Here is a 57,671-nt window from a genome sequence, read left to right on the forward strand (position 1 = left end):
GGGTTCAGCGCCTGTTCCGAGAGGCCGGAAATATCGGTGCCGTCGATCAGCACCCGCCCGCCCTGCGGCCGGTCAAGCCCGTTCAGGCAGCGGATCAGCGTCGACTTGCCCGCGCCCGAGCGCCCGATCAGCCCGACAATCTCACCCCGCGCCAGCGTCAGCGAGATATCATCCAGCGCCGGCCGGTCGGAAAACCGCCTGACCACATTTTCCAGCACCACCGCCGGAATGTCCTTCACCACCATGGGCCTGCCCCTTCAATCGCTCAGGGCGCCCGGAGCCTGTCCGGACGCCCTGATGCCTGTCCCCTATACCGTTTCTTACCAGGCGGGAACCGCCGCGCCCTTATAGGCGTCAGCATAAGCCGCCTTGACCGCATCGGTCTGGAAAGCCTCGCGCAGTTTCGCAACCCATTCGGCATCCTTGTCGGCGGTGCGGATGGCGATGAAATTGGTATAGGGGTTGTCCACACCCGATTCCTCGGCGATCCGGTTGTCGAGGAGTTCGGCCTTGGCCGCCCAGTCGGTATTCACCACCGCAGCGTCCAGGTCATCAATCGCACGACCAACCACGCCGGCATCCAGCTCGCGCAGGTCAAGGTTCTTCGGGTTCCCGGTCACGTCGATCACGGTGGCGAGGATCCCTGCATCCGGATTGACCTTGATCAGGCCCAGCTGCTCCAGCACCTTCAGCGCGCGGCCGCCATTCGACGGGTCATTCGGCACACCGATCACCGCGCCTTCGGGCAGATCCGCCAGCGAGGCATGTTTCTTCGAATAGACACCGATCGGGAAGATCGCGGTGTCGATCACCGGGGTGATCTCATAGCCATGCGCCTCGATCTGGGCCTCAAGATAGGGCAGATGCTGGAAGGCATTGGCGTCGATCTCGCTGCGGGCCAGCGCCTCATTGGGCTGGGTGTAATCGTTGAAAATCACGGTCGAGATATCGAGGCCCAGCGGCTTTGCCTGTTCGGCCACCACGGCCCAGACCGATTCATCCTCGCCACCCATGATGCCGACTTTCAGCGCGGTATTCTGCGCGAAAGCCGCCGGAGCCAGAGCGGGGGAAAGCAGGGCAGCGGCGGCAAGCGTCAGGGCCGCGCGGCGGGACAGCGAAAAGAACGACATGGGATCAGCCTTCGGAAAGTGAAACACGGCGCGATAAGCCCGCCGCGAGCTGTCCGGAATATCCTTCCTGCCGCAAAAAGGTGCAACCCCGCGCAGGAGAACATTGTTTTGATCTCAGCCGCATTCGGAAGACAGAATTATCGCTTTCGCGCTTGCAGCAGGAGTTTCCGCCAGCCGCCGCTTTCCCCCTGCCCCAAGGCATGCGAATCCCCCTTCCTGAGGCGATGACCGCACAATAGGGTCGCTCAAATTCCCACCCTGCATCCGGTGTCAGACATGCTCAGCCTTCCCGTTCCCCTGGTCACAGTGCTTTTGCTGATCGCCTCGAATATCTTTATGACCTACGCTTGGTACGGGCATCTGAAGGATGGCGCCAGCCTGCCGATGTTCAAGGTGGTGCTGATCTCCTGGGGGGTGGCTTTCTTTGAATATTGCCTGATGGTTCCGGCGAACCGCATTGGCTATACCTATTTCAATGCGGCGCAGCTGAAGACCATCCAGGAGGTGATCACCCTCGCGGTCTTCGCGGCGTTTTCGGTGCTTTACCTCAAGGAATCGCTGGGCTGGAACCATCTGATCGGCTTCAGCTTCATCGCGCTTGGCGCGTTTTTCATCTTCCAGAAATGGTAAACACACCCGTGGCAATGAAAAAGGGGGCCTCGCGGCCCCCTTTTTTTATCGCGTTCAGCTCAGCGGCCCAGAGACCACCAGCCCTTTTTGCGCGGGCGATCATCGTCGCCGTCACTCCCACCCGCATCAGAAGTGGCCAGATCTGAAGTGACTGGGCCACTATCGGCCACAAGGGCCCCGCCCGCCTCAGCCGCACCGGCAATGCCTGGATCCGCTACCAGCGCGGCCGGAACCGGTGCCGCTGCTGCAGCCTCAGCCACTACGGCGCTCTCTTCGGCCACAACCGGCGCCTCCGGGGCAGCCTCTGGGGCAGCCTCAGCCGGAACCTCCGTCACCTTTTTCGACCGCGAGCGGCTGGTTGCCGCCTTCGGCTTCGCCGCTGCCCGGCTGCGGGCAGGCTTTTTCTCAGCCCCTTCCGCGCCTTCCCCGGCAACCACTACCGCCTCATCGACGACGACCGGAGCCGCCGCTTTCGCACGGCTGCTGCGGCGTTTCGGGGCAGGCGCGGCAACCTCGACCGCCTCCTCCGGGGCAGCTTCCGTCGCGACAACAGCCCCGGCCGGAACTTCAGCCACAGCCTCGGTCTCGGCCGCCACAGCCGCAGCCTTCGCCGCCGCCGATTTCGACCGCGAGCGGGTGGCCCGCTTCGGTTTTGCCGGCGCCTCGGAGATCACCACATCGCCCGCCGCTTCGGGCGCAGCTTCTGCGACGATCCCGGCCTCGTCGCCCTCATCCTCGTCACCCGACTCGTCACCAGCATCCTCATCGCCGGCCTCGGCGCCCTGACCATCCCGACCGCCACGACGACGACGACGACGACGGCGCTTCTTCTTGCCCCCTTCGCCGCCCTCAGCCGCAGCCTCGGCACGGGCCGGCGCGGTGGTGGCCTCAGATCCCGCCTCGTCAGCGGCCTCTTCTTCTTCCTCATCCACTTCGTCGACCAGATCCTCGTCCTCATCCTCGACGAGATCGCCCATCAGACCGGCATGGCCGGAAATGACCTGGCTCGGCTCGGGCAGGCTGCGGGTCGCGGTCTTGAACTTCTCCAGCTCGAAATCGGGCGAGACGAGGGCCGGATCGGCCTCCATCCTGACCGCCATGCCGTAGCGCGATTCGATCAGCGCGATATGCTCGCGCTTATGGTTGAAGAGATAGTTGACGATGCCGATCGGCGCCTTCAGCAGCACCTCTTTCGAGCGTTTCCGCGTACCCTCTTCCTCCAGCGCGCGCAGGATGGTCAGCGCCATGCTGTCATCCGAGCGGATCAGCCCGGTGCCATGGCAATGCGAGCAGGGCTGCGTGGTCGATTCCAGCATTCCCGGACGCAGCCGTTGGCGCGACATTTCCATCAGGCCAAAGCCCGAGATGCGGCCGACCTGTATCCGCGCGCGGTCGGTCTTCAGCCGGTCTTTCAGCCGCTTCTCGACCGAGGCGTTGTTGCGGCGCTCTTCCATGTCGATGAAGTCGATCACGATCAGACCGGCAAGGTCGCGCAGACGCAGCTGGCGCGCCACCTCGTCACAGGCCTCAAGGTTGGTCTTGAGCGCGGTATCCTCGATGGATCCCTCTTTGGTCGCCCGGCCCGAGTTGACGTCGATGGCAACCAGCGCCTCGGTGATGCCGATCACGATATAGCCGCCGGATTTCAGCTGCACGACCGGGTTGAACATGCCGCCGAGATAGCTTTCGACCTGGAAGCGCGCGAACAAGGGCATCGGCTCGTTATAGAGCTTCACCTGTTTGGCATGCGCCGGCATGATCATCCGCATGAAATCTTTGGCCGAGCGGTAGCCCGCCTCGCCCTCGACCAGCACCTCGTCGATTTCGCGCGAATACAGATCGCGGATCGTGCGCTTGATCAGATCGCCTTCCTCATAGATCGCAGCAGGCGCGACCGAGCGCAAAGTCAGATCGCGGATCTGTTCCCATAGCCGCATCAGATATTCGTAATCGCGCCGGATCTCGGGCTTGGTGCGTTTCGCGCCGGCGGTGCGGATGATCAGGCCGGCGCCTTCCGGCACCTCCAGCTCGCCCGCGATTTCCTTCAGCTTCTTGCGGTCGGCCGCCTGGGTGATCTTGCGCGAGATGCCACCGCCACGCGCGGTATTCGGCATCAGCACGCAGTAACGACCGGCGAGCGAAAGATAGGTGGTCAGCGCCGCGCCCTTATTGCCGCGCTCTTCCTTGACGACCTGGACCAGCATGATCTGCCGGACCTTGACCACTTCCTGGATCTTGTATCGGCGCATCCGGCTCCGGCGCGGAGCGGCGATCTCTTCCGAGACATCCTCTTCCGCGATGGTCTCGATCTCGTCGGCGCTGGCGGCGGCGTGGTGATCATGGTCGTGATCATGCTCGTCATGGTCATGGCTGTGATCATCGCCATGGGCCTCGCCGGCGGCATCCGCTGTGGCAGCCTCCTCCTGGACGGCATCCTCTGCGGCCACGACCGCCGGCCCCGAGGGCGCGGCTTCGGCCTCAGCCACCGCTTCCTCGCCCTCACCTGCCGAGAAGTCGATCACATCCATTTCGCTGGGGGCAGAAGCAACCTCAACCGGCGCCGAAACGCTGGGATCGGCGGGCGCGCGTTCGGCCCTGGGCGCCGGCTTGCGGCGACGCGAGCGGCGGTTTTCCTCTTCCTCTTCCTCGCGCGCCATCGCCCGCTCTTCATCAAGCAGTGCTTTGCGGTCGGCGACCGGGATCTGGTAATAATCCGGATGGATCTCGGCAAAGGCAAGGAAGCCGTGGCGATTGCCACCGTAATCCACGAAAGCGGCCTGGAGCGAGGGCTCTACCCGCGTCACCTTGGCAAGGTAGATATTCCCTGCCAGCTGCCGCTTGTTTATTGTTTCAAAGTCAAATTCTTCGACTTTGTTTCCGTCCACCACAACAACCCGGGTCTCCTCGGGATGGGTGGCGTCGATAAGCATCTTCTTAGCCATGTTTTTCCATTGCGCCCCGGCGGCATAAAGACCCCCGGCGGCCCTGAGACAGGGCCGGAGAGCAGATCATACGGTTCGGGGCGGCTTGTCTGAGCGCCGGCGGCGGGCGCGAACGGGCTCAGCCAGCAGCCTGTGCCGGTATCGCCAATCGTTACACTGCTCACGCGCCTCATCGCGGTTACGTCCTGGGGGTTCAGGCCCCCGCCTTTCTGGCCCTGCGGGCGCTTCACAGGGAAGCGCTGACCCACCGGGCAATGTGCACAGCCTTACGGCCGATCCGGCTCCCGGTGTCAGAGCGGCGCGGAAAGCCGCACCCTGCTCCGGTCATGGGGAGAGAATTTCTTTGACCGTTACAAAACGGCCATAGCGGGCAACCTACGATCAAAGGCACCAGAAGAGCAATGAAAATCTCTCGGCCCCGATGCGACCCTGCCCAAAGAGAGGGGGCGCTGCCCCCGCCGCCCTGGCGGGCGCCTCCCCCGGAGTATTTAAGTCAAGAGGAAGCCGGTACTTTCCTCTTGATCCAAATACTCCCGCCGGAGGCTTCCTCAGCCAGCAGAGGGTGCAGCGCTCAGGTATAATCCGACCGCTGCAGGTTATATTTTGCCATTTTCTCGTTCAGGGTGCGGCGCGGCAGGCAAAGCTCATCCATCACCGCAACGATAGAGCCCTTATGGCGACGCATCGTATTGTCGATCAGCATCCGCTCAAAGGCCTCGACATATTCTTTCAGCGGCTTGCCTTCGGTGGTCATCGCAGGGCCGGAGGCCTCGTTATCGGCCATCAGCAAAGAGGCGATCGAGCCCGAGCCCCGGCGGTTCTGCAAGACGGCGCGTTCGGCGATATTGACCAGCTGGCGCACATTGCCGGGCCAGGGCGCCTGCAACAGCTGGGCTGCCTCCTGCGCGGTGACCTGAGGGGCGTCGCAGCCATATTCTTCCGAGAACTGCTCGGAAAGGCGGGTGAAGAGCTGCAGGATATCCTCGCCCCGTGCCCGCAGGGGCGGCAGCACGATGGTCATGGCGCCGAGCCGGTAGAAAAGATCGGGGCGGAGCGCCTGTTCCAGCGTCAGATCCTGCGCCTGCTGGTTGCGGATCGCGATAATCCGGGTCTCGGGCGGGATGCCCTGATCGTTGATAAAGGTCAGAAGCCGCGCCTGGAGGCCCTGGCTCAGCGCCTCGATATCTTCCAGCAGGAGCGTGCCGCCCCGCGCCTCTTCGACCAGCGGGATCGCGCCATCCTCGCCCGGGCCGAAGAGTTTCGCCGAAAGCTGATCCTCGGACCAGGCCGCGCAGGAGATCGTCACGAATCTCTTTGACGCCCGCGGCCCCACCGCATGCAGCGCATGGGCCACCAGCGTCTTGCCGGTGCCGGTCTCGCCGTCGATCAGAACGTGGGAATCCGCCTGGCCGAGATCGAGAATATCCTCGCGCAGCCGCTCCATCGCGGGGCTGGTGCCGACAAGCTTTTGCATGATGGTGGTGCCATCCGCCAGTTCGCGGCGCAAGGCGCGGCTGTCCAGCGTCATCCGCCGGGCCTGGGTGGCGCGCTTGGCAAGCTCGGTCATCCGGTCGGGATTGAACGGCTTTTCCAGAAAATCAAAGGCACCGACCCGCATTGCCTCGACCGCCATCGGCACATCGCCATGACCGGTGATCATAATCACCGGCAGGCCGGAATCGAGGCTCATCAGCTTTTTCAGGAACGCCATCCCGTCCATGCCGGGCATCTTGATGTCCGACACCACCACGCCGGAAAAATCGGCGCCGATCCCCTTCAGCGCATCCTCGGCCGAAGGGTAGGTCTCGGTGTCAAAGCCCGAGAGCGCCAGCCACTGGCTGATCGAGGCGCGCATATCCGCCTCATCATCCACGATCGCCACTTTCATCGCGCGTGCCATACAGACCTCATTCTGCTGCTTGTCTTGCGTCGCCAAGGATCGGGAGCTGCATCTCGAAGACCGCGCCTCCCTGCACCCCATCCTGCGCTTCGCCATTATGGGCGGTCAGGCGACCACCCAGATCGGTTACAATACCCGAGGAAATCGCAAGGCCAAGCCCCACGCCCTCGCCGGGTTTCTTCGTCGTGTAGAAGGGCTCGAACAGGTTATCGAGGTCGATGATCCCCGGCCCGTTGTCGCGCACCGTCAGTGTCGCCGTCTCGCCGGCGGCGAGCAGGAGTTCGATCTGCGGGTTCTGCACCTCGCGCAGCGCGTCCAGTGCATTCCTGAGCAGGTTGATAATCACCTGTTCCAGCCGGATGCGATCCGCCATCACCATCACCGGCTGGCGCGGCATCGAGCGGAGGATCTTGACCACCCGGCTTTTCAGCTGCGGCTCCATCATCGCCAGCGCGGATGACACGCAGGCGCGCAGATCGACCGGCTCGAAGGCCTCGCCGCCTTTCCTGGCATAGGATTTCAGCTGGCGGGTGATCGACCCCATACGGTCGATCAGATCGTCGATCCGCTGGAACGACGACAATGCCTCTTCGGGGCGTTTGCGCTGCAACAAGAGCCGCGCGCCGGCGAGATAGGTCTTCATCGCGGCCAGCGGCTGGTTCAGCTCATGGCTCACAGCCGCCGACATCTCGCCCAGTACGGCGAGTTTCGACGATTGTTCCAGCGTCTGTTCTGCGACCTGAAGGTTCGCCTCGACCTTTTCGCGCTCGGCGATCTCGCGTTGCAGCCGCACGTTCAGCGCCCTGAGTTCCGCTGATTCGCGGGCCAGCGACCAGCTGCGCGACCAGGCCCGCCGCGTCAGGAAATAGAAGGCGATGGACATCAGAATCGCGAAACCCATGATCTCCAGCGCCAGGATGCCGTTCACCTTTTCGCGCACCTGGGTGTAATCGGTGAAGGTAACGATGCGCCAGCCGCGAAAGGGGATACGCGCTTCGGTCTTCATCACCGGCACATCCTGCATCACCGCATCATGGCGGGGCCGCGCCCAGTCGGTCGAGGCCTGGAAGAACCGCTCCAGCGCCGAGGCGGACGCGCTGCTCGCCATCGCCTCGTTAAGCGAACGGCCGCGCCAGGAGGGAACGGTGGTCAGAATGACGGTGCCCTCAGAGTTGGTGACCACGACGGCATCGTTCAGCCCCGACCAGGCGCGCTCATATTTCAGCAGGTCGACCGAGACGACGATCACTCCAAGGATCTTGCCATCCGTGCGGATCGCCCGGCTGTAGCTGAAATCATAGCCACCCGATTCGCGGGGCGAGGAGGTGAAGATCGTCTCATTGGTGCGCTGCGCATCAACGAAATAGCCTTCCTGGCGGAAGTTCGAGCCGAGGATATTGCGGTTCGTCGCACCGACCACGCGGCCGTCAATATCAAGAAGCCTGATCGCCGCCACACCGATCTCGGCCTGGAGCGCAATCAGCTTGGCGGAGGTGCGCGAGAAATTACCATCCTTCAGCGCCGCGATCAGATCAGGGTCGCGGGCCAGCAGCAAAGGCACCACCGAGGTCCGCTGCAATTCCGAGATGAGGTTGCCGGAATAAAGCGCCAGCCGCACATCGGAACGGTTGCGCGTCGAATCGGTGAAACGCTCGGTCAGCCAGCGGTTCGAAACCACCACAACCCCGACCGCCGCAACCACAAGCGCAAGGATGATCAGCTTTACCCGCCAGGGCAGACCCTGCGGCTTGTGATTCAGCTGTGTGCTTTCACTGCGAAACATCGCGCTAAAATAGGGGGCGCCGGGGAGCCTCTCAAGGCGAAGGGGTTCAGGCCAGCGCCAACCCGCCCATCAGCGATGCGAAAAGCGCCGCCCCGTCTTTCGATCCATGCAGCGGCTCGAACGCGCGCTCGGGATGCGGCATCATGCCAAGCACCCGGCGGTTTTCCGAGAGCACGCCGGCAATATCGCCCATCGAGCCATTGGGATTGTCGCCATAGGTAAAGGCGATGCGGTCTTCGGCGCGCAAGATCGCCAGCGTCGCGTCGTCCAGAGTGTAATTGCCGTCATGATGGGCGATCGGCACCCGGATTTCGTCGCCTTTGGCGTAGTTTGCGGTAAAGGCGGAGGCGGTGGTGGCGACTTTCAGCGTCACGGTGCGGCAGATATACTGCAGCCCCTTGTTGCGCATCAGAACGCCCGGCAAGAGCCGCATCTCGGTCAGGATCTGGAAGCCGTTGCAGATGCCGATGGCGTAACCGCCGCGCCCGGCATGTTTCCTGACAGCCGCGCTGATCGGCGATTGTGCCGCGATGGCGCCGCAGCGCAGGTAGTCGCCATAGGAGAATCCGCCCGGCACGCCGACGATATCGGTGCCCGCCGGCAGGTCGGTATCCTTGTGCCAGACGCGTTCCACCTCGAATCCGGATTTCCCGAAGGCGACAGCAAGGTCACGGTCGCAATTCGAGCCTGGAAAGGTGATGACGGCGGCTTTCATGGGCGCACTCCGGTGAGCAGAGGGTGGCGGGCTGTGGCCCCTCCTTACTGCAAGCGGGGGGCCGGTTCCAGCCTTTGCGCGCAGCGCTCAGCGCGGTTTGCGCAACCGGCGTTCAAAGGCCTCTTGCGAAGGGAAGATCACCGGCAGGCGCCAGGCGGTGAGGATGGATTTAAGGGTGGACATGGCAATGGCTCCGATGGCAGACGGGTGGACCCTCCCACGCCGGAAGATAGCCTTGCTGCGCTGCGGCGAAAACCCTCAGCCCTGCAAACCCGCTGCCTGCGGGGCGCATGTCTGACCCAGCGTCACATGGGGTTTTGGCACTGATCAGGGGGGTTCAGGCGCTGATCAGGCTGCGGGCGGCCTCACGCGCCGCGTCGGAAATGGTATCGCCCGAGATCATGCGGGCGATTTCCTCGACGCGCTCGGCCGGGCTGAGCGCCACGACGGTCGAGAGGGTGACATTGTTTTGCACCCGCTTTTCCACCCGCCAGTGATGCGCGCCAAGGGCGGCGACCTGGGGCGAATGGGTGACGACCAGCACCTGGGCGTCACCTGCAAGCGCACGGAGCCTGCGGCCGACCGCATCGGCAGTGGCGCCGCCGACACCGCGGTCGATCTCGTCGAAGATCATCGTCAACCCGGTGGTTCCGCCGGTGAGACAGACCTTCAGCGCCAGCAGGAAGCGCGAAAGCTCGCCCCCCGAGGCGATTTTGTTCAGGGGGCCCGGGAGGGCGCCGGGATTGGTGGCGACGGTGAAGGTGACCTGGTCCTGGCCATCGGGGCCGGGATCGGTGCCGGTGATCACCGAGCGGAAGACGGCGCGCTCCATCTTCAGCGGCGCGAGTTCGGCGGCCATCGCGGCATCGAGCCGCTCACCCGCCCGCTGCCGCAGGCCCGTGATCCGGCTCGCCTCGGTCCGGTAATCGGCATCGCTTTTGGCAAGCGCTGTGGCGAGGCGGCCAAGACCGGCCTCGCCCGCGTCGAGCGCGGCAAGGCGGATCGAGAGACCCTCGCTGTGGCGGGCGAGATCATCCGCAGGGATGCCGTATTTGCGCGAGGCGGCACGGATCGCGAAGAGCCGCTCTTCCGCAGCCTCCAGCGCAGAAGGGTCGAAATCCAGCGCATCGAGCGCGGTTTCCACCCCGGACTGCGCCTCGGAAAGCTCGATCATGGCGCGCGACAATGCCGCCAGCGCCTCATCCAGCCGGCCCGCCGCCTTGTCGGCGGCTGCCTCCAGCCAGCGGGTGGCATCGCGCATCCGGCCCTCGGCACCCTCCTCGGACAACGCGTTCAGCGCCTTTGCCACATCTTCGCGGATGCGGCCCGAGGCCTGCATCAGCCGCCGTCTGGCATCCAGCGCGGCCTCTTCGCCGGGTTCCGGCGCCAGCTTTTCCAGCTCAGCCACTGCATGGCGCAGGAAATCCTCCTCAGTTTTCGCCCGGGCGATCTGGGCCTCGGCGGCCTCCAGCGCCTCACGCGCCTGGCGCCGCGCCGCCCAGAGGCCCCGCAGCACCGAGAGATCATAGCCGCCAAAGAGATCGAGCAGCGCCCGATGCCCACGCGGGTTCAGAAGGCCCCGGTCATCATGCTGGCCATGCAGTTCCACCAGCGTTTCCGACAGGCTGCGCAGAACCTCGGCCGAGACGCGGCGGTCATTGGCCCAGGCCTGGCGGCGGCCATCGGCATGGGCAAGACGGCGCAGGATCAGCTCGCCCTCGGTTTCCACCCCCGCCTCTTCCAGGATCGCATGGGCGGGATGGCCGGCGGGCAGTTCGAAAATCGCGGTGACCTCGCCCTTTTCGGCACCCAGACGCACCAGATCGGCGCGGCCCTTCCAGCCCAGCACCATGCCAAGCGCATCCAGCAGGATCGACTTGCCCGCGCCGGTCTCACCGGTCAGCACATTCAGCCCCGGCCCCAGTTCCAGCGTGAGGCGGTCGATGATCAGGATGTCGCGGATATCGAGCGAGATCAGCATGAGAGGATCAGCCGGCAATAGCAGCGGCGGGGGCGGGGTCGCAGGACGCCCCCTGCCCGTTCGTTACAGCCATTCACCGCGCACCATCTGGCGATAGGCTTTCGACAGCCAGCTGTCACCTTTCACCTCGGGCGACAGGCCCTTGCCTTTCAGGAGGTTGTAGCCGTCCTGGTAGAAGGGCGAGGACTGGTAGTTATAGCCGAGAATCGCGCCGGCGGTCTGTGCCTCGGCCTCGAAGCCAAGCGCCAGATAGGATTCGATCAGACGGTAAAGCGCCTCGGCGGTATGGGTCGTGGTCTGGTAATCCTGCACCACGGTGCGGAAGCGGTTCAGCGCGGCAGTGTAGTGACGGCGCTTGAGATAATAGCGCCCGATCTCCATTTCCTTCGCCGCCAGGTGGTCGAAGGCGAGATCGAATTTCATAATCGCCGAGGTGCTGTATTCGCTGTCGGGATAGCGTTCGATCACATCGCGAAGGCTGACCAGCGCCTGGAAGGTCAGGCCCTGGTCGCGGCCGACATCCTCGATCTGGTCATAATAGCTGAGCGCCATCAGATAGGCGGCATAGGGCGCATCTTCGTCATCAGGGTAAAAATCGAGGAAGCGCTGCGCGGCGGCGCGGGCCTCTTCGTATTTCTTCGTCTTGTGATTGACGAAAGCCTGCATGATCAGGGCGCGGCGGGCGAATTCCGAATAGGGGTAGAGCCGCTCCACCTCCTGGAAATACATCAGCGAGTCACCGGCGCGGCGCGCGGTTTCCAGCTCCATCTCGCCCTTGCGATAGATTTCCTCGGCGGTGAGGGCCTCAAGCGATTCCGTTCTTGCCGCCTTGCCGCCACCACAGGCCGAAAGCGACACGGTCAGCAGCAATGCTGCCCCGATCCTCAGCCCCGGAATGCCTGATCCCGGTCCCCTGCCTGCCATCTTCCGCTTATCCAAACCTGACTTCCTTGCCCGGATCCGCCATGTCACAGCCGGGAAATCCCCCTGCCCCAGACCGATGGACCCGGTTTACCCGGGGCTCATCCTGGCGATTTGCCTGTGTCCTAGCACAGAAAAATCCGTTGCGCAAAACGCCTTTCATACCGGGTTCAAAGCGGCGGGCTGGGAAAGGGCGCACCGCAGAACCGCCAGTTTGCAAGGCCTGCCCCGCCAATTCCGCATCCGTTCTCAGGCCGCGCGGCGGCGGACCGAGGGCAGATCGCCGCGATGGACACCGATTCCAGGCAGTTTCCCGCCGATACGGCTGCTGCATTCCTCGATCCTGAAATTGGCCGGGTCGGCAAACAGCGCGCGCAGCAGACGGTTGGTCAGCGCATGGCCAGCGCGGATCCCGGTATAGAGACCCAGAATCGGGCCACCCGCCAGCGAGAGATCACCGACCGCGTCCAGCATCTTGTGGCGCACCGGCTCATCCTCGTGGCGCAGACCACCGGGCGAGACGACACGGTCGCCGTCGAAGACAACCGCATTGTCCAGCGTGCCACCAAGCGCAAGGCCGCGCTCGCGCATCGCATCGACATCGGCCTGGCGGCAGAAGGTGCGGCTGTCGGAAAGTTCGCGCACGAAAGCGCCGTTGGACATGCGCAGATGACGTTCCTGCGTGCCGATGGCGGGTTCTTCGAATTCGATGCGGAAGTCGATTTCCAGCATATCGGCGGGCTCAAGCCGGGCCACGGCCTCACCCTCGCGCACTTCGACCGTTTTCAGCACGCGCACGGCGCGGATCTCGACCGCCTGTTCGCGGATGCCGGCGGCCAGAAAGGCCTGGACAAAGGGCTCGGCAGAGCCGTCAAGGATCGGCACTTCGCCGCCATCAATCTCGATCAGCGCATTATGGATCGCGCAGCCGGCAAGGGCGGCGGTCAGATGTTCGATGGTCGAGACAGAAACACCATCGGCATTCTCGACCACGGTGCAAAGCCGCGAAGGCGTCACCGCCGACCAGATCGCCGGGATATCGGCGCGCAGCCCGTTATTGCCAGCCCCGTTGTTGTCCGCCCCGGTATTCTCCGCCAGGATGTCGATGCGACGGAACCAGATGCCATGATCGGCCGGAGCCGGATGCACCACCATGCGCACAGACTGCCCGGTGTGGAGACCCACGCCGGTAAAGCTGACTGCCGTATTCAGTGTGTTTTGCACCCTGTCGCCTCTTTCTCTCCCCTTCCGGCCCTGAATGGTCTGGTCCGGACGGGCCTGCCTTTTGCTCCGCAGCGGGAAAATTCCCACGCCGTCGTTAAGACTAGTTAGTAAAAGGTGAGCAGGATCACAATTCACCTTTTGCAACGGTTTGTGACACCGTTTGCGACTGCAGCAAGTCATTGGTTCAAAAAGAAAAAGGGCCGGTCACCCGGCCCCTTTGTAACAGTGGATTCTGCTCGTTTCAGTTGGCCTGTCTTCTGAGGAAAGCCGGGATCTCGATCTTGTCCTGATCGTTGCCGGCATCGCCTTCGTCATCATAGGCGGTAACCGGGGGTTGTTGACGGTGCGACTGGGCCGGGCTGCGCTCGGCTTGGGTGCCACCTTCGAGATGGCCGGCCATACGGTTGATCAGCGAGCCAATGCCGAAACGCGGGCGCGCGGCCTGGGCGGGTTCCTGGGCGGCCGGCTGCGGTTGCGGCTGGGCCGGACGCGGGTTTTTCTGCACCGCATTGGCCAGACGGGCCAGCGCCGCCGGGGTCGGCGTGCCGGGCAAATGCGGGCGCGGCGCGACGAAGGAGCCGGCTTCGGCCTCGAAGGAGGCGGCGGGCGGGCGGGCGGCGGTCATACCGGCCTGACCGGCAGCGGGACGCGGACGATAGACCGGCGGCGGAACCTCGCTGGCATAGCCGTGGTCGTCTTCCTCATAGCGCGGCTCAAAATCATGGCCATGGGTCTCACCGGCACCGAACAGGTCTTCGGTATGGGCTGCGCGCGCTGCGGCGGCCGGGGCCATCGGCTGGGCCGGAGCATAGACCGGCTGCTGAGGCACCGCTTGCTGATGGACGGGGTGCTGGGCAACGGGTTGCGGAGCCTGAGCGAGCGGTTGCGGCGCGACAGGCGCCTGGGCCATCGGCTGGGCGACGGGTTGCGGCGCTTGCTGCCAGGCCGGCTGAGGCGCGGCGGCGGCAGGCACGAAGGCCACTTCCGGCACATCGCTGCGATCTGAGACATGACCCGGCTGCAATTGCAGCGGCTGCGCCATCGGGCGGCGCGCGATGGGCTGTTCGGGCTTCATCTGCGCGGTGGCGTCGATACCGGTCGCGACGACCGAGACCCGGATGCGGCCTTCCATCGAATTGTCCAGCGTCGAGCCGACGATGATATTCGCCTCGGGATCGACCTTTTCGCGGATGATATTCGCGGCCTCGTCCAGCTCGAACAGGGTCAGGTCATGGCCGCCGGTGATCGAGATCAGCACGCCTTTGGCGCCATTGAGGCTGATTTCATCCAGCAGCGGGTTGGCGATGGCCTTCTCGGCGGCCTGAACGGCGCGATCTTCGCCCTCGGCCTCGCCGGTGCCCATCATCGCCTTGCCCATCTCATCCATCACCGAACGGACATCGGCGAAGTCGAGATTGATGATGCCCGGGCGGACCATCAGATCGGTCACGCCTTTGACGCCCTGATAGAGAACGTCATCCGCCATCGCGAAGGCTTCGGTAAAGGTGGTGCGCTCATTCGCCAGACGGAAGAGGTTCTGGTTCGGAATGATGATCAGCGTATCGACGACCTTTTGCAGGGCTTCGATGCCCTCTTCGGCCTGACGCATCCGCTTGCCGCCCTCGAACTGGAAGGGCTTGGTCACGACACCGACGGTCAGCACGCCCAGCTCACGCGCGGCCTGCGCGATGATCGGGGCCGCGCCGGTGCCCGTGCCGCCGCCCATGCCGGCAGTGATGAAGCACATATGCGCGCCGGCCAGATGGTCGACAATCTCTTCGATGGTTTCCTCGGCAGCGGCCGCGCCAACCGCCGGGCGGGCGCCGGCGCCCAGACCCTCGGTCACTTTCAGACCCATCTGGATCCGCGCATGGGCCATGGACTGCTGCAACGCCTGAGCATCGGTATTCGCCACCACGAATTCGACGCCTTCAAGCTGCTTGTCGATCATATTATTGACCGCGTTGCCGCCTGCCCCGCCCACACCAAAGACAGTGATGCGCGGCTTCAGCTCTTCCCGCTGGTTCGCCATCGTCAGATTGAGTGCCATGGTTCCGCCTGTCCGTTTTTTCCAGGTCAACATCAAGGTTATCGCCGGTAAACCTTAATGAGCCATTTTTGTGATCGTTACTCGCGAGATATTCTTTTTCGGCCAAGACCCGCCCGTCCCGGGGCGAGGCACACCGATTTGTATCCGATTCTAGCGACATCGGCCGGGGAGGTCACGGAAAAAATAGCATAATCCCACAAAATATGGGGGTTTTCCCGCCTGGATCGGCGGGATTTTGCACGTCGCGCTGTATCCTGGGGTTACCAGTTGTCCTTGAACCATCTGAATGCCCTGCGCAAAGACCTGGCCGGATAGCGTTCGGCGGGAACCTCAAAATCCCACCACTCATCTTGCGGATGTGCCGCAAAGAGGCACAGCCCCACGGCCGAGGCAAAAGCCGGCCCCGTCGCCGCCTGGGGCAGACCCTGGACCCGCAGTGGCCGGCCCAGACGGACGCGCTGCCCTAGAATGCGGTTGGCCAGCATATCAAGCCCCGGGATCTGGCTGCCGCCGCCGGTCAGCACGATCTGCTGCGAGGGCAGATGGTCGAAACCCGCCGCATCCAGCACCGAGCGCGCCTCTTCGAGGATCTCTTCGACGCGGGGGCGCATGATGCCGATCAGCTCGGTGCGGGAGATGCGGCGGCGGTCTTTCTCCCAGTCGCCGCTTTCACCGCCGAGTTCAATCATCTCGCGGTCATCCATGCCGGTGGCGAAAAGGCCGCCATGGCGGGTCTTGATCTTCTCGGCATCGGCTGCGGGGATATAGAGCCCCTTCGAGATATCCGCCGTCACATGATCGCCGCCCATCCGCACGGAGTCGGCATAGATCATGTGTTTTTTCATAAAGATCGACACGCCGGTGGCACCACCGCCAAGGTCGATACAGGCCGCACCCAGTTCCTGCTCATCCTCAACCAGCGAGGAAATCGCCGAGACATAGGCCGAGGAGGCAATCCCCGCCAGTTCCAGATCGCAACGCTGGATGCAGTAAAGCAGGTTCTGGATCGCGGAATCCTCGACCGACAGCAGGTGCATGTCGCAAGCGAGGCGATTGCCGATCTGACCGCGCGGATCGGCCAGACCCGAGCGGTGATCCAGCGCGAAATTCACCGGCTGCGCATGCAGCACTTCGCGGCCCTGGCCGATATCGGGCACATCACACGACGCCAGCACACGGGCGATGTCATGTTCCGTCACCACACCGTCTTCAAGGTCGACTTCACCGCCCAGCCCGTAAGAACGCGGCTCGGCGCCCGAGAAACAGGCGATGACGTGATCCACGCGCACATTGGCCATTTTCTGCGCTGCCTGGACGGCGGTGCGGATGGCGCGCTCGGTCTCGTTCATCACCGAGATCTCGCCAAAGCGCACCCCGCGCGAGCGGGTGGTGGCGGCACCGATGATGCGGAATTTCGACTGACCGGCCATCGGGCCGACGCCCTCGACCTCGCGCAGACGGGCTTCGCCGTCAAAACGCAGGATGAGGCAGGCGATTTTCGAGGTGCCCACGTCAAGAATTGCAATTACGCCCCGCTGCATGGCAGCCCGGCGCATGTTCCGCATGGCGCGTTGGGTCTGGTAGAGGTCGGTCACAGTTCGGTCTCCACGGGTTCAGGCAGGGGTTCAAGTCCATTTGCACGACGAAGCTCGTTCATCGCATAGGGGGTCAGGCGTAAAGTCGGGCGGTTTGGCAGGCGCAGATCAACCGAGGCCAGGTCGCGCGCCAGCATGTCCTGGGCCTGGTCCAGCGCGAGCAGCCGCTCCAGCGCGCGGACCGGGTTGTCTTCGGGCAGCAGGATGCGCTGGTTGCGATCCAGCACGATGTCCCAGCGGCGATCCCCCATGCGGACAAGGCCGCGGATGCGGGGCGCAATCGGGCCGGCGGCGGCGAGGATATCCAGCGCCTCGGGCGCGGCTTTATCCGCCCCCTCACCCGCTATCAGCGCGAGATCATCGCGGTCGGCACGTTCAAACAGGCCCGCGACCCGGTGGCCGGTCTCATCCACCAGCGTCAGCCCCGTGGCCTGACGCCACACAAGCACCGGCTGACGCTCGGTGATCAGAACGGAAAGCACCCCGCCCGAGCGCACCCGCAATTCGGCGCCCCTGACCGCGTCCAGTTCCTCGATCCGGGCCCGGGCGGCCTCAAGATCGAGATCGAACGAGCTTTTCGGCAGGTTCAGATCAAGTCGAGACCGGACGGCATCGGCCAGCTCGACCGAGGCCCCCTCAATGGATACCAGCGTCACCATGAATTCCGGGCGGCTCTGGAATTTCTCGCGCAGGTCGGTGAAAACCTGGATCACGCCGTTGCGGCGCTCTTCGCTGGCCATGTAAAGGCCGGTCACCGCCGCCACCGCAAGCACCGGCAGGCCAACCCGCAGGAAGCGCCGCAGATAGGGCGTCAGCATAACCCGCTGCATCCGGTAGGCCCAAAGCGACGGCGCCGGATCATGCGCGACCCTCGCCCGGGTCACCGGCGGTTCGGCGCGACCGAATTCGGGTTGTTTCCCGTGCCGCGCGGGGCGGATGCGGAAGGGGATCAGCGATCGCATGAGGCATCCTCGACCAGCCAGGAGCACAGCTCGGGGAAGGAAATGCCGCTATGCGCCGCCTGTTCGGGCGCCAGCGAAGTGGGCGTCATCCCGGGCTGGGTATTGACCTCCAGCAGCACCAGACCATCCAGCCCGCGCGCCTCATCCCAGCGGAAGTCCGATCGCGACATGCCCCGGCAGCCAAGCGCCTTATGCGCCCTGACCGCGATATCAAGGCAGGCATCGGTGATTTCCTGCGGCAGATCGGCGGGGATCACATGGCGCGAGCCACCCGCCTTGTATTTCGCATCATAATCATACCAGCCATCGGTGACGATATCGGTGACCGCCAGCGCCTGGTCCCCCATCACCGCCACCGTCATCTCCCGGCCCGGCACATAGGTTTCCACCATCACCTGTTCGGGCATGGTATCGGCCAGGCGCGGCGCGTTGCTGCCCTCGCGCACGATATAGACCCCGACCGAAGACCCCTCATTATTCGGCTTCACCACATAGGGCGGCGGCAGAACATGGCGGGTGGAGACCTCTTCGCGCGACACAATGACGCTTTCCACCACCGGCAGGCCGGCGGCGCGGAACACCTCTTTCGAGCGGGTCTTGTCCATCGCCATCGACGAGGCCAGCAGCCCGGAATGGGTATAGGGAATCCGCAGCCATTCAAGGATGCCCTGCACGCAGCCATCCTCGCCCCAGCGGCCATGCAGCGCGTTAAATACGGCATCGGGGCGGATTTCGGTCAGGCGCGCGGCCAGATCGCGGCCCGCATCGACCTCAACCACCTCATAACCCGCCACACGCAGCGCCGTCGCACATTCCACACCCGAGGAGAGGGAAACCTCTCTCTCGGCGGACATGCCACCTTTCAAAACCGCCACGCGGGGAAATCTGCCCGATCCCGCCGCCATTTACTGCCTCTCGGGGTCTTTGATGACCCCATTTTTGCTTTCTGCCGGCTTTGCGCCGTTTGTCCTGGTTTAGTCTTCGTCTTCTTTTTTCGGCCCCGCACCTGGATCCAGGGCCTTGACTCTGATCAGCGGGCTGCTTCGCCAACCCGCATGATTTCCCATTCTAGCGTGATCCCGCTGGATTGGAACACCTTTTTTCGCACTTCTTCCCCGAGTGATTCGAGATCCGTGGCCGTGGCGCCACCGGTATTGATCATAAAATTGGCATGCATCGGCGACATCTGCGCCGCGCCGACCGCTGCCCCGCGCATTCCGGCCTCGTCGATCAGCTTCCAGGCCTTAAGCTCATGGCTGTCATCCGCGCGCCCGGTCGAGGAAAACCCGGCCGGATTGCGGAAGGTCGAGCCCGCCGTGCGCTCTTTGGTGGGCTGCGAGGCGTCGCGCTTTGCCAGCTGTTCCTCCATCCTGGCCGCCAGTGCTGCCGGATCGCCTGCGGGCGCGCGAAAGGTTGCCGATACCAGCACCGCGCCCTCGGGCAGGTCGGATTGCCGGTAGCGCAGCGCAAGGTCGGCCGCTTTCAGCACCCGCGTCTCGCCCTGGCGGGTGATGATGCGCACCTCTTCCAGGTGATCCACGACATAAAGCCCGTAGCAGCCGGCATTCATCCGGACCGCGCCGCCGATGCTGCCGGGGATGGTGCGCAGGAAGGTCAGATCGCGCCCGGCCTCGGCCGCCTTTTTCGCGACATGCGCATCCAGCGCCGCAGCACCGGCGATCACGCGGTCGCCCTCGACCGTGATCCCGTTGAAACAGCGCCCCAGCCGGATCACCACCGCCCGGATGCCGCCATCGCGCACGATCAGGTTCGACCCCACCCCCATCGGGAAGACCGCGACCTCTGCCGGCAGCGCGTGCAGAAAATCTGCCAGATCCGCCTCATCCGCCGGCTGGAAGAACCAGTCGGCCGGGCCGCCGACCCTGAGCCAGGTCAGATCGGCAAGCGGACGGTCAGCGGTAAGGGCGCCGCGCGGGGTCGGGAGGGGGGCTCGCGTGTTCATGGACCCCAGCTATCCGCGAAGCCCCCGCCTGCGCAAGGGGGCGGGCCATGCGGCCTGCGCTCACTCCTCGCGGCGCTGCCCGCGCAGATGCAGATATTTCAGCACCACCACCATGGCCACCAGAACACCAAGCGCCACCAGCGGCAGCCAGGGGAGTATCTGGCCGAACACTCCGGTCTCAGTCCCGCCAATCATGCCGCCACCGCTGCGCCCGGCTTCGCCACCAAAGAGCCAGAGAAACGGCGCCAGGATCACAAGGAACCAGATCGCGAAAAACTCGAATATATTGCGCGCCTCCATCGCCGCGATGGCCAGGGGCACCACGACAATGGCCAGCCCCAGCAGCAGCCGCAACACCAGGCGGAATTCGCGCCCGTTGAAAAAGGGGATCGCCAGCACAAGGATGAACGCGATGAAGGCGGGGATGAGATACTGGACCGGCATGGCAAACCAATTATCCGTTAAGCTTGCCCGATCCTAACCGCCGCTTTTGTCCTGAATATGGCCGAACCGGATCAGCGCGGCTTGCGGATCGAGCGCCAGAACCAGATCAGCGGCCAGCGCATGATGCTGGCGCCGCCGATCAGGAAGACAAGCCCCCAGACCGGGCCGTTTTCCCAGGTCACCCAGCCCAGCAGCGGGATGCCGAGCACCGCCAGCACCATCGCCGCGCGGATATGCTTGTCGCGGGTGGGAAGCATGGCGATCACATTGGCCAGAACCAGCCAGGCGCATCCGAGGATCAGCGGCAGGGTCATTGGTCGGTCTCCGTGAACGCTTTGGCGGGGGGATTTTTCAGGCAGGCCAGGAAACGGGGTTCCGGCGGCAGCCGCAGAGTCAGACCCATCGGAAAAGAACCGGCAGCGCCACCGCGACCAGCACCGCCCAGGCCAGAGCAGCGCGACCACCACTGCCGGGAAAACGCGAGACAAAGCTGCCCAGCGAGAGACCGGTCCAGGGTCCGGCCAGGATGGCGATGGTCAGCAAAGCATTGACCTGACGCACGACGCCCGATTTGCGATCCGGATCGGGACCGTTGCTTTCCGCCGCAAGGGCTGCGACCCAATGACAGGCGAAAAAGCCTGCCAACCCGAACAGAGCCAGCCCTGCAAGGATCAGTGGAATGTTCCGGAATACCCCCTGAAACAACCAGCCGATCTGCCAGGCAAAGAGCCCCATCCCCACAGTCAGCGCCAGGAAAAAGAGCAGATCCGCGTCCACCGACCATCAGGCTGCTTTGCCAAGGAGCTTGCCGGGCAGATTGTTCGCCCAGGCCGAGATGGTCCCGGCGCCGAGGCAGACGAAAATATCGCCAGGCCGGGTCTGTTCGCGGAAAAGCCGCGCGAGATCCGTCTCGTCGATCACAGCGCGGGCATGGCGATGGCCATGCGCGATCAGCCCCGCGACCAGATCATCGCGGCTCGCGCCAGAGATCGGCTCTTCGCCCGCCGCATAGACCTCGGCGATGCCGACCACATCGGCCTCGTTGAAACAGGTGCAGAAATCGTCAAACAGGTTGGAAAGCCGCGAATAGCGATGCGGCTGATGCACCGCGATCACCCGCGCGCCGGGAGTGCCGGAAACCGCCTGGCGCGCGGCTTTCAGCACTGCCGCGATCTCGACCGGGTGATGGCCGTAATCGTCGATGATCGGCACACCATTCACCTCACCCACCCGGGTAAAGCGGCGGTTGACGCCGGCAAACCCGGCCAGAGCGGCGCGGATCTCTTCCTTCTTCATGCCCAGATGGCGGGCGACGGCGACAGCCGAAAGCGCATTGGATACATTGTGATCGCCGGGCATCGGCAGCTCACACCCTTCGATAATCGACCCTTCGCCCTCGTTTTGCAGCAGGATATCAAAGCAGGACTTGCCGTTTTCGAACCTGAGATTCACCGCCCGCACATCGGCCTGGGCGTTGAAGCCAAAGCTGACCACACGGCGGTCGGCGACACGCCCGACCAGCGCCTGCACTTCCGGATGATCGGTGCAGCAGACGGCCACCCCATAAAACGGGATATTCGAGACGAAATCGAGAAAGCCTTTGCGCAAAGCCTCGATGGTGCCCCAATGCTCCATATGTTCGGGGTCGATATTGGTGACGATGGCGATGGTCGCGGGCAGTCGGTTGAAGGAGCCATCGCTCTCATCCGCCTCGACCACCATCCATTCGCCGGCGCCTGCGCGCGCGTTCGAGCCATAGGCATGGATCACGCCGCCATTGATGACGGTCGGGTCAAAGCCGCCCTTATCGAGCAGCGTCGCCACCATGGTCGTGGTCGTCGTCTTGCCATGCGTCCCGGCCACCGCGATATTCGATCTGAGCCGCATCAGCTCGGCCAGCATCTCGGCGCGGCGCACCACCGGCAATTTGCGGCGCCGCGCCTCTTCCAGCTCGGGATTGCCGCGCTTGATCGCCGAGGAAATCACCACGACCGACACGCCCTCGCCGATATTCGCGGCGCTCTGGCCTTCATGGAACTCGGCCCCGAGCGCCACCAGACGGTCGGTGATTTTCGACGCCTTGCTGTCTGATCCCTGCACCCGGTAGCCCAAAGTCAGCAGCACCTCGGCAATCCCCGACATGCCGATGCCGCCGATGCCGATGAAGTGGATCGGACCCAGCTCCAGCGGGAGTTTGGTGGCAGCATTCATCTTTTTTCTCCTGCGAGCTCTTCAACCAGCGCGACAAGGCTTTCCGTCGCATCCGGGCGGCCACGCCCAAGCGCATTGGCGGCCATCTGCCGCGCCCCCCCGGGATTGCCGAGGACGGCGGCGACTTGCGCGCTGAGCGCAGCGGGGTCAAGCAGTTTCTCGGGGATCAGCACCGCTGCCCCGACGTCAACAAGGCCGCGCGCATTGGCGGTCTGATGGTCGCCGGTGGCGGCGGCAAAGGGGATCAGCACCGAAGGCCGCCCGATCACCGAAATATCGGCAACCGATGAGGCGCCGGAGCGCGAGATCACCAGCTGCGCCTCGGAAAGACGGCGGGGGATATCGTCGAAAAACGGCCTGATCTCGGCGCGGATACCGGCCTCGGAATAGCCGGCCTGGGCGCGCCCGGCATCTTCGGCCCGGGCCTGATGCGCGACGCGAAGGTTGTCGCGCAAACCCTCGGGCAGCAGTGCCAGAGCGGCGGGCACCACATCGGAAAGGATCTTCGCGCCCTGACTGCCGCCGATGACCAGAAGGCTCATCGGGTAATCGCCAGGCTCGATATAGGGGGCACCGGCGCGCTCCAGCACCGCCCCCCGCACCGGGTTACCGGTCGGGATGCCCTCGACGCCCTGGGGCAAGATGGTCGGCCAGGTGCCGCAGGCGACACGGTCGACGCGTTTGGCGAAAAGCTGGTTCACCCGGCCAAGAACGCCGTTTTGTTCATGGATCATCCGGGGGCGGCGCAGGATGAAGGCCGCCGAGAGCGCCGGGATGGTCGGATAGCCGCCAAAGCCCACGACAACCGCAGGCTTGTCCGACAGCATCTTTGCCACCGCGCCGATCACGCCGCCCGCGATGCGGAAGGGCGCTGCCAGCTTTGCCGCGAGGCCGCCACGCGCGAAGGTGGCCGAGGCGACCTTTTCCACCACCACCGCCTTCGGGAAGCCGCCGGCATAGCGCGCGCCGCGATCATCGGTCGAGAGCTTGACCCGCCAGCCCTGCGCCAGCATGGCCTCGGCCAGGGCCTGGGCGGGGAACATATGCCCGCCGGTACCGCCTGCCGCGATCAGAAGAAGGGGCGCCCTCAAAGCCATCAGCGTCTGCGCCCGAAAAGCTCGGCCATGCGGTCACGCGGCCTTGTACGGGTCAGCGCCAGCAACATCCCCACCGTGATCCCGGCGGCGATGATCGAGGAACCGCCGTAGGAAACGAAGGGCAGCGTCATTCCCTTGGCCGGCAACAGCCGCACCGCGACACCCATATTGATCATAGCCTGAACCCCGAAGATGCAGGCAAGGCCCGATCCGGCAAGCCGGGTGAAGGTGTCACGCTCGGCCGTCAGCCGGACCAGCGAGCGCACCACGATGATCCCGAACAAAGCGAGGATCACCAGCACCAGCACAAGGCCATATTCCTCGGCCGCGACTGCGATGATGAAATCGGTATGCGCGTCCGGCAGCGACCATTTCACCTGGCCCTCGCCGACACCGACGCCGAAGAAACCGCCCTCCTGGATCGCGTTCGCCGCATAGCCCAGCTGGGTGCGCGGATCGACTTCGGGTGACAGGAAACCGTCGATCCGGCGCGCGAAATGCTCGGAAGAGCTATAGGCGGTAAAGCCGCCGACCGCGGCGATGCCGATCACACTGGCGATCAGCAACATCGGCGCCCCGGCGATGAAATAGATCACACCCCAGGAGAAGACGATCAGCGCCGATTGCCCGAAATCGGGCTGCATGGCGAGGAAGCCGACCACAAGCCCCAGCATCCCGAAAGAGATCAGCTTGCCGGGCGGGCCGTTGATATCCTGTGCCGCCGCCATCATCCAGGCGGTGAAAATCACGAAACCGGGTTTCAGAAACTCGGAAGGCTGCAGCGAGAAGCCGCCGATCGACAGCCAGCGAATGGCACCCTTGCCGTGATCCTGACCCACGAAAGGCAGCGCCATCACCAGCACCAGCGCGATCAGGAAGCCAAGGATGCCCAGGCGGCGCACCACCGCCGACGACATGGTCGAAATCGCCAGCATCACCACCAGCGCTATACAGCCGAAAATCGTCTGGCGCTGCACATAGAAGAACTGGTTCAGCTCGTTGCGGCTCGCGAGCGGCACCGAGGCCGCAAGCGCCAGCAAAAGCCCGATCCCGAACAGCATAAAGACCGAACACATGGTCCAGCGATCAACGGTGCGCCACCAGCGCGGCAGCACCGGCTCGCGCACAGCAACGGGTGAGGAACCATAGACCATCTCAGTCATGGGGAGCCGCCTCGATAGATCGGAAAACCGAATTACTGCCTCTGGCCCGGGTGTCCCCCCGGGTCCGTAATGCGAAACTGTAATGGCAAAGCGGTCAGAAGGCCAGCGGAAATGCGGCAGCAAAGCACGGCTCGCGGGGCGGGTTCAGGGCGATTCGAGATCCTGGAACTGCCGCAGGATCTGGCTGTCGCGCGCCGGCCCAAGCGCAAGGCTGCCTGCCGCATGCTGGCAGGCGGTCCAGAGCCGATAGGTCTCGGGCTGGCGGATCAGCGCGGCAAAGCGGGCGTGGTGCCAGGCGACCGCCTCCTCATGCAGCGCGGCCATCCCCGGCAGCGCCATCAGCGCCGCCATTTCCTGCTGCAAGGGCCCCGCCAGCACCGCCGCTGCGGTGTTTTCCACCGTGTTGAAGTTGCGCTCGACCCAGTAATGCAGGTCGATCCCTTTCTGGCTGCGATTGGGCAGGCCACGATCCGATTTCACCACGAAAGCCGCAACCGAACGCAGCGAGTAATGATGCATCTCGGCCAGGGCGCGATGCCCGGTCAGCGGCAAAAGCGAGAGGCGTTTGTCATCGGCCAGCACGGGCGGCAGCGGCCTGCCAGTCCCATCGACCCAGAAGGCCGCCCCCTGCCCCTCACGCCTGAGCGGCCGGTGCACCCCGGGGCGCTGAAAAGCGCCGGGACGGAACAGGCTTTTGAAAAAGGTCGCCGCAATCGGGTGGAACATCCCTGCGGGCGCCGAGCGGGTGAACTGCCCGGTCACCGGCAGATCCTGGAATTCGGCAAGGCCGCCGGCACCGAACAGCCGCCAGGCCAGGGCTATGGCCTCGGCCCCGGATGGAACGGCCGCCAGCAGGTCGGCAAAGCGGTGACTGCCACAATGGATCACAGGAAATTCATCGACATCCGAGATCAGCATCCAGTCGGATGCCTTGCGTTCGGGCTGCGCCCAGGCGGCTTTCAGCGCCCGCCATTGCACACTGGCGGCCTTGCCCTTTGCCGAATGCATCTCTGCCATCGGCGGCTGCGGCAGATGCCTGACCACGCCCGCCGCCATCAGCGCATCAAGCATCCGGTCGCTGCCATCCCGGCAATCATTCGAGGCGATCAGAAAATCGGTCACGCCCAGCAGCCGGTGCCAGGCGAGCCATTCGATCAGATAGGGCCCCTCATCGCGGACCGATGTGACACTGGTAATGCGCATCCTTCATGCCTGGCGCGGATCAGGCCGCAGGGCAAGGCCCCCTCAACCGGCCCGGAGCGCCTTTTTCCCCGCCATTTTCGCAAGGGTGCCGTCTTTCCACATCGCCTCATGCAGGCCGACCATGGCGATATGGCCGATCAGCAGCGCGCCGAAGACCCAGCCCAGCTCGCCATGCACGGCATTGCCGAAATCCACCATCCAGCTGATCGGCTCCTCGCGCGTGGGAAACAGCGGGAAGCCAAAGGGCGCGAAACCCCGGCCCGAACCGAAAGCCCGCGCCAGAGCCGCCAGCGGCACGATCAGCATCACCAGATAGAGGATGCCATGCCCCGCCTTTGCGGCAATCCCGATCGGCCCGCGCCCGTGATCGGGGCGGCGTCCGGCATTCATAAAGGCCCAGGCCACCCGGATCACGATCAGCCCGAAAACGGCCGTGCCCACCGGCCCATGCGAGGCGATGACCGCGCTGTCTCGCGGCGAGATACCGAACCCGACCTTCAGGATCATCGTCATAAACTGCCACAGCACCAGGGCGGCAATCGACCAGTGCAGCGCACGGGTCACCTTGCCATAGGCGCGCGGCGTGTCACGAAAGGGGAGCGTCATCCGGGTCATTGTCTTGCCTTGTTGCCTGAAAGAGAAGGCGCGCTTCCCCTTCCGGTTACGGGATTGTGCTGCACCTGCCAACAACCTGACGTAAAGTTGACTATTTTTCCTGGCGGCCTTATCCCGACCCCGGGGGAGAACGCCGGCACGGCGGTCTGCCCGAAACAGCTGTTCCGTCACGCAGGTGCGTTATGAGCGATGCCCTCCTTCCCGACCCAGGCGAGGCTCCGCGTCAGATCTGGCCCGGGGAATTCGCCGCCCGTTACCGGGCAAAGGGCTATTGGCGCGGCGAGAGCTTTGGCACCCTGCTGCGCCGGCTGGCGGCCGATCATGGCCCGCGCATCGCGGTGGTGGGGGGCGAGACCCGGCTCAGCTATCAGGATCTGCTGGCCGCCGCCGAGACCGCCGCGCATGGCTTTCTTGCGCTCGGGCTCAGGCCCGGTGACCGGGTGGTGGTGCAGGTCCCGAATATTGCCGGCTTCTTCCCGGCGGTCTTTGGTCTTTTTCTGGCCGGGCTGATCCCGGTCTACGCCCTGCCCGCCCATCGCCGCACCGAGATCGCGCATTTCGTTGCCCGCTCCGGCGCGAAAGCCCTGGTGATCGCCGATCTGTGGGAGGGCTATGATTACCGCGCCCTCGCCCGCGAGATCCGCGAGGAAAGCCCCGATCTGCGGGTGGTGGTGATCGGCGAGGCCCCGGTTACGGGCGAGGTCGGGGAATTCACCGCGTTCGACAGCCTGAAAGGCCAGGGAGAGCTGCCGCAGGTCGACCCGTCCGAGGTCGCCTTCATGCAGATTTCCGGCGGCACCACGGGGCTGTCGAAACTGATCCCACGCACCCATGACGATTATATCTACAGTTTCCGCGAAAGCGCCGCGATCTGCGGGCTGACGGCGGACAGCGTCTATCTCTGCGCCCTGCCCGTTGCGCATAACTTCCCGATGTCGTCGCCGGGCGTGTTCGGCGCGCTGTCGGTCGGCGCCAAAGTGGTGCTCAGCCCCAATCCGGCACCTGCCACCGCCTTCCCGCTGATCGCGGCGGAACGCGTTACCATCACCGGCCTCGTGCCGCCGCTGGCGCTGTTGTGGATGCAGGCGGCGCCGGGCAGCGCGCATGACCTCTCCAGCCTTGAGGTGCTGGGGGTGGGGGGCGCGAAATTCATCCCCGAAGCGGCGGCGCGGGTGCGCCCCGTGCTGGGCTGCACGCTGCAACAGGTGTTCGGCATGGCCGAGGGGCTGGTGAACTATACCCGCCTCGACGACCCCGAAGAGATCATCATCAACACGCAAGGCCGCCCGATCAGCGCGGATGACGAGGTGCTGGTGCTGGATGACAACGGACAGCCGGTGGCGATGGGCGAGGCCGGCTACCTCCATACCCGCGGCCCCTATACGATCCGTGCCTATCACAACGAGCCCGCCGCCAATGCCAGCAGCTTTACCCCGGACGGGTTTTACCGCACCGGCGATATGGTGAAGCAGCTGCCCGGCGGCTATCTGGTGGTCCAGGGCCGCGCCGGCGACCATATCAACCGGGCCGGCGAGAAGATTTCCGCCGAAGAGATCGAGGATCACCTGCTGGCCCATCCGGCAGTGTTCGATGCCGCCGTGGTCTCGATCCCAGATCCGTTTCTGGGCGAGCGCAGCTGCGCTTTCCTCGTCCTGGCTGAAGGCGTCGAAAAGCCGAAGGCGGCGGCGATCAAGGCTTTCGTCCGGGGGCGCGGTATTGCCGCGTTCAAAGTCCCCGATGAGGTGGTTTTCGTGACGGAATTCGCCACCACCGCCGTTGGAAAGATCAGCCGGGTGAAGCTCCGCGCCGATCTGCGTGCCCGATATCTGAAAGAAGAAGCCGCGAAATGACTGTAACGCTGGAAAAAATGCGCGCCGATATTGCCCGGCTGATTGATCTTGACCCTGATGAGATCGGCAATGACGATCATCTGCCCGATCTGGGGCTGGATTCGCTGCGCCTGATGCGGCTGGTGACCGCCTGGGAGGCAGAGGGGCTGAAGCTCGATTTCGCGGTCTTTGCCGAGAGTGCGACTTTGGGCGAATGGTGGGAGGCGGTTTCCCGCCTCCAGGCTGCGGGCTGAGGCGCGCTCCGGATGACCCGCGCTGTTCAGGAGACGCGCCCGCTGACCGAGGCGCAGGAGGGGCTCTGGTATTTCCAGGCGCTCGACCCCGCCAATCCGATCCTGAATACCGGGCAATATCTGGAACTGACCGGCGCCGTCGATCTGGCGGCTCTGCGCGAGGCCGTGGCGCGGACGATCATTGAGTCCGAGGCGCTGCATCTGCGGTTCCGCACCGGCAGTACCGGGCCGGAGCAATGGCTGCAACCGGGCGCGCTTTCGCTCTCCGAAGTCGATCTGACCGCCCATCCCGAGGCGGCGGCCGAGGCGCTGAGGCAGATGCAGGCCGATACGGCGCGCCCCACCGATCTCGCAGCCGAGCCGGTGGCGGCTTTCACGCTGTTCCTGCTCCCGGACCGGGTGTTCCTTTACGAGCGCATCCACCATCTGGCCACCGATGGCTACGGCATCGTGCTGGTCTCGAACCGGATCGGCGAGCATTACGGGCATCTGACCGGGCAAGGGCCGGAGCCGCTGCCCTTCCCGCCGCTGAGCCGCGCGGATGACGAGGATGCGGTTTATCGCAACAGCCCCCGCCGCGTCGGCGATGCCGCCTGGTGGCGCGAGGCGATGGCAGGCGCGCCGGTGGTGACAAGCCCCGGCACGCTGGCGGGCGAACGCGCCGTCAGCGGCCATGAATTCCACCGCGAGAGCCTCTGGCTGCCAGAGGCGCTGACCGCCCGGCTGGCGGCGTTTTCCGATCAGCATGGTTTCGGCTGGCCGGATGTGCTGACCGCTTTGACCGGCGCCTGTCTGGCGCGCTGGTCGGGTGTGGATGGTGCCGGCGGCGAGGCGGTGATCGGCATGCCCTTCATGGCGCGGATGGGGCGCAAGATCGCGCGGCTGCCCTGTATGGCGATGAATGTGTTGCCGCACCGGGTCAGCCCTGATGAGGAAGCGCCATTGTCCGACTGGCTGGGCCATGAGGTCAGGCGGATGCGCGAGGCGCGCAAACATGGGCTCTACCGCTCCGAGCAGCTGCGCCGCGATCTGGGGCTGATCGGGGGCGCGCGCAGGCTATACGGGCCGCTCGTTAATGTGCAGCCCTTTGACCGTGCTCCGGTTTTTTCCGGGCTGGAGTGCCGGCTGCATATCCTCGGCGCCGGCGCGGTCGAGGATCTGACCTTTACCTTCCGCGGCGATCCCGTGGCGGGGATACTGTTCGAGACCGACAGCAATCCAGGCCTGTACAGCGCCGAGGAGACCCGGAACCATGGGTTGCGGCTGATGGCCTTCATCGAGGGCGCGCTGGCGGCAGAGCGGTTGCGCGATGTGCCCTCGGCCAGCCCGGACGAGATCGCCGCCCAGGATGCGCGGGCGCTGGCAAGCCGGCATCCGGTGCCGGATGTCACCCTGGTCGATCTGATCGAGGCGCAGATGCGCGAAACACCCGAGGCGCCGGCGCTGCGCTTTGGTGCGGTCGGGCTGAGCTATGCAGAGCTGGATGCGCAGACAGAGGCGCTGGCGGTACAGTTGCGCGCGCGCGGCGCCGGGCCCGAGCAGATCGTGGCGGTGGCGATGGAGCGCTCGCTGGAACTGTCGGTGGCGCTGGTCGCCATCCTGCGCACCGGCGCGGCCTGGCTGCCGCTCGACCCCGATCACCCGCCGGAGCGGCTGGCCAGGATCCTGGCGATGGCGAAACCGGTGCTGGTGATGACGAGCGCGGCGATTGCGCCTTTGCTGCCGGCGGAGGCACCGCTTTTTCAGCCGGCAGACTGGCCCGCAGACTGGCCTGCGCAGTGGCACTCCCTCCACCCCGCCCCCCCCCTCGCCAGGCCTTCAGGCCACAGCGCTTCTGGCCAGAGATGCATGGGGCAACCCCGGATCAGCTTCGGAAATCCGATCTGACGCAGACAGAGGCGCAGCACAGGCTCACGCGCCCCTTTCCGGCGCCAGCCTCGCCTATGTCATCTATACATCCGGCTCCACCGGCGAGCCGAAAGGCGTGATGATCGAGCACCGCGCCATCGTGAACCGTCTTCTCTGGATGCGCGACCATTACGGCATCGGCCCCGGCGACCGCATCCTGCAAAAGACCCCCGCCACCTTCGACGTCTCGGTCTGGGAGTTCATCCTCCCCTGTATTTCCGGCGCCGAGCTTGTCATGGCCCCTCCCGGTGCTCATCGCGACCCCTCGGAAATCGCCCGGCTGATCCGCGCCCACCAGATCACCACGCTGCATTTCGTGCCCTCGATGCTGTCGGCCTTCCTCGCGGCACCAGCCTCCGAGGGTCTCACCATCCGGCGCACCTTCTGTTCCGGCGAAGAGCTGACCGCCGATCAGCGTAGCCGCTTCCATCGCCGCATCCAGGGCGAGCTGCACAATCTTTACGGTCCGACCGAGGCGGCAGTCGATGTCACCTTCTGGCCGGCGACGCCCGAAGACCGCTCCAACCCGCTGCCGATCGGCTGGCCGGTCTGGAACACCTGGCTGCCGGTGCTGGACGAGCATCTGCGTCCCGTCCCCGCCGGCATGCCCGGGAACCTCTATCTCGGCGGCGTGCAGCTGGCGCGCGGCTATCTCGGCCGCCCCGATCTGACCGCTGACCGCTTCATCCCCGATCCGCGCCATCCCGGCCAGCGCCTCTATGCCACGGGCGATGTTGCAAAAACCCGGCCCGATGGCGCGGTGGTCTACCTTGGGCGCTCGGATCACCAGGTCAAGATCCGCGGCCTTCGGATCGAGCTGGGCGAGATCGAGGCTGCGATCATGGCCACAGGCCTTGCCCGCGAATGCGTGGTGCTGGCGCGCGAGGACCGGGCCGGAGAGAAGCGGCTCGTCACCTATCTGGTGGCGGAGGCGGGCTATGTGCCCGGCCGGCTTGCGCCACTGCTGGCCGGAGGCCTGCCCTCTTACATGGTGCCCGCAGCCGAGATCACGCTGGCCGCGCTGCCGGTCACATCGAATGGCAAGCTCGACCGCAAGGCGCTGCCGGCGCCGGAATTCACCGCCTCGGGTCGCGCGGCCGAAACGGGGGCCGAGCGCCTCCTCGCCAGGCTATATGCCGAGATCCTGCATCTCGACGCCCCTGCCCCGGCCGAGGCGGATTTCTTCGCCCTGGGCGGCGACAGCCTTTCCGCCGTCCGCCTTGTGCTCAGGATCGCGGAAGAGACCGGCCGCGATCCGGGCCTTGGTGCGATTTTCGAGAACCCGGTTCTCGATATGCTGGCGGCGAGGCTCGACGCGGCAGGGCCGACCGAGGATGGTCTTGGGCCACTGATCCGGCTGGCCCAGGGGGCATCTGACAGGGCGCCCCTCTTCCTGATCCACCCGGCGGGCGGGCTCGGCTGGGGCTACCGGGCACTGGCCCGCGCGCTGGCGCCCGGGGTTACGGTCTATGCGGTGCAGCATCCCGGACTTGACCCATCCGTTGCGCTGCCGGAAAATCTTGCCGCCCTGGCCGCCGGATACGCGACGCTGGTGGCAAAGACGCAACCCGAAGGCCCGATCCATCTGGCCGGCTGGTCGGTGGGCGGCATCATCGCCCAGGAAATGGCGGTCGGGCTGGCGGCGATGGGGCGCGAGACCGGGCTGGTCGCGCTCATGGACAGCTACCCCACCGATGTCTGGCGCAATGAGCCGGAGCCCGATCCGGCGGCTGCGCTGCGCGCGCTGCTGGCGATTGCCGGCCACGACCCCGAGGCGCATCGAGACCTCGACAGCCGCGACAAGGTGGTGGCTTTCCTGCGCCAGGGCGACAGCGCCATGGGCGCCCTGCCCGACCAGGTTCTGGACGGTGTCGTGCGGCTGGTCACCGACACCAACCGCCTTGTGCGCAGCCATCAGCACCGGCGCTATGACGGGACGATCACCCATATCCGCGCCGGAAACGACCATGCCGGCCGCGATCTGACGCCCTCGCTCTGGGCGCCCTATGCGGCAGCGACCGACCGGCTGGAAATCCCCTTCCTGCATTCGGAAATGATCTCGCCCGCCGCCATTGCCCTGATCGCGCCGGAACTGGCGAAACGAATGGGCTGACCGCCCTTCAGCGCAGGGCGAAGGGCAAGGCCAGCGGCAGCGAGCCCGCAATGGTCTGGATATGGGCATGCCCGGGCAGAACATGGATCTCGGGCGCGAAACCGGGATGCGCCGCCAGCCCCTGCACGAAATCCATCGTGGCCGGCGCCGGCCCGTCGGGCGGCGGCCCCGAGGCACCGCTGCGCTTTTCCATATCGCCAAGCGCCATCATCAGCGCCGGCGGGCTTTCCAGCCTGGCCGCGCCTGCGGCAACCCTGCGGATCAGCGCCTCATCCCACCAGATCGAGGGGCTGATCGCGGCATAGCGCGCGAAAGCCCCCGGCCGGGTCAGCGCGGCGTAAAGCGTGAACAACCCGCCAAAGGAATGGCCCCAGAGGCTGCGGCGCGCCGGATCGACCGGCAGCCCCTCCTCTGTGGCGGTGCGCAATTCGCCGGTCAGCCGGTCCAGGAATTGCGCCGCGCCGCCGGCCATCCGCCCCTCATGGACATGATCAGGGCGGATCCCGTCCGCCGTCGCGCCGGTTGCCGTTAAATCAGGTGCGGTGAAGTCGAGCGTCCGGCGCTCCCGCGAGAACTGGCGGTCGGTGTCATAGCCGACCCCCGCCAGCATCAGCCCCGGCACCAGCGCGAGATGGTCTTCGGTCAGGAAATCAAAGGCCGCATTGCCGTCAAGCATATAAAGAACCGGCCAGCCCTCCGCGGGTGCCTCGCCCTTTGGCACCGCAAGGTAAAGCCGGTGCCCCGGGCCGCACTTCACGACCTTTTGCGAAAGGCGATGGCTGGCCGGATCGGCATCGAGGATCTTCAGCTCTGCCGGCTTTCGCGCGTGATCGGGACCGGTTTTGCCATGCACAGACATGTTTTTCTTCCCCATTCGCAAAACAGCACCGCGATTGCGGCGGGTGGGCAGCGCAAGCTCCCGGCTGTGCCCGGAAAACGCGGGCGCGGGGCGCATATGGACAGCCAGTTAGACCCGGGCGAATTAGTTGACAATCCCTCTCAAGAATATACTGCTGCACTCAGGGTCGCCCGGCTGCGTCCCCGCCGGAAAATGCCGCTGTGACGCCCCGCGACGACCACACTGACCGGGGCACCCGCTGCAGATCCGGCGCTGTTTATGCCAGCGACACCCGGACCGGCCAGCACCCGATGCGCCGTTCCGGCATGATAATACCGAGGAGAAGATCATGGCTTTCCCGCCTCTGCACCGCTTTCGTGGCCTTCTGGGCGCCTCTGCCCTGGCTTTCAGCGTGATGTCCGGCCCGTTGGACGCCGAGACCATTTTCACCACCACGACCGATGGCTTCCCCGGCATGGTGCGGGCCGGCGCAGTGGAACAGGGCGCCGCCGTGGTGGCGGGTTCGGCCGTGTCGATCACCGGCGAACGGATGATCCCGGGCCAGGAAATCACCCTGATGCGCGGCAATACCGTGCTGAATGAGGGCGGCCCGATCAAAGTCGATAATGAGGGCAAATTCCGCTTTGACCTGACCATCGACCCCAATGCCGTCACCGGGTTGCAGCCGATCCTGGTGATTGCGGAAAAGCCCTCTTCGGCAACGGTGATTGATCTGAAAATCTCTCCCAATCTCGCCATTGCAGGCGCCGACAGCTTCGACATCACCAGCGCGCCGGTGACGCGGGGCCTCTATCAGCTGGCCTATAGCCCCTCGCGGAATGTGTTCTATGTCACCTCGGCGGTGGGTCGGCCGCCGGTGAAGGAATCGGCGCTGTCAAAAGTCGATCCCGATACGCTGAAAGTGATCGAACAGATCACCCCGGGCGCCGCCCCGGTGCCCGAGGGCAGCGCGGCAGAAGAGGATGGCCGCCCGGCGCTTTACGCGGTTTACGGGCTTGGCCTCGACGAGACTGCCGGCCGGCTCTGGACCACCAATACCCGCCAGAACACCATCGCCGTCTACAGCGCCGATGACCTGTCGCTGATCAGACAATTCGAGCCGGATTTCATCGCCCATCCTTTCTCGGTCCAGATCGATGAGGCGGCGGGTCGCGTCTATATCTCTTCGGCGCGCTCGCCGGTGATCGAGGTGATCGACGCGAAGACGATGGAAAAGCTGGACCCCTACAGCATTCCCTCGCAGCTGCGGGGCCAGACATTCGGCACCCAGGATATCTATTTCGATCCGGCGACCGGCAAGCTCTTTGCGGCCTCCAGTGCGACGCCCGAGCTGGCGGTGATCGACACCAAGACCGGCGATATCCGCGTGACGCCGCTGCCCGGCTCGATCGGCGCGGCCTCGGTGGCCTATGATGCTGCCGATGATCTGGTCTTCGTCGCCTCGCAGACCAGCGACAACCTGCTGATCGTCAGCGGTGCCGATGGCTCGGTGCTGCATGATGTCGAAACCGGCGCCGGCGCGCTTTATGTAACCTTCGAGCCGAAATCGAAGCTGGCTTTCGTCGGCAATCGCGGTGCGGGCACCATCACCGTCGTCGATACCGAGGGCAAGGTGGTCGCCAATTTCGAAGCCGGCAGCCTGCCCAATGAGCTGGTGGCCGATGCCGGGGGCACCGTCTGGGCGGTGAACAAATCGCGCGGCCAGGATGATGACAGCGGCGACCGCATCTGGCGCATCCGTCCGAAAGCCCAATAAGGCGGGGCCAACAAATCAGGGTCCGGCAAGCGGCCTGAAATCGCGTGAAGGGGGCGGCCCGCGCCCCCTTTTTTTCCTGAATGGCGCCGCCATGCGGGTGCCAGAGGTAGCAAGATGATCCGTTTTCGCCCGCTTTCCCTGATGCTTGCGCTGATGGCAGGCCTTGCCGCGCCCGCGCTGGCAGAGATCCGCGCCACCGATATTCTGGGCCGCGAAGTGGTGCTGCAGGAACCCGCCTCCCGCATTGTGCTGGGCGAAGGGCGGCATATGGCGGTGCTGGGGCTGCTGCATCCCGATCCGGTGGCGAAAGTGGTGGGCTGGCGCACCGATAAGGGGCTGGATGAACCGACGCTTGCCGCGTATCGCGCGAAATTCCCGGCGATTGACGCGATCCGTTCCGTGGGCACCGGCAATCGGGAAATCTCGGTCGAGACGATCATCTCGCTCGATCCGGATCTGGTGGTGCTCTCCCTGATGGATGCGGGCGATCCGGCGATGGAGCGCGCCCGCGACCAGATCGAGGCTGCCGGCATCGCCGTCGCCTATGTCGATTTCTTTGCCCATCCACAGGAAAATTCGATCCCTTCGCTGCGGCTTCTGGGCCAGCTGACCGGTGGCAGCGCCCGCGCCGAGGAATTCGCCGAATTCTATGAGACGCGGCTGGCCCGGATCCGCGACCGGCTGGCGGATCCCGCGATCCGCCGCCCGAGCGTCTTCTTCCATGTCCATGCGGCGCCCACGAATTGCTGCTCGACGGTCGGGTCGGGGGTGTTTCGCGATTTCATCCAGACCGCCGGCGGCGAGAATATCGGGTCCGGGGTCGTCCAGGGCGTGCTGGGCAATGTCAGCCTTGAATTCCTGATCGGCGCCGATCCGGATTTCTATATCGCAACCGGCGGTGATCATATGCGGGCGCGGGGCGGGCTGGTGCTGGGACCGGATATCAGCGAGGCCGAGGCGCAGGAGAGTTTCGCCGCCCTGACCGGCGCCACCGGCTTCAACGCGCTGACGGCGGTGGAGGCGGGCCGCGCCTACGGCGTCTGGCATCTCTTCAACGATACGCCCAGCCATATCGCGCTGATCGAGTATCTGGCGAAAGCCTTCCATCCCGATCTCTTCCAGGATGTGGATCCTGCCGCGACGCTGCGGGAAATCGAGACCCGGTTCTCGCCGGTTCAGGTGCCCGGCACCTGGTGGATTTCGGCAAAGAACTGAGCGCCCGATGTCCGGCTCTGCGCTTCTTGACCGCTACCACCGGCAAAACCGCCGCCGCACCGCGCTGGTCGCGACCATGGCGGTGCTGGCGCTGATCGCGGTGGTGATCGACCTGACGACCGGCCCGTCTGGCCTGCCTCTGTCCGAGACGCTCCGCGCGCTGGCGGGCGGCGAGGTGCCGCGCGGCACTTCGGTCATTGTCTGGCAGGTGCGCCTGCCCGTCGCCGTCATGGCGCTGCTTGTCGGTGCCGCCCTGGCGCTCGCGGGGGCAGAGATGCAGACAGTGCTGGAAAATCCGTTGGCCGAGCCTTTTACGCTGGGGGTTTCAGCGGCGGCGGCGCTTGGCGCCGGGGTGGCCATCGTGCTGGGGGTGACGGTGCCGTTCCTGCCGCCCGCCTGGGGGATCACGGCGAATGCCTTCCTCTTTTCGCTGGGCGCGCTGACGCTGTTGCAGCTGATGGGACGGCTGCGGGGCGGCGGTCCTGAGGTGCTGATCCTGTTCGGGATCGCGCTGAATTTCACCGCCGCCGCCTTCCTGTCGCTCTTGCAATTCATCGCCTCGGCCGAGGATCTGCAACAGCTGGTGATCTGGACCATGGGGAGCCTGCAGGCCGTCACCTGGGGCTCGGTCGCGATCCTTGCGGTGGTGATCACGCTGACGGTGCCTTTCGCGCTGATGGCATCCTGGAAGCTGACCGCGCTCCGGCTGGGCGAGGAACAGGCGCGCGGCTTTGGCGTCGATGTCACCGCGCTGCGCCGCCGGGCCCTTTTGCGCGTCAGCCTGCTGGCCGCGACCGCGGTGTCGATGGTGGGCGTGATCGGCTTTATCGGCCTTGCCGGCCCGCATATCGCGCGGATGCTGGTGGGCGAGGATCACCGCTTCCTGCTGCCCGCCTCGATCTTCACCGGGGCGCTTTTGATGTCCGCCGCCTCGACGTTGTCGAAACTGCTGATCGCGGGCACGCTGTTGCCCATCGGCCTTGTGACCTCGCTGATCGGCCTGCCGGTCTTTTTCTGGCTGATCCTGCGCGGGAGGCAGGCGAGATGAGCCTTTCCGTCACCCGCGTCTCCACCGGCTATGGCCGCCGCCAGGTGCTCTCGGCCCTGTCGCTCCCCGCGCTGAACCCCGGCGAGGTCACCACCCTTGCCGGCCCCAATGCCGCCGGGAAGTCGACGCTTTTGAAGGCGATTGCCGGCCTTGCCCCCTTTAGCGGTGCGATCACGCTGGACGGTCAGGATCTCGCCCCTCTCGGCCCGGCGGCGCGGGCGCAGAAGATCGGCTTCATGCCGCAAAGCCTGCCCTCGGGCGCCTCGCTCAATGTGCTGGAAACCGTGATCACCGCGCTGCGCGCAAGTGGCGAGCGCGCCGTGACCGAACCGCCCGAGACCCGCGCCATGGCGGTGCTGGACCGGCTGGGGATCGACCATCTCGCGCTGGCGGGGCTGGATCAGCTTTCGGGCGGCCAGCGCCAGATGGCCAGCCTGGCCCAGGCCATCGTGCGCGGCCCCCGCCTTTTGTTGCTGGATGAGCCAACCTCGGCACTCGACCTCGCCCGCCAGGTGCGGCTGTTATCCGAGGTCCGCCGCATCGCAGCCGAGGGCCGCATCGTGCTGACCGTGCTGCATGACCTCGCACTGGCGGCGCGCTGGTCGGACCGGATCGCCATCCTGCACCGGGGTGGCCTTTTCGCCTTTGGCCCGCCGGCCGAGGTCATCACCCCTGCCATGCTGGCCGAGGTCTATGGCGTTTCCGCCCGGGTCGAGCGCTGCAGCCAGGGCCATCTGATGGTGCAGATCGACGGCGAATTATCGCGGAGCGCTGCAGGCAAATGACCGATCTCCCCCTCGGCACTCCGCCCCGCCCGGCGGGCGGTCTGGCGCGGCTCAGCGCCGGAATCCTTGGCATCGAAAAGGCGGTCGGCGCGGGGCTGGTTGCCCTGATCTTCCTTGCGATGATCGCGGGGGCGGCCTCGGGCTGGCTGCGCCGCCCGCTGGCCTGGACCGATGAATTCGCCGTGCATATGATGGTCTGCCTTGCCTTTCTCGGCGCCTCGATGGCGGTAGCCCTTGGCCAGCATATGACCATGGGCCTGTTGCCCGATGCGCTGAACGCAAGGAACCGCGCCCGGCTCGCTTTGCTCAATGACTTGCTTTTGCTGCTGTTTCTGCTGGTCATGGCCTGGATCATCTGGCGCTGGCTGGATCTGCCCGGCCTGATCCGCGCCGGCTCGGTCGCGGCCTTCGCGCAAGAGACATTCAGCTTCATCTATTCCGACCCGACCCAGACGCTGGGGGTGCGGAAAATCTGGTTCTGGCTGGTGATGCCGGTCACCACCCTGACCGCGCTGATCCATGTGCTTGCGCAGATCGCCACGGATCTCGCCGTGCTGAGGGGGCAGCCATGATCGCCGGCCTCTCCTTTACCGCGCTGCTGCTTCTGGGGGCGCCGATTGCCTTCCTGCTGGTCGCCACCACGCTGATCCTGATCATGGCATCGGGCAATGAGGTGCTGCTGACCGGCTTTCCACAGCAGCTTTTCGCCGGGATCGAGAGCTATTCGCTGCTGACGCTGCCGCTTTTCATCCTGCTTGGCGAGCTGATGGGCGCCGGCGGCATCGGGCGGCGCCTCTTTGCCCTTGCCGCCGCCCTGATCTGGCCGCTCCGCGCAGGGCTGGCCTATATCAACCTGCTGGCCAATCTGATGATGGCCTCGGTGCTGGGTTCGACCGTGGCGCAACTGACGATCATGTCGCGCCTTGCCGTCCCCGAGATGGAGCGCGCAGGCTATCCCCGCGATGTCTCGGCCTCGGTCACCGCCGCCGGAGGGTTGCTGGCCCCGGTGCTGCCGCCCTCGATGAACCTGATCGTCTTTGCCGCCGTGGCGCAGCTGCCGGTCGATCAGCTGTTTCGCGCAAGTCTTTTGCCCGGGATCGCGCTGGCCGCGAGTTTCGCCGCCGTCATCGCCTGGCTCGGCTGGCGCTATACTCTGCCGAAAACCGGCCAGATGGCGCCCGGCGCCCGGCTCGGTACCCTTCGTGACGCGGCACCGGCGCTGCTTGTCCCGGCGGTGGTGATCGGCTCGATCCTTGGCGGTTTCGCGACACCGACGCAATCGGCGGCGCTGGCCTCGCTGGCGACCATCCTGATCGGCCTGTTCCTCTACCGCGAGATGCGCCTTGCCGATCTTGCCCCGGCACTGGTCAGGACCGCCGTGACCTCGGGCGCGGTGCTGTTCCTCGTGGCCGGAGCGCAGATCATCGGCTGGGTGCTGACTTACGGCAATCTGCCGGCCCAGGCCTCGGCACTGATCCAGGACCTTGCGCATTCGCCGCTGATGTTCCTGATCCTGCTGAACATCCTCCTCCTGGCTCTGGGCACCGTGCTGGAGCCAATCCCCGGCATCATCCTCACCGCGCCCGTCCTGCTGCCGGTCGCAACCGATGTCTATGGCATCGAACCCACGGCCTTCGGCGTGATCCTCTGCCTCAATATGGCACTTGGCCTGCTGACGCCGCCCGTTGGGGCCGGGCTTTACACCGCCTCGCTGATGACCGGCATATCCTCGACCCGGCTCTCCTGGCTTCTGACCCCGTTCTTCCTCGCGACCCTTGCCGTGCTTGCCGGGCTGACCGTGATCACCGCGTTGCAATCTACCATGACCGGAGGCTGACATGGCTTTCCTGAAACACCGCTTTTTCCAGAAACCCCGGGCCTTTGCCCTCGCGCTTACCGCCCTCGCCGCGCCGGCCCTGGCTTCCCCCGCTTTGGCCGAAGATCTCAGGATCGGCCTCATCACGCCGCCGCCACATCAATGGACGATCGCGGCCAATCACCTGGCCGCAGAGCTCTCGAAGGAAACCGATGGCCGCCTCAGCCTCGCGGTCTTCCCATCCGGCCAGCTCGGCAATGAGGCGCAGATGCTGCAACAGCTGCAATCGGGTGCGCTGGATCTGGCCTTCCTGACGGTCGGAGAGCTGACCAGCCGCGACGAGACTTTCGGCATCCTGACCGCGCCCTGGCTGGTCGATACCGGCGAACAGGCGGCGAAACTGCTGGAAGGCCCCACCGCGACCGCGCTGCAGGACCGGCTTGGTGCGCTTGGCCTCCATGGCCTCGGCTATGGCATGGCCGGAATGCGCATCGTGTTGCTGGCAAAACCGCTGGACGATGGCGGCACCGTGGCAGAGCGCAAGATCCGCACCGTGCCGCTGGCGCAGGAACTCGACTTCTGGACCCGCGCCGGCGCCGCCCCCACGCCACTGCCGCTGCCGGAACTGTTCGACGCCTATACCAATGGCCAGATCGACGGCATGCAGCTGGATTTAGAGGGCACCTTCAACAATCGCTACCACAACTATTCTGCCGTGGTGCTCGACACCAGGCATATGATCTTCCCGATGGTCGCCGTCGCCTCGGCCCGCAAATGGCAAAGCTATTCCGAAGAAGACCGCGCCCTGATCACCCGCCTCGTGACCACCGAAACCGCCAGGATCCGCGCCGCCTATCCGCAAATCGACGCCGATTACCGCGTGAAACTGGTCGAGGCCGGCGCCAGTGTCGTCCAAGCCGGGCCTGAGATCTTCGGCGATGCGGTGACCGGCTGGTATGAGGCCTGGCGCGAAAAAACGCCGCTGCTGGTTCAGCTTGAGGCAGAAGCCAAAGCGCTCAAAGAATAGGAACAAGCCCCGCCATGGCGGGGCTTTCAATTTGACAAACGGCGCAATCGTCAGGTCAGGCGATGGTCAGGCCGGGCGCGCCGTCCCCGACCTCGCCGATCACCGCCGCCGCGTCAAAACCCTCTTCGCGGAAGATGCGCAAGACCTCGGCCACCGCCGCCGGCGCACAGGCGACCAGCAAGCCGCCCGAGGTCTGTGGATCGGTCAGGAGCGCCTGATCCACCTTCGACATTTCCCGCGCATAAGCGATCTCACCGCCGTAACTTGCCCAGTTCCGCCCCGAGGCGCCGGTGATGAACCCCGCCTCCGCGAGTGTCACCGCCTCGGGCAGCATCGGCACGGCGGACCAGTCGATCCGGATCCCCTTCCCCGCGCCGCGCGACATTTCCAGCCCATGGCCGCCAAGCCCGAACCCGGTCACATCGGTCATCGCATGAACGCCGTCCACACGCGCCAGCCTGGGCCCCGGTGTGTTCAGCTTCGTCGTGGTCGCGATCATCCTGGCGTAACCATCCGCGCTCAGCTTCTCCTTCTTCAGCGCTGCCGAATAGATGCCGACACCCACGGGCTTGCCGAAAACCAGCACATCCCCGGGCTTCGCCGCCGCATTCTTCTTCACATGCGCCGGATCGACCACGCCCAGAGCCACCAGCCCGTAAATCGCCTCGACCGAGTCGATGGTATGGCCGCCCGCAATCGGGATCCCCGCCGCGCGGCAGGCCTGCGACCCGCCCTCAAGGATCCGGCCAATGGTCCCGACCGAGAGCACATTGATCGGCATTCCCACCAGCGCCAGCGCGAAAATAGGCGTCGCCCCCATCGCATAAACATCCGAAATCGCGTTCGTCGCCGCGATCTTCCCGAAATCTACCGGATCATCGACGATCGGCATGAAGAAATCGGTGGTCGCCACAATCGCCTGATGGTCGTTCAGCTGATAAACGGCGGCATCATCCGAGGTCTCGATCCCGACCAGCAGCGCCTCGGGCACCGGCAGCGCCGAAGTGCCGCGCAGAATCCCCGACAGCACCCCCGGCGCAATCTTGCAGCCACAGCCCCCCCCATGGGACAGCGAAGTCAGGCGCGGCTCAGGCGCGGCGGCGGCAGAGGTCATATCTTCATCTCCGGCTGAAGGGCCACAACATGCGGCCCGCACAAGGAAGCGCCAGGGCGCACAGAGCGGCAACGCTTTGATGCCGCTTTCCCCGCGCCGACTGTAGCCAGCCAGCCCCCCGGGCGGCAACCCCGGCCGCAGCCACACCCCAGGGGCAAAACCCACAGCGCAGAGATGGTCAGGAGCGAAGGGTATTAAATTCCGTTACCCGCCACTGGGCGCAGCGCTTTCACAAATCGTTATTTGGAAACGAAAATATCGCGCCTTGCTTGACAGACCTGCACAACCGGGCGACGATAAGCCCAGTCAATCACATGATTGAAGCAACCCATCGCGGCTTTGTCCGGGGAATCTTGCCCCTGAAAAGCGTAAGACAGGTAGTGAAAAGGAGGGGTCACATGAATATCGACCTTTCGCGCCGCAGCTTTATCAGGCTGTCAGGTGCGGGGGTGGCGGCAACCTCGCTGGCAGCCATGGGCTTCCAGCAGGCCGAGGCAGCCGAGGCCGCGCATGTGCGTGATTTCAAGCTCGCCACCATGACCGAAACCCGCAATATCTGCACCTATTGTTCTGTCGCCTGTGGGATCATCATGTATTCCAAAGGTGATCTGGCAGCCGGCGAAAAGGCCGATCTGATCCATATCGAGGGCGATGCCGACCACCCGACCAACAAGGGCACGCTCTGCCCCAAGGGTGCCGCGCTCAAGGATTACGTCAAGGCCGAAACCCGCCTGACCCATCCGCGTCTGCGCAAGCCCGGTTCCGACAGGTTCGAGCAAATCACCTGGGATGAGGCTTTCGACAAGATCGCCCGCGCCGTCAAAGACGACCGCGACGCGAATCTGATCGAGAAGAATGCCGACGGGCTGACGGTCAACCGTCTGACCACAACCGGCTATCTGGCGGCCTCGGCCACCACCAATGAAACAGCCTGGGCGACCTGGAAAGTGGTCCGCTCGCTGGGCATTGTAGGTTTCGACAACCAGGCACGCGTCTGACACGGCCCCACGGTGTCCAGTTTGGGCCCGACATTTGGCCGTGGAGCGATGACAAACTCCTGGACCGATATCAAGAATACCGACCTCGTCGTCATCATGGGTGGCAACGCCGCCGAAGCGCATCCCTGCGGCTTCAAATGGGTGACCGAGGCCAAGCACCATCGCGGTGCGAAACTGATCGTCGTCGATCCGCGCTTCAACCGCTCGGCATCGGTGTCGGATTACTACGCCCCGATCCGCCCCGGCTCGGATATCGCCTTCCTGATGGGGGTGATCCGCTGGTGCATCGAAAACGACAAGGTGCAGTGGGATTATGTCCGCAACTACACCAATGTCGGCTATCTGGTGCGCGAAGACTTCGGCTGGCAGGACGGCATGTTCACCGGCTATGACGAGGAAAAGCGCAGCTACGACCAGACCAGCTGGGAATATGAGCTGGGCGAGGACGGCTATGTCATCAATGACGAAACGCTGGAGCATCCGCGTTGCGTCTGGCAGCTGCTGAAAAAGCATGTCGATGTCTATACGCCGGAATTCGTTGAAAATCTCTGCGGTACGCCGAAGGACCGTTTCCTGAAGATCTGCGAGATGATCGGCGAGACCTCTTCGCCGACGAAAACCATGACCTCGATGTATGCGCTTGGCTGGACCCAGCACTCTAAGGGATCGCAGAACATCCGTGGCATGGCGATGTTGCAGCTTCTTTTGGGCAATATCGGGGTCCCGGGTGGCGGGATGAACGCGCTGCGCGGGCATTCGAACATCCAGGGCCTGACCGATGTTGGTCTGATGTCGAACCTGATCCCCGGCTATCTGGCGATGCCGCGGGAAACCGAGCCGGACTTCGCCACCTATATGTCGACGCGCGGCAATAAACCGCTGCGCCCGAACCAGATGAGCTATTGGCAGAACTACGGCAAGTTCATGGTTTCCTTTATGAAAGCGCTGTGGGGAGACAAGGCGACGGCCGAGAACGGCTGGGGTTATGACTGGCTGCCGAAGCTGGATATTGCGCAATATGACGCGATGCGCATGTTCAACATGATGAAAAATGGCGAGGTGAATATCTACTTCTGCCAGGGCTTCAACCCGATCCTGTCTTTCCCCAACCGGGGCAAGATGACCGAGGCGTTCTCGAAACTGAAACTGCTCGTTGTGATGGATCCGCTGGCGACCGAGACCGCCGCCTTCTGGGAAAATCACGGCATTTACAACGACGTAGACAGCGCGAGCATTCAGACCGAGGTGCTGGAACTGCCGACCACCTGTTTCGCCGAAGACGAGGGCGCGACGGTGAATTCGGGACGCTGGCTGCAATGGCACTGGGCGGGGGCAACCCCTCCGGGTGAGGCGAAAACCGATGTCTGGATCATGTCGCAGATCTATCACCGGATCAAAGCGCTCTATGAGGCCGAGGGCGGTAAGGCACCCGAGCCGATTATGAACCTGTCCTGGGATTACGCGGATCCCGAAGAGCCCACCGCCGCCGAACTGGCGATGGAACTCAATGGCCGCGCTTTGACCACGCTTTACGATGCCACCGACCCGACCAAGGTTGTGCTGGAGGCCGGCAAGCAGGTTTCGGGCTTTGGGCAGCTGCGCGATGACGGCTCTACGATGGGCGCCTGCTGGATCTATGCCGGCTGCTTCACCGAGGACGGCAATATGATGGCGCGGCGCGACAACAGCGACCCGTCCGGCATGGGGGTGTTCCAGCAATGGTCCTTCGCCTGGCCGGCCAATCGCCGCGTGCTTTACAACCGCGCCTCCTGCGACCCTGACGGCAAGCCCTGGGATCCGTCCCGCGTGCTGATCGAATGGAATGGCGAGAAATGGGTCGGCCCGGATATTCCGGATATCGCCGTCACCGCCAAACCGAGGGAAGTCGGCCCCTTCATTATGAACCCGGAAGGCACCAGCCGTTTCTTCAGCCGCAAGCTGATGCGCGATGGCCCCTTCCCGACGCATATGGAGCCGTTCGAAAGCCCTGTTGCGAACCCGTTGAATCCGGAAATGCGCGGCAACCCTGTTGCGCGGGTCTTCCCGGATGATCTGGCCACTATGGCCACCAGCGACGAATTCCCGCTGGTCGCCACCTCTTACCGCCTCACCGAGCATTTCCATTACTGGACCAAACACAACTATGTGAATGCGGTGAACCAGCCGGAATTCTTCGTGGAAATCAGCGAGGAACTGGCGGCAGAAAAGGGGATCAAAAAGGGCGGCCGCGTCCGTGTCTGGTCAAAACGCGGCCAGGTCTGGGCGAAAGCTGTGGTGACGAAACGGATCCGTCCGCTGATCTGCGACGGCAAGACCGTGCATGTCGTCGGCATCCCGATCCACTGGGGCTTCAAGGGTGCGGCGCGGAAGGGCTTTGGCCCCAATACGCTGGGCCCGTTTGTCGGCGACGCCAATATCGAGACGCCGGAATTCAAAGCCTTCCTCGTCAATATCGAACCCGCATCGGAGGGCCTGGCATGACCGAACGCGCCCCTCAACCGACGACGGCGGCGGCGAACCCTCCGGTTCAGCCGCTCACCTCGAACCTGTTGCCCTCGGATGTCGTGCGCATCTCGGCCACCGCCAATGTGCCCGCGCCCGAGCGGCAGCTGGAAAAGGTCGCGAAGCTGATCGATGTGTCGAAATGCATCGGCTGCAAGGCCTGCCAGTCGGCCTGTATCGAGTGGAACGACACCCATCCGGATATGGAGGAGAATGTGGGGGTCTATGAGAACCCACATGATCTGACGCCGGAAATGTTCACGCTGATGCGGTTCGACGAATATGTGAACCCCGAGGGCGATCTGGAATGGCTGATCCGCAAGGATGGCTGCATGCATTGCGAGGATCCGGGCTGCCTCAAGGCCTGCCCGGCGCCTGGCGCCATCGTGCAATATTCCAATGGGATCGTGGATTTCGTGTCCTCGAATTGCATCGGCTGTGGCTATTGCGTCTCGGGCTGCCCCTTCGATGTGCCGCGCATCCACAAGACGGCGCAGGTCTCGAAAAAATGTACACTCTGTTCCGACCGGGTGGCGGTGGGGCAAGGGCCGGCCTGTGCGAAAGCCTGTCCGACCCAGGCCATCACCTTCGGCACCAAGGAAAGCCAGATCGCGCTCGCGAATGAGCGGATCGAGGATCTGAAATCGCGCGGCTATGACAATGCCGGGCTTTACGATCCACAGGGCGTTGGCGGCACGCATGTGATGTATGTGCTGCATCATGCCGACAAGCCGGGCCTCTATTCCGGCCTGCCAGAAGATCCGCGCATCTCGCCGGTGGTCGAGGGCTGGAAGGGCGCGACCAAGACCATTGGCCTTGCCGCGATGGGTCTGGCTGCGGCGGGGGCTGTGCTGCATGGCCTCTTCTCGAAAGGCAACCAGGTCAGCGCCGAAGAAGAGCATGAGGCCGAAGAGCTGGTGGTGAAAACCGCCGCTACACCGCCTGAGAACCGGGAGGGCCTGTGATGTCACATGAATATTCCGCCCCTGGCGACCATATTGAGAGCACAAAACCGGTCACGGTCAGCCGTTACCGGGGCATCACGCGGCTCAATCACTGGGTCACCGCGCTGTCGCTGATCATCCTGGCGATCTCAGGGCTGGCGCTGTTCCACCCGTCTCTCTTCTTCCTCTCCGGGCTGTTCGGCGGCGGCCAGGTGGTGCGCTGGCTGCATCCGGCGGTGGGGATCGTCCTTTTCATCAGCTTCTTCCTCTTGTTCTTGCAGATGTGGAAGCTGAACCTGCCAAGGCGGGAAGACGCCATCTGGGTCGCCCATATCGGCGATGTGGTGGCAGGAAATGATGAAAAGCTGCCGGAGCTTGGCAAATATAATGCCGGGCAGAAATTCGTCTTCTGGGCGATGACCGGGCTGATCCTGCTGCTGATCCTGACCGGGCTGATGATCTGGGAGCAACAGATCCCTCTGTGGGAACCCTATGCCCCCTGGGCCGCCACCATCCCGGCGCGCCGCATCGCGCTGCTGGTGCATTCGCTCTCGGCGGTGGGGATCGTCCTGGTCTTCATCCTGCATGTCTATGCGGCGATCTGGACCCGTGGCACGCTGCGCGCCATGACAACGGGCAGCGTCACCGGCGGCTGGGCCTTCCGGCACCATCGCAAATGGCTGCGGGAGCTGGCAAAGAACCGCAAAGCCCCCGATAATAACAAAACCCCGGCGGAGTGATCCGCCGGTCCCTTCCCCGGCCCGCCCCCGGGGGCGAAACGCGGTCGGAGAGGCCCATGACCAAAGACATTCAACCCGACCCTTCGGTCATCGGCGGCGTCCCCGAGGCGCCGTTTGCCTTCCTGCCCGACCCGGTCGCGCTTTTCACCCGCCGCGCCGGGCGCTTTGAGTTTCTGGCGCAGACCAGCCGGCTTGCCCCCTATCTGACCTTCCTCGCCGGGCTGACCGAAATCCAGGCCCGGCTGGCGAAATCCGGCCCGGCGCCGGTGATCGCCCCGGAGCAACTGGCCCGCGCCAAAGCGGCGCAGATGCCGCCGATCGACCGCGCGGCGCTGGCCTCCGATCCGGCCCTGCACCTGCTGCTGGCGCGGCTCTGCGAAGCGGCGTCGCGGATCACCATGCCCGACCCGGCCCGTATCGCACTTGAAGCCGTGGCGGCGGCGGATCAGGGCGACCGGACCTGGCTTTTGAGCAATGCGCTTTCCGGCGATATCCCCGAAGACAGCGCCGCGCCGCATCTTTTCGCCTCGGTCGCCGTGCAGGTTTACCTCGCCCGGCTGGCGGCCGGGCTCGACGCGAAAAGCCTGCATCCCATCCGCACCGGCATCTGCCCCTGTTGCGGCGGGCGGCCGGTTTCCTCGCTGGTGACATCGACCCCGGGGATCGAGAGCATCCGCTATGCAGTCTGCGGGCTTTGCGCGGCACAATGGAACGAGGTCCGCATCCATTGTCTCGCCTGCGGCACCAATAAAGGGCTGACCTATCGCTCGGCCGAGACCACCGAGGCCACCGTCAAGGCCGAATGCTGCCGCGAATGCCACTCCTGGATCAAGATTTTCTACCAGGAAAAGAACCCGAGCCTTGACGCGGTGGCCGATGATGTCGGCAGTATCGGCCTTGATATGATGATGAAGGAAACCGATCTGAAACGCGCCGGGGTGAACCCCTTTCTGACGGGCTATTGATGGAGGGGTTTCGCGCCCTGCCCTCGGTCGATCAGGTCCTGAACGGCGCCGAGGGCGCGGCTCTTGTCGCCCGTCATGGCCGCCAGGCCGTGCGTGAAGCCTTGCGCGCCCGCCTCGATGAGATGCGCGACGCGATCCGCGCCGGAGAGGATGGCACGGTGCTGGCCGCCCGCCTGCCGGACCTTGTCGCGGCCGATCTGGCGGCGCGCGACCGCAGCCGCCTCAGGCCGATGCTGAACCTGACCGGCACCGTGCTGCACACGAACCTTGGCCGCGCGATCCTCGCCGATGAGGCGGTCAGGGCGGCAATCACTGCGATGGCCAACCCGCTCGCGCTGGAATTCGACCTGGAAACCGGCGGGCGCGGCCAGCGCGACGACCATCTGCGCGGGCTGCTGGTCGAACTGACCGGCGCCGAGGATGCCACCATCGTCAACAACAATGCCGCCGCCGTGCTGATCGCGCTGAACACGCTTGCCGGTCCGGGGGCGGATGGGCGTCAGGCCGTGGTCTCGCGTGGCGAGCTGATCGAGATCGGCGGCGCCTTCCGCATGCCCGATATCATGGCGCGGGCGGGGGCAAAGCTGGTGGAAATCGGCACCACCAACCGCACCCATCCCCGCGACTACCAGGCTGCGATCACCGAAGAGACCGGCGTGATCCTCAAGGTCCATACCTCGAATTACCGCATCGAAGGCTTCACCGCCGAGGTGCAGGCGACCGAGCTCGCCGGCATCGCGCGCGCCGCAAAAGTGCCGCTGATGAACGATCTGGGCGCGGGCTCGCTGGTGGATCTGTCGCATTACGGCCTGAGGCGGGAGCCGACCGTGCGCGAGGCCGTCGCGGAAGGCGCTGATCTGGTGACCTTTTCCGGCGACAAGCTGCTTGGCGGCCCGCAGGCCGGGTTTATCGTCGGGCGCAAGGATCTGATCGCCGCCATCAACAGGAACCCGCTGAAACGCGCGGTCAGGCTCGACAAGATCCGCATCGCGGCGCTGGAGGCGACGCTGAAGCTTTACCGCGACCCCGACCGGCTGGCGGAACGGCTGCCGACACTCAGGATGCTGGCGCGCCCGATGGCAGAGATCGCCGCCCAGGCGCAAAGGCTGGCGCCGCGCGTCGATGCGGCTTTGCGCCCCTTTGGTTTTGCCGCGGCCCCCTGCCCCTGCGTCAGCCAGATCGGCTCGGGCGCGCTGCCGGTCGATACCATCCCCTCGGCCGGGCTGCGGCTGACCGGCCAGGGCGGCGATGCCCCCGACCGGCTGGCCGTGAAACTCCGCGCTTTGCCGATGCCGGTGATCGGCCATATCCAGGGTGGTGCGCTGATCCTTGACCTGCGCTGTCTTGAGGATGACGCCACCCTTACCACAGCCCTGGCCGCGCTGTGATCATCGGCACGGCGGGCCATATCGACCACGGCAAGACCGCGCTGGTACGGGCGCTGACCGGTGTGGATGCCGACCGCCTGGCCGAGGAAAAGGCGCGCGGCATCACGATCGAGCTGGGCTTTGCCTATGCCGATCTGGGCCTGCCCGATGATCCGCAATCCCCCTCTGGCCGCATCACCGGTTTCGTCGATGTACCCGGCCATGAACGGCTGATCCGCACCATGCTCGCGGGCGCCGGTGGCATTGATTTCGCCCTGCTGGTGGTGGCGGCAGATGACGGCGTGATGCCGCAGACGCGCGAACATCTCGAAATCCTGAACCTCCTTGGCCTGTCCGGCGGCGTGGTCGCCATGACCAGGGCCGATCTCGCCGGGCCGGAGCGCCGCGCCGAAGTCGCTGCCGGCATCCGCACGGCGCTGGCGGGAACCAGGCTGGCCGGCGCACGGATCATCGAAGTCTCTGCCCTGACCGGCGAGGGGATCGACACGCTGCGCCAGGTGCTCGCCCGGGCCGGGGCAGAGATGCCCGCGCGTGCGGCCCGGGGGCCCATGCGGCTCTCGGTGGATCGCAGCTTCACCATTGCCGGCGCCGGCACGGTGGTGACCGGCACGATGATCGCCGGGCGGGTGGCGGTGGGCGATCAGGTGATGATCTCGCCCCTCGGTCTGCCGGCGCGGGTGCGCGGCATCCACGCGCAGAACCGCAAGGCGGAAGAGGGTCTTGCCGGCCAGCGCTGTGCCCTGAACCTTGCGGGCGACGATGTGACAAAGGATGCCATCCGGCGCGGCGACATGATCCTTGCCCCCGGCCTGCATGCGCCGTCTGATCGGATCGACGTGATGCTGAAAGTGGTCGCCTCCGAGCAAAAGCCCGTGACCACCTGGCTGCCGGTGCATCTCTACTCCCATGCCACCGAGGTCGCCGCCCGCGTGGTGCCGATTGCCGGCGACATCGCGCCCGGCAAGACGGGCCTCGCGCAGCTGGTGCTGGAGCGCCCCATCGCGGCCACCATGGGCGAGCGCTTCGTGCTGCGTGACACCTCGGCCACGCGCTCCATCGCGGGCGGGTTCTTCATCGACCCGCGCGCGCCCGCGCGCAAACGCGGCACGCCTGAGCGTCTGGCCTGGCTTGATGCCGCGCGGGCCACCGAGCCCGCCCCGGCGCTGACGCGGCTGTTGCAGGTGGCGCCGGTCGATCTGCCGGTCTTCCTGCGCGACAGGGGGCTTGATCCGGCCTCCGGCCCGGAGCTGACAGCCGAAACCGGCGCCGTGCGGTTCGGCGACCTCGCCCTCTCGCCCGACCAGGTGCAGGGGTTGCGACAGGATCTCACCGCCCGCCTTGCCGCCTTCCATGAGGCCAATCCCGACCTTGCCGGCCTTGGCCGTGAGCGGCTGCGGCTGAGCCTGACCCCGCGCCTGCCGAAAGAGGTCTTTCTGCTGTTCCTTCAGGAAGAGGCCGGCGCCGGGCGGCTCGCGCTGGATGGTGCCTTCCTGCGGCTTCCCGGGCATCAGGTACGGCTGTCCCCCGAGGATGAGGCGCTGTTCGCGCAGATCTTCCCCCGGCTACAGGGAGAAGAGCGGTTCCGCCCGCCCCGCGTGCGCGATTTCTCCACCGAATTCGGGGTTGAAGAGAAAGACCTGCGCCGGCTGATGCGCCACAGCCAGAGGCTGGGCCTTACCGACCAGATCGCCAATGACCATTTCTTCGCCCGCGTGGTGGTGCGTGAGATGGTGGCGATCCTGCGCGATGTCGCGGCCGCCAGCGCCGATGGCTGGATCACCGCCCCCGCCTTTCGCGACCGGATGCAGAACGGCCGCAAGGTCGCGATCGAGATCCTCGACTTCTTCGACCGCCACGGTCTGACGTTGCGACGCGGCGACCTGCGCCGGCTGAACCCGCACCGGATCGACCTCTTCGACTGACCAGGCCGGCCGACGCCCGCTCCGGGGCACCGGCGCAATGCAGCGGACCGGAAAATTCACCTGAAATGCCGGATATTCAGATTTCGCGCGCGGCGGCGGGGGCAAACCTGTCAGAGCCAGTCGCGCAGCCCACCGCCAATGCCTTCAGGAGGCCTGTATCATCCCGAGGAAGCGGGAGGCGGGGATCGGCGCCTCAGCCCCCCCTCAGGTGCCGCCATCCGTAAGCCGCTCTGCCTCCGGACGATCCGGTCAAAATCCGGGAGTTTGTGCGTCGGCTTTACCCACAGCCCGCCGCTTCGACGGCCCGCCTGAGACCTGGCCGATGATCGGCCTCACGATCTACATGCGCCGCATCATCAACGCGACAGATCAGGGCAACCCTGAGCAGGTCGCCTCCACGCTGGCCTCAGTTCACGAGAATCTGGCGGTTATCGGCGGCTCGGTCACTTTGTTGACCGATGAGTTGGGGCTGAAAGAGGAAGTTGATGGGCTTGTGAGCCGCAACCTCGCCAAGGCTGACGCCTTCCGCGCCAGTTCCGGGATCGAGGGCCGCGCATGAAACCGATCAGGCAATATCAGACTGTCAGCGTCTGGGAACTGAGCGCCGGTGACTTCGCGGTGCGCGGCTACTATTGCGGCGCCAGCGACCAGATCGGCCGCTGCTCCACTGTGGTTGAGGCCCTTGAGGTCGCCTTCGCCACGCCGCGCAAACAAGCTTCTGTCGCAGTGGTGCCGAACATTCCTGATGGGGTGGTGACAGCCCCGGCCCCCGCCGCCCATTCCGACCAGCAAAACAAGGCCGAAACGGTGGTGACGTGCAGCGCAGCCCGCCACCTCAGCACCACCCCCGAGGTCGAGGGCGCCCCTGCCGTCAAATGGGTGGACGCAGGATCCGGCAGCACCGGTCTGAGGGCCAGCCGCCCGGCAGGGACAAGCGAGCATACCACCGCAAAAGCTGGTCCGTCCACGCCCGAGGGCGGCCTGATCAGCATTCCCCGCAGCCTGCTTTCAGTCTGGTATGCGGCCTCGGGCGAGTTGCTCCAGGAGTGCGACGATTGGCTCAAGCTGAAACGTGGCAATCATCCGTCCGCCGCAGGGCTGCAATTCGGGGAGACGGAGCGTCGGCGTGAAATCGGGCGGCTGCTTTTCCTTGATCTCGCATGGCTGTCTGGCGGCAGTGAATTGGACCGGGCTCCGGATCGCCTCCTCGCCTCTCTCCCCGCCCCTCAGGCACAGGGGGAGGGTGGGGAAAGGCTGACCGTCTGGTATGGTGAAATGCCCGAAAGCAACGGGAGGCGGAACTGGACCGCCAGCCATGATTCCCCCCGTGCTGAGCGTCAGGGTGTCGATTTTCTGCGTCATGTGACCATCAATTCCTGAAATGCGGATGAAAACCTGCCTTTTTGTCACTGTATAATGACGTTTTATGTTGACATGATCGCAGGAGTGTCATAATTTAAGGACATTAAAGGCAAGAGGTCAACCTGCCTAACCGGTCAAGGCTCAGATGATCGGGAAGAGGGAGACGAGGATGGATTACGAAAACACATCCTTGGCTCTTCAGACCCTCCAGCTGATGATCGCGGTTGCAGCCCTGATCGTCGTCAGCCGGAGGAAGTGAAGAACGGGGGGAGCCGAAAGGCTCTCCCCACCTCTCTAAGATAGCAATGAGGTAAGGCTGTGGCAATGACTGCTGACGATTTCAACGCCTGGCTGGATCTGCGCGGGATATCGGGCCGTGAGGCTGCCCGGCAGCTCGGGGTCAGCAATGACACCGTGACCCGATATAAGCGGGCCGGCGCACCCCTGCATGTCGCGCTGGCGTGTTCGGCAATCTGCCACGGCCTGCCCCCATGGAGAAAGGTAGCAGACCATGACGACCTTTGAGACTGTATCCCTCTGCTGCAAGGCGCTTCCCTGCTGGCATGGGTGGCGGTGCTGGCTGTCCTGATCAGGCGCCGGTGATTGAGAAAGCCCCGTCCGGTGCGATCCGGGCGGGGTTTCTGTCTGGAGCGGATAGCCGGGATCGAACCGGCGCGCGCGGGGTGGAAACCCACAGCTCTGCCACTGAGCTACATCCGCAATATGGAAGCGGCAGAGGCCATCCTGCCGGCCAGCGGTGCTGGACTTAAGCCCGGATGCTTGCGGGGATCAGACCGCACAGAGCCAGGAACAGGTGATCTGATAATTGAAAACGCCCTCGGCAATCCGGGGGCGTTTCTCGTCTGGTCATAGCTTCGCTGTCGCGCGCGCAGGGTGGCCCGTCTGGGCGGTCCTGCGGCTGAGGGTCTGGGCGTCCAGCTTTCGCCTCGCCTCAGTTCGACCCCACCTGACCGACAACATACTGACTCTGGCGAATCAGGTCAATGACGCTTTGAGCCGAGGGTGTGTGGAAACTCCGCTCTATGGTAGACTTCTGCATGGCTGCGGGGATCGGCATGTCAGGTTTCATCGAAGGCGTAGCGCGCGGGCAGACAGTCCTTTTCCCCGATCGGCTCGAGGACTGGATCCATGAGGATCATCTGGTCCGGGTGGTCGATCTCTTCGTAGATGAGCTTGATCTGGCTGACTTCGGCTTCGTGCGGTCGGCAGCGGCACGCACGGGTCGCCCCGGCTACCATCCTGCTGTTCTGCTCAAGCTGTTCATCTACGGCTACCTGAACCGGATCCCGTCGAGCCGCAGGCTGGAGCGCGAGGCGGGGCCGCAACGTCGGAACTGATGTGGCTGACGGGCCGGCTGGTGCCCGATCATAAGACCATCGCCGATTTCCGCCGCGACAACGGCGCTGGCATCCGCCGAACCTGCGCCCAGTTTGTGGAAGTGTGCCGCCGCATCGGTGTGCTGAAGGGCGCGTGCATTGCCATCGACGGCAGCAAGTTCCGGGCAGTGAATGCACGGGATCGCAACTTCACCAAGGGCAAGGTCGCCAGCCGCATCGCCCATCTGGAGGCGGACGTCGAACGCTACATCGCCGAGATGGTCCGCGTCGATCAACAAGAAGAAGGCGAGGTTCGGGCCGAGAAGGTCGCGCATTTGGCCAAGCGCTACGGCCGCGTCCGCCAGCACATCCAGCATCTGCAAGCTATGGATCGCGCGCTGGCCGATGCACCGGACGGTCAGATCTCCCTGACAGATCCTGACGCCCGCGCCATGGCCACGAGCGCCCGCAACAGCGGTATGGTCGGCTACAACGTCCAGACCGCCGTCGATGCGGAAACGCACCTGATCGTCGTGCATGACGTCACCAATCAGGGCCATGCACAATGGCGACAACTTCCGGGTGTTTCAGCTTATCTGGCCGGACACATCAGGCCGCTGGCCATCGGACCCCGGTGTGAGCGACCGTTACAAGTGGCTGATGCCGCTACTTTGTGAGCCCACAATTTTTCCGCTGACGGCATAGCGCCGGGTCAGATTTCTTGCTCAACGACCGTCCGCTCTGTCCCGCATAGCTGACCCACAGCCGAAACGAAAAGAGCCGCCCACGGCATTCCGGGGCGGCTCTCGTCTGTCATGTGTCAATTGCCGGGAAATCCGGCATTCACCTCAGCGCGGCGATCTTCCCCGGCTGGTATCCTGACCAGTGATCGCCCTCACCGGTGACCACTACGGGAGGCGGTGAGATGGGCTACCTGCTGAAATTGGTGATCTGGGGCCATGTCTGCCGATGGGGTGAGCCAGAACACAGGATTGAGACGAGGGTGGACGGTTTTTTGACGAGCGTCACCTACGTCTGCCAGTGCAAGGGCTGCGGACGATTTGAGCGGATCGAGGTTCCGCTGCCGCTCGATCGGAGCGCTCGACTTTCAATGCGGGCCAAGTGCCCGACCTGTGGCGGCAAGCGCATTGCCGTCGCCAATCTCCAGAACGATTGAGGCACCATCCAATGTGGACACGGCATGAACACCACGGCGGCGAATACGCCGGCCCGGCCGGCGCGCTGATCCGGCCGGAGTATCGCGGCCCGGCAACCGGCGACCGGGACAAGATCCGGCGTGCTGAGCAGCTGCGCTGGCCCCATGATGGCGGGGCAGACGACAGTCTGGCGTTTGAGGTCTGGGCGTCAGATCGGGATGTGCGCGCGGCTGGGAAGGCCCCGCCTGCGGGCTGGTTCGGTATCCGCTGCCTGACCGGCAAAGAGACCGAGGCGCGCGAGGAACTGGAAGCGCTGGGCGTAGAGGTTATCCCGCTGACCTATCGCACCCGCACATGGCCCCGGAAGAAGCGGCGCTCGGTGATCGTGGAGCGCCCGCTCTGCCCGGCATATGTCTTTGCCTTTATCCAGCCCGCCCAATGGCCACAGGTCCGCGCCTGCAATCGGGTGATCGGCTGGATTGCCGACGACAAAGGGCCATTGCCGGTCGCCAGCGCTGAGCAACTCCACAAGCTCCAGAACGCGGCGGCTGCCGGCGCCTTTGACGATACCGGGATCGAGGGTCGTCTGATGCCGGGGGACGAGCTGGAAATCCTGTTCAGCCCGCTCTCGGGCTGGCGTGTCGCCTTCATGGCCCTGCGCGGCCAGATGATCGAGGGCGAGCTTTCGATGCTGGGCACCGCGCGCAAGGCGCAGATCCCGGCTTCCGACATTCACATGAGAAAGGGGTAGCCCATGACGGTGACCATTCATGTCGGCTTTGATGCGAAGGATTTCAGCCGGAAGTCGGGCAAGCTCTTTGTCGCGGATGCGCGACCGTGCCGCGGCGGATCGTCATCGGCTCGGCCGGACCGATTAGTCTGGCCCGTGCCGCCTCGATCAGATGCTCATGCGCCCACCGCGTGATCCGGCGTTCCTTGCCGGTCGTGCAGCGCGCCTTCATGGGGCATCGGCAGCAGAAGGGCGAGGTGACGCCATGACATACTCAGATCAGGTCCGGGCCGAGGTTGCCGCCCGCTATGGCGTCCCGGTGCGCTGCAAGGTTCAGATCATTCCGCAAGGGGTGATCGCAGCCGATACCGATCCCTGGGCGACTGATGGGGCTGTCCGACGTGGACGCCTGCTCACCGCGAAAGAGCGCCAGCAGATGGCCGAGTTGCGCGACGGCGGCGCGAGCTTCCGGGAAATCGGTCGCTATCTCAACCGCAGCTACAGCCACGTCTACAGCGTTCTGGGGTGACCGCCCCTGCCCTGCTCCCGGTTTTGGCCGGGGGCAAACCCATCACAAACCGGTGAGGTTTGTTCCGTGATGTTCCGAGACAATCCGCCGCCAGGTGGGGGAATGCCAGGTGGAAATGGTCGACTAATTTCACATAAAATACAATGAAATCAATATCATAATGCGATTGATTGGCGGAGGGGAGTGGGAGTCGAACCCACCCGGGACAGTCTCGCTGCCCCAACCGGTTTTGAAGACCGACCGCCCCACCGGAGACGATTCCCTTCCTTCGCAGCGAAAAACCTAAAGACGACGTGGCCCTGGCGCAAGCGCAGACCAGACCAAGCCGGGCCGGGCCGGGCGCCTGCCGGGGGACATCCGGCCATCCACCGCCACAGGCAGCGCGCGTTAACACTTTTTTTCCAGAACGGGTGCAGATTATCCGGATATGCGGCCCGATCCATGTCGTGATCCATGTCTTGCCGGCCTGAGCAGCAAGCAAGACCCTTCATGCGAGGGATGCAGCCAGCCATGGCGTCACGGGGGCCTCCGCGACGCAGGGGGTGGTTGGGGCGACACAAGTATTGAGTGAAGCAGGGGTTACTGATGAATGCAGATATGGAACTGCGGATAACGGCAGTGCCGCTTGCCTGGCGTGCGGCGGGCGTGCTTTTCGTCGTGATCTTCGCCGCGACCCTGTTCGGAATTTATAGCCGGCCGGTGGGTTTTCTGGCCAGTATCTGGCCGGCGAATGCGATCATGCTGGGGTTGATGCTGCGCAACCCGGCCATGGCGCAGGTGCCGGGCTGGCTGGCGGGGTTTGCCGGTTTCATGGTGGGCGATCTGCTGACCGGCTCGGGGCTTG

The 57,671-nt window shown here is 64.9% G+C and carries 50 protein-coding genes, 2 tRNA genes and 2 pseudogenes (2 of these 54 running past the window's edge); 27 read left to right on the top strand and 27 right to left on the bottom strand.

Annotated elements, in window-relative coordinates:
• On the bottom strand, positions 1-245 hold the 5' end (the start) of the coding sequence (locus DRF71_RS20420; RefSeq protein ID WP_112312386.1) for a methionine ABC transporter ATP-binding protein. It extends 799 nt beyond the left edge of the window; the window shows 245 of its 1,044 coding nt (coding positions 1-245); its start codon is at positions 243-245; its stop codon lies beyond the left edge, outside the window.
• A 75-nt stretch (positions 246-320) separates the two neighbouring features.
• The gene (locus DRF71_RS20425) at positions 321-1,130 is read right to left on the bottom strand and encodes a MetQ/NlpA family ABC transporter substrate-binding protein (RefSeq protein ID WP_112312387.1); all 810 of its coding nucleotides are present in this window, start codon (positions 1,128-1,130) and stop codon (positions 321-323) included.
• A gap of 276 nt (positions 1,131-1,406) precedes the next feature.
• Here DRF71_RS20425 and DRF71_RS20430 point away from each other — a divergent pair, with 276 nt between their 5' ends.
• Positions 1,407-1,760, top strand: a complete 354-nt coding sequence (locus tag DRF71_RS20430; protein WP_112312388.1) for a DMT family protein — start codon at positions 1,407-1,409, stop codon at positions 1,758-1,760.
• A 59-nt stretch (positions 1,761-1,819) separates the two neighbouring features.
• Here DRF71_RS20430 and DRF71_RS20435 read toward each other — a convergent pair whose 3' ends face one another.
• The 20 genes from DRF71_RS20435 to DRF71_RS20530 form a co-directional block, all read right to left on the bottom strand.
• Positions 1,820-4,702, bottom strand: coding sequence for an Rne/Rng family ribonuclease (locus tag DRF71_RS20435; RefSeq protein ID WP_112312389.1), 2,883 nt, complete (start codon positions 4,700-4,702; stop codon positions 1,820-1,822).
• 571 nt (positions 4,703-5,273) lie between these two features.
• Positions 5,274-6,602 (bottom strand): sigma-54-dependent transcriptional regulator, encoded by a 1,329-nt coding sequence (locus DRF71_RS20440; RefSeq protein ID WP_112312390.1) that lies wholly within the window; start codon positions 6,600-6,602, stop codon positions 5,274-5,276.
• A gap of 7 nt (positions 6,603-6,609) precedes the next feature.
• Entirely contained in the window at positions 6,610-8,385 is a 1,776-nt protein-coding gene (locus DRF71_RS20445) for a sensor histidine kinase (protein WP_112312391.1), read from the bottom strand.
• A 46-nt stretch (positions 8,386-8,431) separates the two neighbouring features.
• A complete protein-coding gene (gene purQ, locus DRF71_RS20450; protein WP_112312392.1) occupies positions 8,432-9,100 on the bottom strand; it encodes a phosphoribosylformylglycinamidine synthase subunit PurQ in 669 nt (222 codons plus the stop codon).
• 337 nt (positions 9,101-9,437) lie between these two features.
• Positions 9,438-11,081, bottom strand: a complete 1,644-nt coding sequence (gene recN / locus DRF71_RS20455; RefSeq protein WP_112312393.1) for a DNA repair protein RecN — start codon at positions 11,079-11,081, stop codon at positions 9,438-9,440.
• 63 nt (positions 11,082-11,144) lie between these two features.
• Positions 11,145-12,005: an outer membrane protein assembly factor BamD gene (locus tag DRF71_RS20460; protein WP_112312394.1), complete on the bottom strand. Its 861-nt coding sequence runs from the start codon at positions 12,003-12,005 to the stop codon at positions 11,145-11,147.
• Positions 12,006-12,251: 246 nt separating this feature from the next.
• Positions 12,252-13,226, bottom strand: a complete 975-nt coding sequence (gene lpxC / locus DRF71_RS20465) for a UDP-3-O-acyl-N-acetylglucosamine deacetylase (protein WP_112312395.1) — start codon at positions 13,224-13,226, stop codon at positions 12,252-12,254.
• A 241-nt stretch (positions 13,227-13,467) separates the two neighbouring features.
• Positions 13,468-15,276, bottom strand: a complete 1,809-nt coding sequence (gene ftsZ, locus DRF71_RS20470) for a cell division protein FtsZ (protein WP_112312715.1) — start codon at positions 15,274-15,276, stop codon at positions 13,468-13,470.
• 260 nt (positions 15,277-15,536) lie between these two features.
• Complete coding sequence (gene ftsA / locus DRF71_RS20475) at positions 15,537-16,871, bottom strand: cell division protein FtsA (protein ID WP_112312396.1); 1,335 nt, start codon at positions 16,869-16,871, stop codon at positions 15,537-15,539.
• A complete protein-coding gene (locus DRF71_RS20480) occupies positions 16,868-17,701 on the bottom strand; it encodes a cell division protein FtsQ/DivIB (protein ID WP_408634564.1) in 834 nt (277 codons plus the stop codon). Before DRF71_RS20480 ends, ftsA begins: the two co-directional genes overlap by 4 nt.
• A gap of 119 nt (positions 17,702-17,820) precedes the next feature.
• Positions 17,821-18,738, bottom strand: coding sequence for a D-alanine--D-alanine ligase (locus DRF71_RS20485; RefSeq protein ID WP_112312398.1), 918 nt, complete (start codon positions 18,736-18,738; stop codon positions 17,821-17,823).
• Between the two features lie 125 nt (positions 18,739-18,863).
• A complete protein-coding gene (gene murB, locus DRF71_RS20490) occupies positions 18,864-19,796 on the bottom strand; it encodes a UDP-N-acetylmuramate dehydrogenase (RefSeq protein ID WP_112312399.1) in 933 nt (310 codons plus the stop codon).
• Positions 19,797-19,856: 60 nt separating this feature from the next.
• Positions 19,857-20,240, bottom strand: coding sequence for a hypothetical protein (locus DRF71_RS20495; RefSeq protein ID WP_112312400.1), 384 nt, complete (start codon positions 20,238-20,240; stop codon positions 19,857-19,859).
• Positions 20,241-20,311: 71 nt separating this feature from the next.
• Positions 20,312-20,554, bottom strand: coding sequence for a DUF2484 family protein (locus DRF71_RS20500; protein WP_112312401.1), 243 nt, complete (start codon positions 20,552-20,554; stop codon positions 20,312-20,314).
• Between the two features lie 79 nt (positions 20,555-20,633).
• The gene (locus tag DRF71_RS20505; protein WP_112312402.1) at positions 20,634-21,017 is read right to left on the bottom strand and encodes a hypothetical protein; all 384 of its coding nucleotides are present in this window, start codon (positions 21,015-21,017) and stop codon (positions 20,634-20,636) included.
• A 6-nt stretch (positions 21,018-21,023) separates the two neighbouring features.
• On the bottom strand, positions 21,024-22,451 hold the full coding sequence (gene murC / locus DRF71_RS20510; protein ID WP_112312403.1) for a UDP-N-acetylmuramate--L-alanine ligase: 1,428 nt from the start codon (positions 22,449-22,451) through the stop codon (positions 21,024-21,026).
• Positions 22,448-23,542: a UDP-N-acetylglucosamine--N-acetylmuramyl-(pentapeptide) pyrophosphoryl-undecaprenol N-acetylglucosamine transferase gene (locus tag DRF71_RS20515; protein WP_112312716.1), complete on the bottom strand. Its 1,095-nt coding sequence runs from the start codon at positions 23,540-23,542 to the stop codon at positions 22,448-22,450. Before DRF71_RS20515 ends, murC begins: the two co-directional genes overlap by 4 nt.
• A 5-nt stretch (positions 23,543-23,547) precedes the next feature.
• Positions 23,548-24,711, bottom strand: coding sequence for a putative lipid II flippase FtsW (gene ftsW, locus DRF71_RS20520; RefSeq protein ID WP_112312404.1), 1,164 nt, complete (start codon positions 24,709-24,711; stop codon positions 23,548-23,550).
• 144 nt (positions 24,712-24,855) lie between these two features.
• Positions 24,856-25,914: a glycosyltransferase family 2 protein gene (locus DRF71_RS20525; RefSeq protein WP_112312405.1), complete on the bottom strand. Its 1,059-nt coding sequence runs from the start codon at positions 25,912-25,914 to the stop codon at positions 24,856-24,858.
• Positions 25,915-25,956: 42 nt separating this feature from the next.
• Positions 25,957-26,520: a cytochrome b gene (locus DRF71_RS20530; protein ID WP_232831614.1), complete on the bottom strand. Its 564-nt coding sequence runs from the start codon at positions 26,518-26,520 to the stop codon at positions 25,957-25,959.
• A 191-nt stretch (positions 26,521-26,711) separates the two neighbouring features.
• On the opposite strand from DRF71_RS20530, the gene DRF71_RS20535 reads away from it, so the two are divergent.
• From DRF71_RS20535 to DRF71_RS20550, 4 genes are read left to right on the top strand one after another with little or no spacing between them, the layout of a single operon-like run.
• Positions 26,712-28,379 carry a (2,3-dihydroxybenzoyl)adenylate synthase gene (locus DRF71_RS20535; protein ID WP_112312407.1) on the top strand — a complete coding sequence of 556 codons (1,668 nt, stop codon included), beginning with the start codon at positions 26,712-26,714 and terminating at the stop codon, positions 28,377-28,379.
• Positions 28,376-28,612, top strand: coding sequence for a phosphopantetheine-binding protein (locus DRF71_RS20540; RefSeq protein ID WP_112312408.1), 237 nt, complete (start codon positions 28,376-28,378; stop codon positions 28,610-28,612). Before DRF71_RS20535 ends, DRF71_RS20540 begins: the two co-directional genes overlap by 4 nt.
• Positions 28,613-28,624: 12 nt before the next feature.
• A complete protein-coding gene (locus DRF71_RS20545) occupies positions 28,625-30,499 on the top strand; it encodes a condensation domain-containing protein (protein WP_112312409.1) in 1,875 nt (624 codons plus the stop codon).
• Positions 30,489-32,633, top strand: a complete 2,145-nt coding sequence (locus DRF71_RS20550; RefSeq protein WP_269814396.1) for an amino acid adenylation domain-containing protein — start codon at positions 30,489-30,491, stop codon at positions 32,631-32,633. The genes DRF71_RS20545 and DRF71_RS20550 overlap by 11 nt, the downstream gene beginning before the upstream one ends.
• Before the next feature lie 7 nt (positions 32,634-32,640).
• Here the strand turns inward: DRF71_RS20550 and DRF71_RS20555 are convergent, their stop codons facing one another.
• Entirely contained in the window at positions 32,641-33,492 is an 852-nt protein-coding gene (locus DRF71_RS20555) for an alpha/beta hydrolase (protein WP_112312717.1), read from the bottom strand.
• A 328-nt stretch (positions 33,493-33,820) separates the two neighbouring features.
• Between DRF71_RS20555 and DRF71_RS20560 the strand changes: the two genes are divergently transcribed.
• The 7 genes from DRF71_RS20560 (at position 33,821) to DRF71_RS20590 (ending at position 41,139) form a co-directional block, all read left to right on the top strand.
• Positions 33,821-35,248 carry a YncE family protein gene (locus tag DRF71_RS20560; RefSeq protein ID WP_112312410.1) on the top strand — a complete coding sequence of 476 codons (1,428 nt, stop codon included), beginning with the start codon at positions 33,821-33,823 and terminating at the stop codon, positions 35,246-35,248.
• Between the two features lie 114 nt (positions 35,249-35,362).
• A complete protein-coding gene (locus tag DRF71_RS20565) occupies positions 35,363-36,463 on the top strand; it encodes an ABC transporter substrate-binding protein (protein ID WP_112312411.1) in 1,101 nt (366 codons plus the stop codon).
• Between the two features lie 7 nt (positions 36,464-36,470).
• Complete coding sequence (locus DRF71_RS20570) at positions 36,471-37,511, top strand: FecCD family ABC transporter permease (RefSeq protein ID WP_112312412.1); 1,041 nt, start codon at positions 36,471-36,473, stop codon at positions 37,509-37,511.
• Entirely contained in the window at positions 37,508-38,296 is a 789-nt protein-coding gene (locus tag DRF71_RS20575) for an ABC transporter ATP-binding protein (RefSeq protein WP_112312413.1), read from the top strand. Before DRF71_RS20570 ends, DRF71_RS20575 begins: the two co-directional genes overlap by 4 nt.
• On the top strand, positions 38,293-38,868 hold the full coding sequence (locus tag DRF71_RS20580; RefSeq protein WP_112312414.1) for a TRAP transporter small permease: 576 nt from the start codon (positions 38,293-38,295) through the stop codon (positions 38,866-38,868). The genes DRF71_RS20575 and DRF71_RS20580 overlap by 4 nt, the downstream gene beginning before the upstream one ends.
• Entirely contained in the window at positions 38,865-40,133 is a 1,269-nt protein-coding gene (locus tag DRF71_RS20585) for a TRAP transporter large permease (protein ID WP_112312415.1), read from the top strand. Before DRF71_RS20580 ends, DRF71_RS20585 begins: the two co-directional genes overlap by 4 nt.
• A gap of 1 nt (position 40,134) precedes the next feature.
• Positions 40,135-41,139 (top strand): TRAP transporter substrate-binding protein, encoded by a 1,005-nt coding sequence (locus tag DRF71_RS20590; protein ID WP_112312416.1) that lies wholly within the window; start codon positions 40,135-40,137, stop codon positions 41,137-41,139.
• 55 nt (positions 41,140-41,194) lie between these two features.
• Here DRF71_RS20590 and selD read toward each other — a convergent pair whose 3' ends face one another.
• Positions 41,195-42,253, bottom strand: a complete 1,059-nt coding sequence (selD, locus tag DRF71_RS20595) for a selenide, water dikinase SelD (protein WP_112312417.1) — start codon at positions 42,251-42,253, stop codon at positions 41,195-41,197.
• A 398-nt stretch (positions 42,254-42,651) separates the two neighbouring features.
• Between selD and fdnG the strand changes: the two genes are divergently transcribed.
• The 9 genes from fdnG to DRF71_RS27635 all read left to right on the top strand — a co-directional run bounded on the left by fdnG (position 42,652) and on the right by DRF71_RS27635 (position 53,599).
• The gene (gene fdnG / locus DRF71_RS20605; RefSeq protein ID WP_157971210.1) at positions 42,652-45,732 is read left to right on the top strand and encodes a formate dehydrogenase-N subunit alpha; all 3,081 of its coding nucleotides are present in this window, start codon (positions 42,652-42,654) and stop codon (positions 45,730-45,732) included.
• Positions 45,729-46,718, top strand: a complete 990-nt coding sequence (gene fdxH / locus DRF71_RS20610) for a formate dehydrogenase subunit beta (RefSeq protein WP_112312420.1) — start codon at positions 45,729-45,731, stop codon at positions 46,716-46,718. Before fdnG ends, fdxH begins: the two co-directional genes overlap by 4 nt.
• On the top strand, positions 46,718-47,437 hold the full coding sequence (locus DRF71_RS20615; RefSeq protein ID WP_112312421.1) for a formate dehydrogenase subunit gamma: 720 nt from the start codon (positions 46,718-46,720) through the stop codon (positions 47,435-47,437). The genes fdxH and DRF71_RS20615 overlap by 1 nt, the downstream gene beginning before the upstream one ends.
• Positions 47,438-47,493: 56 nt before the next feature.
• On the top strand, positions 47,494-48,402 hold the full coding sequence (gene fdhE, locus DRF71_RS20620; RefSeq protein WP_112312422.1) for a formate dehydrogenase accessory protein FdhE: 909 nt from the start codon (positions 47,494-47,496) through the stop codon (positions 48,400-48,402).
• Positions 48,402-49,790 carry an L-seryl-tRNA(Sec) selenium transferase gene (selA, locus tag DRF71_RS20625; RefSeq protein WP_112312423.1) on the top strand — a complete coding sequence of 463 codons (1,389 nt, stop codon included), beginning with the start codon at positions 48,402-48,404 and terminating at the stop codon, positions 49,788-49,790. Before fdhE ends, selA begins: the two co-directional genes overlap by 1 nt.
• A complete protein-coding gene (selB, locus tag DRF71_RS20630) occupies positions 49,787-51,712 on the top strand; it encodes a selenocysteine-specific translation elongation factor (RefSeq protein WP_112312424.1) in 1,926 nt (641 codons plus the stop codon). Before selA ends, selB begins: the two co-directional genes overlap by 4 nt.
• A gap of 322 nt (positions 51,713-52,034) precedes the next feature.
• Positions 52,035-52,271, top strand: coding sequence for a hypothetical protein (locus tag DRF71_RS20635; RefSeq protein ID WP_112312425.1), 237 nt, complete (start codon positions 52,035-52,037; stop codon positions 52,269-52,271).
• Positions 52,268-53,092 (top strand): hypothetical protein, encoded by an 825-nt coding sequence (locus DRF71_RS20640; RefSeq protein WP_112312426.1) that lies wholly within the window; start codon positions 52,268-52,270, stop codon positions 53,090-53,092. Before DRF71_RS20635 ends, DRF71_RS20640 begins: the two co-directional genes overlap by 4 nt.
• A 306-nt stretch (positions 53,093-53,398) precedes the next feature.
• Positions 53,399-53,599 (top strand): hypothetical protein, encoded by a 201-nt coding sequence (locus DRF71_RS27635; protein WP_157971211.1) that lies wholly within the window; start codon positions 53,399-53,401, stop codon positions 53,597-53,599.
• A gap of 121 nt (positions 53,600-53,720) precedes the next feature.
• Here the strand turns inward: DRF71_RS27635 and DRF71_RS20645 are convergent.
• Positions 53,721-53,794 (bottom strand) — tRNA-Gly (locus DRF71_RS20645).
• 356 nt (positions 53,795-54,150) lie between these two features.
• On the opposite strand from DRF71_RS20645, the pseudogene DRF71_RS20650 reads away from it, so the two are divergent.
• From DRF71_RS20650 to DRF71_RS20660, 4 genes and pseudogenes are all read left to right on the top strand, one after another.
• Positions 54,151-54,968: pseudogene (locus DRF71_RS20650) on the top strand (transposase); the annotation flags it as partial.
• 1 nt (position 54,969) lies between these two features.
• Positions 54,970-55,116, top strand: a complete 147-nt coding sequence (locus DRF71_RS29535; protein WP_408634559.1) for a hypothetical protein — start codon at positions 54,970-54,972, stop codon at positions 55,114-55,116.
• A gap of 220 nt (positions 55,117-55,336) precedes the next feature.
• Positions 55,337-55,588, top strand: coding sequence for a hypothetical protein (locus tag DRF71_RS20655; protein ID WP_112312427.1), 252 nt, complete (start codon positions 55,337-55,339; stop codon positions 55,586-55,588).
• Between the two features lie 11 nt (positions 55,589-55,599).
• Positions 55,600-56,319 carry a transcription termination/antitermination NusG family protein gene (locus DRF71_RS20660; RefSeq protein WP_112312428.1) on the top strand — a complete coding sequence of 240 codons (720 nt, stop codon included), beginning with the start codon at positions 55,600-55,602 and terminating at the stop codon, positions 56,317-56,319.
• Positions 56,320-56,392: 73 nt separating this feature from the next.
• Here DRF71_RS20660 and DRF71_RS27640 read toward each other — a convergent pair.
• Positions 56,393-56,545 (bottom strand): annotated as a pseudogene (locus tag DRF71_RS27640) (IS5/IS1182 family transposase); the annotation flags it as partial.
• Positions 56,546-56,563: 18 nt separating this feature from the next.
• Here DRF71_RS27640 and DRF71_RS20665 point away from each other — a divergent pair.
• Complete coding sequence (locus DRF71_RS20665) at positions 56,564-56,827, top strand: helix-turn-helix domain-containing protein (RefSeq protein ID WP_112312429.1); 264 nt, start codon at positions 56,564-56,566, stop codon at positions 56,825-56,827.
• Between the two features lie 171 nt (positions 56,828-56,998).
• Here DRF71_RS20665 and DRF71_RS27645 read toward each other — a convergent pair.
• Positions 56,999-57,094: transfer RNA gene (locus DRF71_RS27645), tRNA-Sec, on the bottom strand.
• 318 nt (positions 57,095-57,412) lie between these two features.
• Between DRF71_RS27645 and DRF71_RS20670 the strand changes: the two genes are divergently transcribed.
• A protein-coding gene (locus DRF71_RS20670; protein WP_112312430.1) for a GGDEF domain-containing protein crosses the window boundary here: on the top strand, positions 57,413-57,671 show its 5' end (the start). 1,163 nt of this gene lie beyond the right edge of the window; 259 of the gene's 1,422 nt are visible here — the first part of the coding sequence; it begins with the start codon at positions 57,413-57,415; its stop codon lies off the right edge, out of view.

It is taken from the genome of Pseudogemmobacter bohemicus (genome assembly GCF_003290025.1).
Lineage (GTDB): Bacteria > Pseudomonadota > Alphaproteobacteria > Rhodobacterales > Rhodobacteraceae > Pseudogemmobacter > Pseudogemmobacter bohemicus.

Bases quoted from the DNA above. Each gene is read 5' to 3' on its own strand.
- murB (WP_112312399.1), bottom strand. From the start codon at position 19,796: ATGAACACGCGAGCCCCCCTCCCGACCCCGCGCGGCGCCCTTACCGCT.
- DRF71_RS20495 (WP_112312400.1), bottom strand. From the start codon at position 20,240: ATGCCGGTCCAGTATCTCATCCCCGCCTTCATCGCGTTCATCCTTGTG.
- DRF71_RS20655 (WP_112312427.1), top strand. From the start codon at position 55,337: ATGGGCTACCTGCTGAAATTGGTGATCTGGGGCCATGTCTGCCGATGG.
- DRF71_RS20570 (WP_112312412.1), top strand. From the start codon at position 36,471: ATGTCCGGCTCTGCGCTTCTTGACCGCTACCACCGGCAAAACCGCCGC.
- DRF71_RS20530 (WP_232831614.1), bottom strand. From the start codon at position 26,520: ATGACGCTCCCCTTTCGTGACACGCCGCGCGCCTATGGCAAGGTGACC.
- murC (WP_112312403.1), bottom strand. From the start codon at position 22,451: ATGAATGCTGCCACCAAACTCCCGCTGGAGCTGGGTCCGATCCACTTC.
- purQ (WP_112312392.1), bottom strand. From the start codon at position 9,100: ATGAAAGCCGCCGTCATCACCTTTCCAGGCTCGAATTGCGACCGTGAC.
- ftsW (WP_112312404.1), bottom strand. From the start codon at position 24,711: ATGACTGAGATGGTCTATGGTTCCTCACCCGTTGCTGTGCGCGAGCCG.
- DRF71_RS20485 (WP_112312398.1), bottom strand. From the start codon at position 18,738: ATGGCGGCGGGATCGGGCAGATTTCCCCGCGTGGCGGTTTTGAAAGGT.
- DRF71_RS20635 (WP_112312425.1), top strand. From the start codon at position 52,035: ATGATCGGCCTCACGATCTACATGCGCCGCATCATCAACGCGACAGAT.
- DRF71_RS20535 (WP_112312407.1), top strand. From the start codon at position 26,712: ATGAGCGATGCCCTCCTTCCCGACCCAGGCGAGGCTCCGCGTCAGATC.
- DRF71_RS20660 (WP_112312428.1), top strand. From the start codon at position 55,600: ATGTGGACACGGCATGAACACCACGGCGGCGAATACGCCGGCCCGGCC.
- DRF71_RS20555 (WP_112312717.1), bottom strand. From the start codon at position 33,492: ATGTCTGTGCATGGCAAAACCGGTCCCGATCACGCGCGAAAGCCGGCA.
- selD (WP_112312417.1), bottom strand. From the start codon at position 42,253: ATGACCTCTGCCGCCGCCGCGCCTGAGCCGCGCCTGACTTCGCTGTCC.
- DRF71_RS20435 (WP_112312389.1), bottom strand. From the start codon at position 4,702: ATGGCTAAGAAGATGCTTATCGACGCCACCCATCCCGAGGAGACCCGG.
- DRF71_RS20460 (WP_112312394.1), bottom strand. From the start codon at position 12,005: ATGGCAGGCAGGGGACCGGGATCAGGCATTCCGGGGCTGAGGATCGGG.
- fdhE (WP_112312422.1), top strand. From the start codon at position 47,494: ATGACCAAAGACATTCAACCCGACCCTTCGGTCATCGGCGGCGTCCCC.
- DRF71_RS20640 (WP_112312426.1), top strand. From the start codon at position 52,268: ATGAAACCGATCAGGCAATATCAGACTGTCAGCGTCTGGGAACTGAGC.
- DRF71_RS20445 (WP_112312391.1), bottom strand. From the start codon at position 8,385: ATGTTTCGCAGTGAAAGCACACAGCTGAATCACAAGCCGCAGGGTCTG.
- DRF71_RS20525 (WP_112312405.1), bottom strand. From the start codon at position 25,914: ATGCGCATTACCAGTGTCACATCGGTCCGCGATGAGGGGCCCTATCTG.
- DRF71_RS20430 (WP_112312388.1), top strand. From the start codon at position 1,407: ATGCTCAGCCTTCCCGTTCCCCTGGTCACAGTGCTTTTGCTGATCGCC.
- DRF71_RS20540 (WP_112312408.1), top strand. From the start codon at position 28,376: ATGACTGTAACGCTGGAAAAAATGCGCGCCGATATTGCCCGGCTGATT.
- recN (WP_112312393.1), bottom strand. From the start codon at position 11,081: ATGCTGATCTCGCTCGATATCCGCGACATCCTGATCATCGACCGCCTC.
- DRF71_RS20615 (WP_112312421.1), top strand. From the start codon at position 46,718: ATGTCACATGAATATTCCGCCCCTGGCGACCATATTGAGAGCACAAAA.
- DRF71_RS20580 (WP_112312414.1), top strand. From the start codon at position 38,293: ATGACCGATCTCCCCCTCGGCACTCCGCCCCGCCCGGCGGGCGGTCTG.
- DRF71_RS29535 (WP_408634559.1), top strand. From the start codon at position 54,970: ATGCACAATGGCGACAACTTCCGGGTGTTTCAGCTTATCTGGCCGGAC.
- DRF71_RS20585 (WP_112312415.1), top strand. From the start codon at position 38,865: ATGATCGCCGGCCTCTCCTTTACCGCGCTGCTGCTTCTGGGGGCGCCG.
- DRF71_RS20565 (WP_112312411.1), top strand. From the start codon at position 35,363: ATGATCCGTTTTCGCCCGCTTTCCCTGATGCTTGCGCTGATGGCAGGC.
- DRF71_RS20480 (WP_408634564.1), bottom strand. From the start codon at position 17,701: ATGCAGCGGGTTATGCTGACGCCCTATCTGCGGCGCTTCCTGCGGGTT.
- DRF71_RS20425 (WP_112312387.1), bottom strand. From the start codon at position 1,130: ATGTCGTTCTTTTCGCTGTCCCGCCGCGCGGCCCTGACGCTTGCCGCC.
- DRF71_RS20590 (WP_112312416.1), top strand. From the start codon at position 40,135: ATGGCTTTCCTGAAACACCGCTTTTTCCAGAAACCCCGGGCCTTTGCC.
- fdxH (WP_112312420.1), top strand. From the start codon at position 45,729: ATGACCGAACGCGCCCCTCAACCGACGACGGCGGCGGCGAACCCTCCG.
- DRF71_RS20545 (WP_112312409.1), top strand. From the start codon at position 28,625: ATGACCCGCGCTGTTCAGGAGACGCGCCCGCTGACCGAGGCGCAGGAG.
- ftsZ (WP_112312715.1), bottom strand. From the start codon at position 15,276: ATGGCACTCAATCTGACGATGGCGAACCAGCGGGAAGAGCTGAAGCCG.
- DRF71_RS20575 (WP_112312413.1), top strand. From the start codon at position 37,508: ATGAGCCTTTCCGTCACCCGCGTCTCCACCGGCTATGGCCGCCGCCAG.
- DRF71_RS27635 (WP_157971211.1), top strand. From the start codon at position 53,399: ATGACTGCTGACGATTTCAACGCCTGGCTGGATCTGCGCGGGATATCG.
- selA (WP_112312423.1), top strand. From the start codon at position 48,402: ATGGAGGGGTTTCGCGCCCTGCCCTCGGTCGATCAGGTCCTGAACGGC.
- DRF71_RS20665 (WP_112312429.1), top strand. From the start codon at position 56,564: ATGACATACTCAGATCAGGTCCGGGCCGAGGTTGCCGCCCGCTATGGC.
- DRF71_RS20500 (WP_112312401.1), bottom strand. From the start codon at position 20,554: ATGACCCTGCCGCTGATCCTCGGATGCGCCTGGCTGGTTCTGGCCAAT.
- DRF71_RS20440 (WP_112312390.1), bottom strand. From the start codon at position 6,602: ATGGCACGCGCGATGAAAGTGGCGATCGTGGATGATGAGGCGGATATG.
- DRF71_RS20560 (WP_112312410.1), top strand. From the start codon at position 33,821: ATGGCTTTCCCGCCTCTGCACCGCTTTCGTGGCCTTCTGGGCGCCTCT.